We start from the raw sequence: 57,671 nt of genomic DNA, 5'->3' as shown, positions 1-57,671 counted from the left end.
GTTCAACAACGACTACGGCCAGCCCTGGCAGCAGCGCCACGACGCCAAGCGCGCCGCGCTGGAGGTGGCCCGATGAGCCGCGCACCGCTGCCGCTGGCCGCGCATGAGCGGCTGATCTTCGCGCTGGATGTGCCCGGCCACGACGAGGCGATCGCCTGGGTCGACCGCCTGGGCGAGTCGGTGTCCTTCTACAAGATCGGCATGGAACTGCTGGCCTCCGGCGAGTACTTCCAGGTGCTCGACGCCCTGGCCAGGCGCGACAAGCGCGTGTTCGTGGACCTGAAGTTCTTCGACATCCCCGCCACCGTGGCCGGCACCATCCGCCGCCTGGCGCAGTGGCCGGTGAGCTATTGCACCGTGCACGGCTGGCACGCCGGCATGCTGCAGGCCGCCGCCGAGGCCAACCACGGCGACATGCGCCTGCTGGCGGTGACCGTGCTGACCTCGATGGGGCGCCCGGACCTGGCCGCGATGGGCATCGACCGCGAGCCGGTGGAGGTGGTGGTGGAGCGCGCGCTGGCCGCACAGGCGGCCGGCATCGACGGTGTGATCGCCTCCGGCCAGGAAGCCGGCCCGATCCGCAGCGCCACCGGCGCCGGGTTTTCGATCGTCTGCCCGGGCATCCGCCCCGGCGGCCCGGTCGGCGACGACCAGCAACGCACCGTGGGCGTGGCGCAGGCCTTCAACGATGGCGCCGATGCCATCGTGGTCGGCCGCCCGATCCGCCTGGCCACCGATCCGGCCGCCGCGGCGGCTGCGATCCAGGCCGAGATTCAAGCGGCGGTGGCGCAGCGCTGACGGAGCCTCCGGCGCGCGCCGGCCATGTCTAAGCAAGCAAAATCAACAAGTTAAATCGATAGAATTAAAGTGTTGCTTTAACGTTAAAGCCTGCGTACGATGCCCCTCGTCCGATGTCAGTCGGAAGCTGTGCCACTCATTGTCCACCGGGCTTGTCCCGGTTTTCGAAGGGATCGGGCCTTGTGCCCGATCCTTTTTTTTGCCTGCCGATCGGTGAATGTGGCGATTGCGCCTGCCGTGGCGTCGCTCAGCGCGGCGCAGCCGCCTTGCAGTAGCGATCGATGAACTGCTGGTGGGTGGGCATGACATCCACGCAGTGGCCGATGGTCTGCGCCACGCTGGCCAGGAAGCGTTCGGCGTCGTGATCGGGCACCTGGTCCACCAGCGGGTGGTAACCCTGCGGCAGGATGCCCTGGCCCACCATCACCTGCACCCAGCTGATCTCGGCAAACATCTCCTCGGCATTGCGGTAGAAGCGCCCGCTGTCGCGAAACAGGTCCAGCGTGGTCTGCAGCTCCGGGGTGATCGGCATCGTGCGGCAGTGCCGCCAGAACGCGCTGTCGTCGCGCTCGGTGGCGTGGTAGTGCAGCACCAAAAAATCGCGGACGCGGTCGAACTCGAACGCCAGCCGGTCGTTGTAGCGCTGCACCAGCACCGGGCTGATGCCCTCGCGCGGAAACAGCTCCAGCAGCCGCGAAATGCCGGCCTGGATCAGATGGATGCTGGTCGATTCCAGCGGTTCCAGGAAGCCGCTGGCCAGGCCCAGCGCGACCACATTGCGGTTCCAGAACTGCTTGCGCCGGCCAGTGGTGAAGCGCAGCGGGCGCGGGTCGGCCAGCGGCGTGCCCTCCAGGTTGGCGAGCAGGGTGGCGGCGGCTTCGTCGTCGCTGATGTGCGCGCTGGAATACACATAGCCGTTGCCGGTGCGGTGCTGCAGCGGAATGCGCCACTGCCAGCCGGCCGCGCGCGCGGTGGAGCGCGTGTACGGCGTGGGCGGGCCGACGTTTTCGCTCGGCACCGCCAGCGCACGATCGCACGGCAGCCAATGGGTGAAGTCGTGGTAGCCGGTGTGCAAGGCTTCTTCGATCAACAGCCCGCGGAAGCCCGAGCAGTCGATGAACAGGTCGCCGCTGACGACCTGCCCGGAGGCCAGCTGCAGCGATTGCACGTGGCCGGTGTCCGCATGCAGCTGCACCTGTTCGACCAGGCCCTCGATGCGGGTGACGCCGCGCTGTTCGGAGTAGGTGCGCAAGAAGCGCGCGTACTGCGTGGCATCGAAGTGGTACGCGTAGGCGATGTTGGCCAGCGGCGAATTGGCCGGCACATCGCCGGCCGAGGTCATGAACTTGCCGCGCACTGCGGCCACGGTGTTGAGCGTGTAGGCGCCCAGCGGCTGCGCCTTGCCGCGCGCGTGCTGCTTGATCCAGTACTGGTGGAATGGCAGCAGCCCGAGCGGGTGCCCGATCTGGGTGCCGAAGCCATGGATGTACGACGTGCCGGGCCGCTGCCAGTCGACGAACTCGATGCCGAGCTTGAAGCTGCCCTGGGTCTGGCGCACGAACTCGGCCTCGTCGATGCCGAGCAGGTTATTGAAGGCCTTGATGTGCGGCACGGTGGCCTCGCCAACGCCAACGGTGCCGAGCTGTTCGGATTCGATCAGCTGCACCTTGAAGCCGGGGCCAAGCACGCGCGCGAAGGCCGCGGCCGCCATCCAGCCGGCGGTGCCGCCGCCGACGATGACGATGACGATGTTGCGCAGTGGAGCGGGGAGCATGCGGCGTTCGATCCTGTACGAGAGTGGAAACCGCCAACAAGCGAACGGGGCCAGCTGGCCCCGTCCGGATCATCTGCCTGCACAGCGCAGGCAGATGGCGTTGGGCTGCATCAGAACTTGGCGCCCACTTCCAGCACGACACTGCGGGGCACATAGCTGATTTCGCCGTTGTCGACCACGGTGATGTCAGGCTGCAGGCGTCCGTTGCTGCCGAAGCTGTTGTACTGGTACTGGGTGAAGTTCTTGAAGTTGAAGGCGTTGAGCACGTTGATGCGTGCGTTGAGCTTGAAGTCGCCCACCACCGTGAACTCCTTGTTGGCCTGCAGGTCCACGGTGCGGTAGCCCCAGATCTTGCCACCCAGCAGGAACTTGCCATTGCCCGGCGGGGTCACGCCCACGGCCTGGCAGGTGCCGCCATCGGGATCGGTAAAGCCGTAGCAGGCGATCGTGTTGATCGGCTCGGGCGTGGCCAGCACCAACTTGGCGCCGAAGGTCACTCCCCACGGGCCATCGATCGAGCCGGACGCGACGAAGCGATGCGCCGACACGGCATCGGACTTCACGAACGGGTAGTCGCGAATGGTGGCCTTGTCGAACGCGAACGGCTCGTCGATGGTGCGGTTCTGGCGCGCGCTGGTGTGGGTGTAGGACAGGTTCAAGCCCCAGCCCGATTCCTTGGTGTAGGGCTTTTCGGCTGACAGCAACACCTGGCTGCTGCGCTGCTCCAGGCCGTTGTAGCCCAGGATCGTATTGCGGTAGCCCGGCACCGGCTCGCCCCAGGGCACGCTGCCGGTGGCGTCGAAGTACGCACCATCCGGGTAGCGGTTGACCAGGCTCATCACCAGGCCGTCATAGGCCAACACGCGCTGGAAGGTCACGTCGGTCAACCAGTCGCCGACCTGGTTGCTGATACCGATGCTGTACTGGTCGCTGTACGGGGTCTTGAGCTTGTTCTTGAACATGAAAAGCTCGGAGCTGTCACTGGTGCCATCGATCGTATTGAGCTGATCGATGCCGGTGAAATATGCCGGGTTCCACGCCGTGCACGCACGGTCGTCGCGGAAGCAGCTTTGCCCGCTGGCAGCATCGCTGAAGTACACCACCACCGGTGACAGCGCGGCCTTGACCGATTCCAGTGCGAGCTGCTCGAACAGGTTGCGATCGTAGGAGCGACCGGCGCCGCCATGCAGCACCGCGCTCTCGTCGCCGAAGAAGTCATACGAGAAGCCGAAGCGCGGTGCCCAGGCGTCCTTGAAATTCTTGCGGTTGTTGCCGGTGCTGATGTAGTCGGCCACGTTGATGCCGCTGGGCAGCAGACGGTTGGCCCACGGTTGACCCGGGTTGTCGGGGTCGTCCGAATACAGCGCATTGATGAACGGCTGCGAGGTCACGAAGTCGGTGTAGGCCGGGGTGTCCTCATAGTCGTAACGCACGCCGATGTTGAGCATCAGCTTGTCGTTCACTGCCCAGTCGTCCTGCAGGTAGATGCCGTACTGCTTGGACGGCGATTCCACCACCGGCACCTGACCGGGATTGTCGAACGCACGGATATAGCGCACCTGGAAGGGAACCGGCGCAACACCGTTCTGACCGACTTCATAGCTGAACTGCGGGTTGAGCGAACTGGACTCGCGCGACGTCAGCTTGATGTCGCGATAGGTCACCCCGGTCTTGATGGTGTGCTCGCCATGCCATTGCAGTGCGTTGAAGGTCAGATCGTTCTGGAACGACCAGCCCTTCTGGCTACGTAGCTTGAAGTCTTCGCCGCTGGCGGCGCCGGTGTTGAGGAAGACCCACTGGCGCGGATCGGCCTGCGTCCGGTCGATGTAGGTATAGATGGAGCCGTTGCCGATGCCGCGCGGTGTCGGCACGTTGCGCGAATCCTCGGTGGTGAGGATGGCTTCGTTGAACCAGCTGTCGGCGCTGTGCTGCCAACGCAGGCTGGTGCGCTTGTCCTTGTTGATCTTGTCCACTGCGCGGACGGGCGCGTTCTGGCCGCCGACGTTGCTGACCTGGGTTTCGTCGCGGTACTGCGTGGCCAGCTCGATGCGGTCGTTATCGGTCGGCTCGAAGTCGATCTTGCCGAAGTACAGGTCTTCGGTGAACGGCATGTTGGACGCACCGTACTGGTCGCGCAGATTGGACGGCAGCAGGCCGACGAACGGCGCCGCTTCGGCGCTTGCCTGCACGCTCTTGGGCGCCACGTTGTCCTTGCCTTCGTAGGCGAAGAAGAAATGCATGCGGTCCTGGATCAGCGGGCCGCCGATCGCAACGCCGTATTCCTTGGTCTGCGAGTCCACCTTTCCATCTTCTTCGTCCGGGCGCTTCTCACGCAGATCCTGATTGGTGAAGCGATAGAACGCCTCGCCATGGAACTCGTTGGTGCCGGACTTGGTGGCCGCGGTGATCGCCGCGCCACTGATCTGGCCGTATTCGGCCTTGTAGTTGGAGGTGATCACCTTGTACTCGCCGATGGCGAGCTGCGGGAACGGATTGCCCTGGGTCTCGTCCTGCCCGGCAATACCGCCACCGGAGACATAGCTCTTCTGGCTCACGCCGTCGATGTACAGGTTGCTGGAACTGGCGTTGGACGCACCGCCACGCAACTTGGTGTTGCCGTCCTGGTCGATGGTGAACACCATACCCGGCACGGTGTCGGCGAACTCCAGGAAGTTGCGCGTGGCCTGCGGCAGCTGCTGGATCTGCCGCAGCGAAACCGTATTACCCACCTCCGATGTCTTGACGTCGCGGATCATCGGCGCGCTGACCGTCACCGTGTCCAGCGTGGTCGCATCGCCGGCCGGCGCTGCCGCCGCTTCGGTGCCGAGATCGACGGTGGCGCTGGAGGCCACCGACAGGGTCACCGTGCGGCTGACGCCGTTGGATTCGACGGTGTAGGTGCCCGGTTGCAGGCCGACGATGGTGTAGTTGCCGTTCGCATTGACCGGTGCACGTCGCACCGAGCCGGTGGCGACATTGGTGACGACGACCTCGCTGCCGCTCTGCGCGGAAGCGACCTGGCCGCGCAAGGTGGCGTTGCTGGACTGTGCCATGGCCGGGGTGGTGGCGAACAACGAGGCAGCCAGGGCGCAGCACAACAGGCTGCGTGCCGGCAGGGTGGAGACGGTGCGGTGAGTCTTCATGACTTTCCCCCTCCCAGGGGTAAAGCGCGAACCAGTGAAGTGACTGGCGCGTCGAGGTTGGTGCTTGGTGTGGATGGAACGGGTACAGCGGCAACAGACAGCAGGGACGGCAAACACAACAAAAAACGATCGCCGATGGAAGCGTGCGGGCTGCAGCATCGCGCGCATCGCGCGCCGCGCCACAGCAACACACCGCAATCGGGACGATGCAACAAGCCTGCAGGCGGCCCCTCCCCATTGCCGTGGGGCCGATGCAGCTTAGGCAGCGGGGGTGGCACCGGCGGCGGGACGCCGGATGCCGCCAACGCCGCCGTTACCAGATGATGCGTGCGCTCATGAACAAGGTCCGTGGCGGGGTGGACATCGCGCCGTACTGGTTGATGCGCACGCGCGGGTCGTACACGCCGGCACTGCCCCAGTCGATGCTGTACTGATCGTAGTTGCGGAAGTTCAGCGCATTGATCAGGTCGCCGCGCACCTGCACGGTGACCGCGTCGGTGATGTGCATGTCCTTGGACAACGACAGGTCCAGCTGGCGGGTGCCGAAGATATCGCCGCCGGCGATGAACTTGCCGCCGGGCGCATCCACCGAGACCACGCGGATGTTGTCCGAACTTGGGCCGCCGTACTGGTCGTAGGAGATCGCCTCGTTGCGCGGCGGCACCGTGGCCAGGGTCAGCTTGGCCGAGCCGCTGATGCCCCAGAACAGGTCGTAGATGCCGGTGAGCACCAGGCGATGGCGCGGCACCGCATTGAGATCCAGGAACGGATAGTCGGCAATGGTGGCCGCATCGAATCCGTAGCGATCGTCGTTGCCGCGATTGCCGCGCGCACGGGAGAAGGTGTAGGCCGCGGTCAGGCCCCAGCCGCTTTCCTGCGTATAGGCCTTGTCCGCCGACAGCAGCAACTGGCCGGTCTTGGTCTCCACGCCGTTGTTGCCGATGATCAGGTTGCCGAAGCCCTGCGGCCGCTGCTCGAACGCCTGAGCGCCGTTCTGGAAGAAATCGCCGTTGGCATAGCGGTTGCCCAGGGTGAAGATGAAACCGTCCTTGCTGTGGATGTACGACAGCGTGGCCGAGGTGTTCCAGTCGCCCAGCTGGGTGCGCAGGCCCAACGAATACTGGTCGGCATACGGCGTCTTCAGATCGTTGTTGAGCAGGTCGATTTCGCCGTTGCGTACGCGCGCATCGACCAGGTTGGCCAGGCTGTCGGGATTGCTCACATAGGTCGGATCGAAGGCGGTGCAGGTACCCGCCGCCGGGACGCAGTTGGTGGGCCCGGCAAAGCGGATCGTGTACTGCGCCAGCGCGGATTTGATCTGCTCCAGGCCCATCACGTCGAACAGGTTGCGGTCGTAGCTGCGGCCGGCACCGCCGAACAGCACCAGCGACTCGTCGCCACGGAAGTCGTAGGAAAAGCCCAGGCGCGGCGCGAAGTTGTTGTTGTCCTGTTTGCGGTTGCGGCCGTTGCTGATGTAGTCGTTGATGTCCACCCCGCCCTTGGCCAGCTGCTCGGCGTAGGTGGCGCTCACGGCCGGATCGGTGCCGGGGCCGTTCAAGGCCGCCACCACTTCCGGCGGGGTCACGTTGTCCAGGTACGAGGGAATCTTTTCGCCATCCCAGCGCACGCCGATATTCAACTGCAGCTTGTCGTTGACGTCCCAATCGTCCTGGATGTACAGGCCCAGCTGCTTGCTGGTGGTGGTCACCGACGGTGCGGCACCGGCGAACGGCAGGTTGAAGCGTACCTGGTAGGGAATGGCCGAGGTGCCCGCGCCATCGCCCACCGCGTAGTAGAACGACGGGTTGGCCGCAGAGTTCTCGCTCTGGGTCAGCTCCACTTCCTTGTACTTCACGCCCATCTTGATGACGTGGTTGCCGTGCCACTCCAGGTTGTTGAAGGTCAGGTCGTTCTGGAAGCTGGGGCCCTTCTGGCCCTTGCGCTGGATCGCCAGGCCACTGGTGGCACCGTCGTTGAGCAGCACGTCGTCTTCGGCGATGCCGCGCGTGTACACGCTTTGGCTGCCCACGGTATAGGCGGTGGGATTGAACAGCACGTCTTCATAGGACACGCGCGCTTCGTTGACGTAGCGCTCGCCGTAATGCTGCCAGCGCAGGTCGAAGCGCTTTTCGGTGTTGAGGTTGATCTTGGAGGCGATCGCGGTGGTCTGGCCGCCGACGCTGTCGCGGCTTTCCTCGTCGCGGTACTTGCCGGTGAGCTCCAGGCGGTCGTTCTCGCCGATGTCCCAGTCGACCTTGCCGAAGTACAGGTCTTCGTTGAACGGGCGGGTGACCGAGCCGAGCCGGCTCTGCACGCCGGCGGGCAGGTCGTCGCTGAGCGCGCTGAAGCGATCGGGCACGGCCACCGGATCGGCCGAGACCTCGAAGCCCTTGCCTTCGTAGCTGAAGAAGAAATGCGCTTTGTCCTGCACGATCGGCCCGCTCAGCGCAAAGCCGTATTCGTCCTGGTGGGTCTTGCGCTTGCTGCCATCGGAGTTGGGCGCGCCGGCGCGTTCGTCGGGCTGGCGCGCGCGGAAATCGGTATTGCTGGTGCGCCCGAAGATCTCGCCGTGGAACTCATTGCCGCCGGACTTGGTCGAGGCCACGATCGCTGCCGAACCGACCTGGTCGAACTCGGCCTTGTAGTTGGAGGTGATGACCTTGTACTCACCGATGGCCAGCTGCGGGAACGGGTTGCCCGCGCTCTGCTCCTGCCCGGACACGCCGCCGAACAGGTAGCTCTTCTGACCGACACCGTCGATGTAGACGTTCACCGCCGAGCTGCCCTGCGCGCCGCCGCGGATCTGGCTGTTGCCGTTGGAGTTGGTCTCGAACTGCATGCCCGGCACGGTGTCGGCGAACTCCAGGAAGTTGCGCGTCAGCTGCGGCACGGTGCTGATCTGCTTCAGCGACACGTTGGTGCCCACTTCGGAGGTCTTGACCTCCTGCAGCGTGGTGGCGGTGACCTGCACCGCATCCAGCGTGGTGGCATCGCCGGCAGGCGCCGCGGCCGCGCCGCCGCCCAGGTTCAAGGTGACCGACGAGGCCACCGACAGGGTCACGGTCTGCTCGCTGCCGGGGCCGGCATCCACCTTGTAGGTACCCGGGGGCAGGCCGACCAGCGCGTAGCTGCCGTCGGCGCCGGTGGGCACGCGCCGGACGGCGCCGCTGGCCACATTGGTCGCGGTCACGGTGGTGCCGGCCTGTGCCGCCGCAACCTGGCCGCGCAAGGTCGCATTGCTGGACTGGGCCATGGCCGGGGTGCTGGCCAGCAACGAGGCGGCAAGGGCGCAGCACAACAGGCTGCGCGCCGGCAGGGTGGAGACGGTGCGGTAATTCTTCATGACTTTCCCCCTCCCAGGGGTAAAGCGCGAACCAGCGGAGTGACTGGCGCGTCGGTACTGCGTCAAGCGGGACAGCTGGCAACAACGGCAAGGACTGCAAGCAACACACGTTCGGCAAAGCGTGATGGCGCGTTTCAGGTGGGAGGCGCCGCCCGCGGCGCGCTGGACGCGCGCACGATCAGTTCGGGAACCATCTCGGAAAACGCCGGCGGTGCGGCATCGGCGGGCGGGGCGGGCGCATCGACCAGTTGCTGGCCCAGCAACAGCTGCAATGCCCGCGCGCCCAGCCCGGCGATATCCACCCGCATGGTGGTCAGCGCCGGCAGCACGTAGCGCGCCATCGGCACGTCGTCGAAGCCGGCCAACGCGATGTCCTGCGGCACCTTCAGCCCGGCATGGCCGAGCGCGAACAGGCAGCCCAGCGCCATCATGTCGTTGGCCGCGAACACCGCATCCGGGCGTGCGCCCTGTGCCAGCGTCTGGCCGGCGCGGTAGCCGGACTCTTCGTCGAAGTTGCCCGGCAGCACCCACGGCTGCACGTCGGCATCCAGCGCCAGCTCGTCGCGGTAGCCGCGCAGACGCTCGTGCGCATCGAAGTTGTCGGCCGGCCCGGCGATGAAGGCGATGCGGCGGTGGCCGCTGTCGCGCAGGTGCCGGGTCATCGTCCGCGCGCCGCCGTAGTTGTCCACGTTGAGCACCGGGCGCTGGCTGGCCGTGCCTGCGCAGTTGAGCAGTACCGCCGGCAGGCCGCCGGGCAGGGCGTCCTCGTGCACGCCGGAGTCGCCCAGCGAGGGCGACATCACCACCACCCCGTCCACGCGCCCGGGCAGGCGTTCCAGCGCCTTGCGCTGCGCCTGCGGGTCGCCGTGCGAGCTGGACACCAGCAGGTGGTAGCCCTGCTCGCGCGCCACCTGGTCGATGCCGCGGATCAGTTCGGAAAAGAACTCGCCATGCAGGTCCGGCAACACCACCCCGATGGTGTGGGTGCGCCGGCTGCTGAGGCTGCGCGCGGCGTGGTGCGGGATGTAATGCAGCGCACGGGCCACCTGCAGCACGCGCTCGCGCACCGACTCGGCAACATGCTGGTGCCCATTCATGGTGCGCGAAACCGTTGCCACCGACACCTGCGCTTCGCGCGCGACGTCCTTGATGGTGACGCTACCGCCTTCGGAGCGTGGCCGACTCATGGCAAAACCTCCAGGACAACGCGGCTGCCGCCGCACGCCGGGAAGGGTCGCACGGTCCGCTGGCGCAGAACGTTCGTGTCACACATGCACATGAATGACATCGGCCCCAACCGATGGCGACCTCAGAGCGAGATGGCGCGCACGCTAGCAGGAACTGCAAGCGCTTACATGATGCGCTGCACCATTGGGCCAAACGCAGGTGGCACAAGGGCTTGGCGGCATCGCCTGGACAAGTTTGTCCGGAAAGGACAACGGCAGTCAATGTCGGACACTGGGCGACAACATGCATGGAACTACGAAAATCTAACGTTTCCGCACCGTACCCGGGCGCACGGTTGTCGCGCGCCTTGCCGCCAGTGCGTTCAGACAGCAAGATGCGCCGATCGATCAGGGGAACAGCGTGCGCATGTCGCCATCCACCGTCCGCGCCGGCCGGTTCCAGTCCATCGCGTGGGTGCTGCTGGCAGCGCTGTGCCTGGGCAGCTGCCAGCGCGCCGACAAGACCGCCGCCTTGCCGGGCGCCAGCGCCGAGCCAGCCGCAGCGATGCAGTCGATGACCCTGCCCTTGCGGCGCAACGACCTGGTCGCTTATGCGCGGATCCGGGTCACACCTGCGCAATACACCCAGCTGGAGGCGGCCTGGCGTAGCGGCGCCAGCCGTTGGCCGCTGACCGAGCTGCCGCTGCCCAACGAGGTCGGCAGCCTGCTCGGCACTTTGTCGGCGCCCGGCGCCGAGCGCCAGCTGCAGCAGGCCTTTGATGCACAGCTGGCCGGCCAGTCGCAGGGCATCCGCCAGGCCGCGCAGTCGCTGGGCCAGTTCGGCGTGCAATACCTGCGCAGCCGCAGCGACTACCAGCCCGAGCAGCGCGCCCATTACGTGCAGCTGGTCGATGCCCTCAGCGCCTGGGCGGCCACCGCGCCGCTGGCCGACCGCGCGCGCGCCAAGGCCAGCATCGCCGACCTGGTGACTGCCGCCCGCGCCACCGGCATCGGCTCGGACGCCGATCTGCAGCGCTTGGGGATGGAAGAGAGCCTGCGCCGGCTCGGGCCGTTCTGGGCCGCGGCCAAGCAGGTGCTGGAGCGTTACGGCCTGTCGCTGGACAGCAGCCTGGATGCGCTGCGCACCGGCTTGATCAGGCAGGACGGCGACCGCGCCCAGGTGCGGCTGCGCTATCCGCTGGCCGCGCACGACATCGACCTGAGCATCGCCCTGATCAAGCGCGACGGCCACTGGTACCAGCAGCAGACCCAGGACGAAGTGCAGGCACTGCTCGGCGCTGCGCCGGCGGCGCCCGCACCCGACGCCGCTGCAAGGCCTGACACCCCGGCGGCCGCGCCCGCCACGCCCGCCGCCACCGGGCAACGCCCGGCTGGGCGATAATGACCGTGATGCCAGAACAGAATCCCCTGCCGTTCCCGGACGGCCAGCCCGCCCCGCCCAGCGCTGCCGCCGCCGATCTCGGTGCCACGGCCGCCGCATTGCCGACCGCCGTTCCGGTTCCGCCGGACGCTGCGCCGTCGATCGCGCCTGCCGTCGCCGCTGCCCGCAGCGCCAAACGCCCGTGGTGGGCGCGCCTGCTCGGCCGCCTGGCCGACCCCTGGCTGAGCCTGACCATCGAACCGGACCAGCCGAGCCGCTACGACGACGGTACGCCGGTGGTCTACGTGCTGGAGGACTACGGCCTGTCCAGCGCGCTGATCCTGGACAAGGCCTGCCGCGAGGCCGGGCTGCCCTCGCCACTGGTGCCGCTGCCGGGCGACCCGCTGCAGCGCAAGCGCGCCTACCTGGCGCTGTCGCGGCGCAGCAGCAGCAATTCGCTGATCCCCGAGCAGCGGGGCGGCAAGACCCATTCGGATTCGCTGGCCAAGCTGCTGCAGGCGCATCGCGTGCGCGCCGACCTGGACGTGCACCTGGTGCCGGTGTCGATCTTCGTCGGCCGCGCGCCGGACAAGCAGAGCGGCTGGTTCGCGGTGCTGTTCTCGGAAAACTGGGCGCTGGTCGGCCGCTTCCGGCGCCTGCTGGCGGTGCTGCTCAATGGCCGCACCACCATCGTGCGCTTCGCGCCGCCGATCTCGCTGCGCCAGACCATGGCCGAAGGCCTGCCGCCCGAGCGCACCCTGCGCAAACTGCAGCGCGTGCTGCGCACGCATTTCCGCCGTATCCGTGAGGCGGTGATCGGGCCGGACCTGTCCACCCGTCGCCTGCTGGTGGACCAGGTGCTGGCCGCCGATTCGGTACGCGAGGCCATCGCCACCCAGGCCAAGCGCGACAACTCCAAGCCGGTCGATGCCTGGCGCAAGGCGCACGCCTACGCCTGGGAAATCGCCGCCGACTATTCCAGCCCGGTGGTGCGCTCGGCCAGCTTCCTGCTCACTCATGTGTGGAACCGCATCTATGCCGGTGTGCTGGTGCATCACCTGGACAAGCTCAAGCAGGCCGCCCCCGGGCACGAGGTGGTCTACGTGCCCAGCCACCGCAGCCACATGGATTACCTGCTGCTGAGCTACCTGCTGTACGAACGCGGCATCGTGCCGCCGCATATCGTGGCCGGCATCAATCTCAATCTGCCGGTGGTCGGCACGCTGCTGCGCAAGGGCGGTGCGTTCTTCATCCGCCGCAGCATCCGCGGCAACGCGCTGTATTCGGCGGTGCTCAGCGAATACGTGGCCCAATTGGTGGCCGGCGGCTATTCGATCGAGTACTTCGTTGAAGGCGGGCGCTCGCGCACCGGGCGTCTGCTGCAGCCCAAGGGCGGCATGATTGCCATGACGCTGCGCGCCTACCTGCGCCAGCCGCGCAAGCCGGTGCTGTTCCAGCCGGTCTACATCGGCTACGAAAAGCTGATGGAAGGCAACAGTTATCTGGACGAGCTCACTGGCCGGCCCAAGGAAAAAGAATCCATCTGGGGGTTGCTGTGGTCGATCCCGAAGGTGCTCAAGCAGAACTACGGGCAGGTGGTGGTGAACTTCGGCGAGCCGATCGCGCTCAACGACGTGCTGGCCAAGCACGCCCCGGAGTGGGATGGCCAACCGCTGCCCGACGATGAAAAACCCAGTTGGCTGGCACCGGCGGTGGATACGCTGTCCACGCAGATCCAGACCCGCATCAACTGCGCCGCCGACGTCAACCCGATCAACCTGCTGGCGTTGGCGCTGCTGTCCACACCCAAGCACGCGATGGGCGAGGCCGACCTGATCGCGCAGATCGAGTTGTGCAAGAAGCTGCTGGCGGAGATGCCGTATTCGGACCGCGTCACCGTCACCCCGCACACCCCGGCGCGCATCATCACCCACGCCGAAGAGATCAACGTGCTCACGCGTGTGTCGCATCCGCTGGGCGATGTGCTCAGCGTCAGCGGCGACACCGCGGTGTTGCTGAGCTACTTCCGCAACAACGTGCTGCATTTGTTTACCGCATCGTCGTGGGTGGCGTGCTGCTTCCAGAACAACCGCCGCATGAGCCGTGCCGGCCTGCTGCGGCTGGGCCGCACCGTGTACCCGTTCCTGCAGGCGGAGTTGTTCCTGCCGTGGATCGAAGATCGCTTCGCCGAACGCATCGAACAGACCATCGACATGTTCGTGCGCGAAGGCCTGTTGCTCAACGTCGCCGACGACGATGGCGGCGTGCTGACCCGCAATACCGGGCAGACCGATGAAGTATTTCGCCTGCGTGCGATCGGGCATTCGCTACAGCAGGCGTTCGAGCGCTATTACATCGCCATCTCGGTGCTGGTGAAGAACGGCCCCGGTGTGCTCGGCGCCGGCGAACTGGAAAGCCTGTGCCAACAGGCCGCGCAACGCCTGAGCCTGTTGTACGCCCCGGCCGCCCCGGAGTTCTTCGACAAGACCCTGTTCCGCAGCTTCATCCAGAAACTGCGCGAACTGCGCCTGGTGTGGCCGGACGAAAACAGCAAGCTGGTATTCGACGAGCGCCTGGATGCGTGGGCCAAGGATGCCAAGTTCATCCTGGGCCGCGAGCTGCGGCACACGATCGAGCGCGTCAGCCCGGAAGCGGCGAAGCCGGATGTGGTGTCGCCGCCGGCTGAGTAAGCGGCGGTGCAACCGCCATCGTCTCCCTGCCGCACCTGAGGGTGAGCCAATGGCAGGGCACGCAGGTAGGCGCAGACGCGCAAGACGCTTCCCTTCTCCCCCCGGGAGAAGGTGCCCGAAGGGCGGATGAGGGTCGGTCAACACGCAAATCCTCCAGCGCTGCAGCAGACCAACGTCACTACTCGCGCACGCCAACAACTTCACACAGCAGTTCCGTTCGTTTCATCCCTCCCTTGCAGCCCTGCCGATAGCATCGCGCCACCTTTCGTAACGATCGGGCGCGTCGCACTGATGAGCGTGCCCGGCAGGAGACCCCAATGCGTGCAGCCATCCACACCCAATTCGGCGACCCCGCCCAGGTGCTCGAACTCGGCGAGCGGCCCACGCCGCAGCCGGGCAAGGGCCAGGTACGCATCGCGATGCGGCGCTCGCCGATCCACAACCACGACCTGTGGACCGTGCGCGGCAACTACGGCTACAAGCCAGAGCTCCCCGCCATCGGCGGCAGCGAAGCGGCCGGCACGATCGACGCACTCGGCGAAGGCGTCGAAGGCCTGCAAGTGGGCCAACGCGTCGTTGCAGCCGGTGTGCATGAAAGCTGGGCTGAGTTTTTCCTCGCCGACGCCTCCGGCGTCGTCCCGCTGCCCGACGCACTCGATGACGACCGCGGCTGCCAACTGATCGCCATGCCGCTGAGCGCCTTGATGCTGATCGAGTTCCTGCAGGTCGAAAAAGGCGACTGGATCGTGCAGAACACCGCTAATGGCGCCGTCGGCAAGACCTTAGCCATGCTCGCCGCCGCACGCGGCATCAACGTGATCAACCTGGTGCGTCGCGATGCCGGCGTGGACGAGTTACAGGCACTGGGCATCGGCAACGCGGTCTCCACCGCGCAGGACGGCTGGCAGGACAAGGCGCGCGCGCTGGCCGGCGACGCGCCGATCGTGCGCGCCATCGACTCGGTGGCCGGCAGCGCGGCCGGAGAGTTGATGGCGCTGCTGGCCGAAAGCGGCGAGCTGATCTCGTTCGGCTCGATGACCGGCGAGCCGCTGCAGATCTCCAGCGGCGATGTGATCTTCAAGCAGGCCAGCGTGCGCGGCTTCTGGGGCAGCAAGGCCACGGCCGCCACCAAGCCCGAGGACAAGCGCCGCATGATCGGCGAACTGCTCAAGGCCGCACTCGACGGCACCCTGGCCCTGCCGGTGGAAGCAGTGTTCGATCTGGAAGATGCCGCCAAGGCCGCCGCGGCAAGTGCCGAACCGGGACGCAGTGGCAAGGTCCTGCTACGCGCGGGCTAGGGCAAGAGAGCGGGCTACTCTAGGAAGCTTGCCAATGTTCACCATCAGGCAGATCTACGAGAATCGCTTTGAACTCCTCCATTTCGCTGGCGCGCCGCAGTCGCCCATTGGTGTGTTTTAACGTTCGAATACGTACTAGACGGAGTTGATCATGGGACTGTGTGTATCCAAAAATTCGACGAGTGTTTACGGTGGCGATTCGTCCTCCGCTGCTTCAACTAGCCCGATGCCACAAGGTGCGTCAGCGGGTCCGACCCAAAGCACGCGGTCTTCGGTACTTGGTGGGTTATCGCTGCGCTCGACGGCAGCGCGTACGTCGCCTTCTCATTGGTCCTCCATACGGACCAGTCTCCGTGTGAGTGACCCGAGGGATAGTCGTTTGACGAGAGCCATTCACGTGCTTGGTGATCTCTACCGCAGTTCGCCTACATTCAGGGCTGTGGCAGAAAAAGTTCGGGACGAAGGAGGGGTTGACATTCGCGAGGGGAACGTCAACGTCGCGTCAACGGATTTAACCAATCGCGCCATTCTCCTTTCGCCGCAAACGTTGTCAAATGCCGGGAGTGGAGACGGACCGTCCCTGGTCAGCGCGCTGGTGTTCGAAATGAATAATCTGGCCCGTAGTTCCGAAGCAGAGGCCGTGTACGGCCTTGCCCAATACGGCGCATTCAATGCTAGCAGCTATGCGCGAGAGCTCGAGCGCATCGAATACAACACCAGCCTGTCGAGCGCCCAGATCTTTGAGGAAGCGCGTGGCGCATTACGCGCCCATGGAGAGGGCGATCACCCTGACCGCTGGTTTCTTCAGGAGCATCCTCAGAGCGGAGCTCTGGAACCGATGTACAGTTCGTTTGAGGATTCGCTTGCATATCAGTACGAGATTCAACACGCAACCGCTTACGAAAGCGAGTTCCAGCGATTCTACAATAACGCGTGACCGGCTTCAGATCCAAGGCAGGAACCACAGAAAGTTGGTGCATCGCGACCTATCTTTTGAGAAGGTTACGAAGGCCTTGGCGAAGATCGCGCAGGCCCGCCACGCTGTTTTATTAGCCCCCACGGACATATGAGCGCAGCGAAAGAATGGTTCCGGATGAACTGCGTACAAACGGACTCGACCTTCCGCCCCCAGACGTTTCAACAACAGGTGATGGTGGCTGGCGACACAACTGCTTTTTCCACCTGTCCTGGAGCGCCCGCGCCGTAAGCGGGGCCGGACGCGCGGCGGGGGGCAAGTGAGCCCACCACCGCAAAGCAAGCCCAAGCAACCGCATGCATAAACCTCACGCCGGCTCGTCAGGCACCAGCTCCATTTCCAACCGCGTAATGCAGTCCTTGAGATGCAGCTTGCGCTTCTTCAAGCGCTTCATCTGCAGCTCGTCGTCCATGTTCGCGGGCACGCGCTGAATCTCCTCGTCCAACGCGCGGTGGGCGCGCCGCAACTCGGCGATCTGCTCGGCAATCTCGGCGGGTGAGAGGGTTTCCACGGCTCCGAGCATACACAAACCGATGCCGGCCGCGTCACCCGCCGCGCTTGCCAAGCTGCCCGAGGCTGCGACAATGCCTGCGCGCCGTTGGGGAAATGGCGGCGCGCCTCACCTCATCATTGCCGCGCGGCCACGGCCGTCGAGAAAGGAGTCTTTACGATGCGTTTGCGTTCTTCCCTGCTGGCCCTGAGCCTGCTCACCGCCTCCACCCTGGCCACCGCCGCCGACGTCGCCAAGTACGAGGGCTTTCTGTGCTGCAACCTGCGCACCGACGGCAGCTGGATCAGCGACAGCAACTACGCCGAAGACGGCAAGCGCGTACTCCCCGTCGGCACCCCGGTCAGCGTCACCGGCTTTGGCCGCAACCGCGTCAACCTCAAGATCGCCGGCGAAAAGCAATCCATCGGTAACGACTACAGCCGCGATCTGGACAACACCGCCTTCGCCGCCCGCTACATCGTCACCGCCGACCCCAAGCTCAAGCTCGCCACCTTCCCGCCCAAGATTCGCCAGGCCATCAACGATGGCAAGCTCACCGGCGGCATGACCCGCGAACAGGTCCTGATGGCGGTCGGCTACCCGATCAGCAGCGAGAACCCCAACCTGGAAGCCTCGCTATGGCGCTACTGGCGTGACAGCTTCTCCGAGTATCAGGTGCAGTTCGGGCCAAGTGGCAAGCTGGTCAAGGTGACGGCCGACCCGCAGTTGATGAATTTGATTTGGGTGCAGTAATTTTCATTGGTTTACGCAGGAAAACACTCAAAGAGCCAAGCTTATTTAATTTGAAATGTGCTGTGGTGTCGATTAATAGAGGGGCTATATATAGAATAGCTTTTTCGAAACGTAACCCCTAATGGCAATATAATTATAATTGGATGGTGCGATATGAATCCCGTTGTTAGTGCTCAGCTCGGAGAGTTCAAAAGATCGAATCCGAATTGTTTTGAGAAAGATAGCGAATATTTCGAAGTCTTCTCTATTTTTTCGGTAGAAAATGGACTCTTAGGTGAAAATATCGATCCGTTCGATGCTCATCTTAAGGGGGAGGAGTTTGGAGTCGATGGAATCGCTGTACTAGTTCAGGGAACCCTCTGCAAGGACACGGATGACGTTGCGTCAGTACTAGCCGTTGGGAACCACCATCTAGCGGAGTTTCATTTCTTTCAATCAAAGACATCGGAGAAAATGGATTACGGCGATTTGTCTAAATTCATAGACGGTGTCTATGATTTCTTTACAAAGAATGCTCTGCTCCATAGCGGTCAAATAATTGATCTGATAAGCGCAAAAGATCTTGTTTATTCTTCTTCTACCAAAAGCAACCCTCGTTTAAAATGTTTTTTCTGCACGACAGGATCCGACATGCCCTCCGGGGCGATAGAAAGTCTAATTTCTGCTGGTAAGAAAAGGCTTGAGGAGTTAAGTATATTTGATGACGTGGAAATAATATGCGTGGGGGCCAAGCAGATTCAGTCTGGATACCGATCAGCTACCAACTCAAATTCTGCTGCGTTGAACTTTCCAAAAGCATTGACACTTCCTGCGCATGAAAAGGTTGACGAGGCTTACGTTGGTTACATCCAAGCGGACCAGCTTCTCGAAATTGTTCTCACTGCTAAAGATCCGGAAGGAAAAAGTTCAATTAATCGCGCCGTTTTCTATGATAATGTGAGAGACTTTAATCCGGATTCTGAGATAAATAAGTCAATTGCAAATGACCTGTTAAATGACGGGTGCTCATCATTTGTTTTTAAGAATAATGGCGTCACGGTCGTAGCAAAAAGCATAAATAGGAAAGGTGACGTATTTTCTATAGAAGATTATCAAATTGTAAATGGGTGCCAGACAACTAATATTCTGGCGGAAAATGCCGGCTATGCTTCTCTTATCTATGTTCCACTTCGATTGATCGGAAGCAAAAACGCCGAGTTCATTTCTAGCATAATTATAGGAACTAACAAGCAGAACGAAGTTAGGGCGGATCAGTTTTGGGCATTATTGCCGTTTATGAAAGACCTTGAAGAATACTGTCAGTCCAAAGATGGTGATGAGAGAATATTCATAGAGCGGCGAGAAAATCAGTATCGAAATGTTTCGATCGAAAGAGCTAGAATAATGAAACCCTCCGACTTAATGAAAGCTGCAGCGGCGATGTTTTTTTTCCAACCCAACAGAGCTGCACGTGATCATCGAGGAATAAGAAGTGAATTTGCTGACAAGATATTCCAGCCATCTCATAGCGTAGAACTCTATCACCTGGCCGCATACGCGTCTTACAGGTTTGGCTATCTTATAAGAACTTCGAAGGTCGATAGAGCAAAGGCGATTTATAAGTACTACTGCCTTTTCTCACTAGTTAGAAAACTCTGGACTACACCAAACATTATATCGGCGAGCAAAAAAGACCAGCGCAAAGTCCTTGAGGGGGCATATAAAATATTGCTCGACGAGGATCAATTTGTTCAGCATATTAATCAAGTGTCGGATCAGCTTGACGGGTTCTTAGGCGATGGGAGAACGCGGGAGCAAGTGCGTGACGCCATCAGATCAGATGCGGTATTTGCGCAATTCAAAGTCTCATTCACATAGCGTGGATGCGCCCTCGAATCATGCACTTTCATCCGCTACGACTGCGCTGAAAGTGCGTGTTAATAAGGTCCTGGCAAGCAGCGAGCTATAAATATCTTCTTACATCGAGCGTGCTTGTGTTGACTGTGCTTGTACGGCCTCTTGCTGTTGAGTGATTGTGGCTTCCTGCGCTTTTGCTTGCTGCATCACCTCCACTTGCGCGAAGCGCTGATCCGCAGGAATAGAAAGCGCTTCCTGTGTAGTCATATGCGCTCGATGTGCAGCCGGATCGGGGGACTGGTGGCCTTCTCGCCACATGTGCAGGACTTCACCACCCGCCATCTTATCGGTCGGTGAGTTGAACGCAAACTTCAAATCGTCTTTTGCTGTAAAGCCCTTTTCTGCTGCCATGAGCATCAAACTTGCGCTTAGTCGATCGCTATTCTCATCCCAAGATTTCCCCGCTTGCTGGTCAAGGCCGCGAACGCCACCGCGAATTTTATCCAGCAGCTCATTGTCTGGTTGCACTGTCTTGCCGGGTACGTTGAGTGCTGGCTGTTGAGGATCGATGTCGGGAGTCGGGCTGATGTGCTGGTGCGATCCTTTTGTGTGTTGCAACAGCCCGCGGGTTGGCGGATTGCTGCCGGTGTCCCAATAGACCTGCGGTGTGGCGGTGGTGCCTGGGGGCAGCGTGATTCCGTTATGTTCTAAAAGCTCTTCTTTGAAGCGCAGGCGTTGCATATCAAGCTGCATTTGCGGGGCGACCCCACCCACCGGATGCGCATAGGCCCTGTCAAATGCAATCGCTCGACTGACAGCGCCGGCCCCATAGTAGTTGGGGTAGTCCGAGTCACCGTGGAATCCAATGCCTGTTGTCTGATTTTGCGGAAGTCCTGGCGTGCCTCTGGGCTGTTTGTCGAAGTAGAAAGTCGCTTGTGCAGATACATTCTGAGGCGTCATGGGCAGTGAGCCGTCCTGATTGAACGTAATCCCTGGCCGCGCTTGTGTCTGCGCCCTGTTGCTCGGATTGGCCTCAACAAAGTCATCCAAACGGCCGTTTCCGAGACGTCTCATTGCATTCAAATCGACGGCTGGATTGATTTGCCGCTCCCGATCAATCAATGCGTTCCAACCTGAAATCTGAGCTTTGGCCTCATCGTCGCGCGCACTTTTAACTAGATTCTCCACGGGGGGTGTGTAATCGTTGACCGGATTATTATCTGCTGCAATCGCTTTCACTGCGGAATCAAATTGTTTGTATGAGTTGGCCATGCTTACTTGATTGAAGGCATGCTGCGTCTCATGACCAAGAACAAATGTTAGATCAGTAGCGTTGAATTTATTGAATTGACTCTGGGTTTGCCCGACCGTAGCTGGTGGAATGCTCATGGTTTTACTGGTTGGGTTGAACGTCCCACCTGCAATCGTGCCGCTGAGAGGAGCGAAATTTTCCAGCAGCATGCGTTTTTGGGGGTCGCTACTGTCAATGGTCGTAACAGCTCGCTTCATCTCGTTCGCCAGCGTCGGCGAACTGTTGATTGTCGCCTGCAGGTTGGTGACCATATCTTGCGTTACAGGCTGGCTTTTTTGGTTTGCATCCATATACGAACTATTTGCGAAACGCATACCCATCTCTTGCAGCCGGAGCGAACCGCGCAAGCTCGCCGTCGGTGTGGATCCTGGATCAAGCGCCGGGAGGGTGACGATTCCGGATGCCTTGTCGTAGGAGCCCGTCAGCGGTTCGGAGCCGCCAACGCCTGGCAAGAATCCTTTTAGATGGCCGCTGGCTGCTTCTTGATTGAGTCTCTGTGTAAGGTCCGGATCGGACGCAATCGTCGCGCGTAACTGCGCTTCTTGATCGGGGGTGACATCTGACCGACCCGCGAACTGCGCCAATATGGACTGCAATTGAGTGTTGGCGTTTGCCATTATCGTTACTCCTCAAACTTGTGCAGACTTATCGACTTGACACAGTTTTCTCTTGATTTTCTTTGGGGGTCTACGGAGACAGGGTGCCATGGATTGATCTGGGCACGTATATTCTTACGTAAGTATTGAAAGGACAGGACCCACCCAAACTCATTATAAGACCAGTATCCTATTTCAGTTTTGAATCCAGCGTCTTTCAAGGCCTTGTCGTATTTCTCAAAGACTAGCTCGCAAGGAGGAAGGGTTGAAGGAGGAATACTGCTCGGCGGTAAAAGTTCCAGAGTGACATTCGAATACTCCGAAAATTTCTCGTCGAATTTGTAAGTGGTGGCATATTTTGAATAAGGAGAGGATTGATCGAGCACATAGAACCCAGAGTTTTCACCTGCATTCCTGGTGAAGGGAACTTCTAGATACCTTTCAAGAATTAATGGCGACAGCTCGTCGAAATTTTCGACATCTCTTATCAAGGATAAGAAGCGATCCATCAGGACTTGGGGTGTCAGCTCAGTGTGTGTTGTCATCTTTGTTCCTCGAGGTTCTTCAGCCGTCGGTTTGGCAGTTGCACAAGAAGTTGCCAAGCAGATGAGCACTGCGACTACCGCTAGATTTGCTTTGAATTTCATTTCGCATGCTCCCTTCATTTGCCAAGTGCATCGCTGAAAAATTCTGTTGCCTGACGATGTTCAGTGGCTTGGTGCTTTTCTCTGTCAAATTGCTTATAGCTTGTAAAAGCAGCAACGGGTAGCCGAGATCGGGACTACAGCGATTGCCCATGTTGATTCAAGTCATGTGCATGCTATGACGAAGCACGTCGCTCTGTCATGTCGTCAGGCACCTTGGTCTGCATCAGCACATCATCCAATTGCTCAGCTAACAGATCGAAGCAAAAAGCCAAAGCATCGATCGGTACGAGAGGCTCATTGATGCCTGAGGTGTTCGACATGCAACAGGGACGTGCCAATGCGGCCAGAAAGCGTAAATGATCGCGCGTTTGCAGCAACCGAAGCTGCGCGTTTTCCGGCAGCAGGTAATACCCGAACAGAGACTGCTCCATGCTCACTCCTCCGGAACAGGCTCCCGCCGCACGATGCGGCGGGATGCCGGGAGGTTAGCAACCGCAAACAGACGGCGGGCTTATTTCCCTTGCGGGTGTTGTATTCGCCGCCCTCCCGGCGTGGAGACGCCGAGCATGTGCCCGAACATCAGGCACAAAAAACCACCGCTTGACGGGGGTGGTGCCGCTGTTTGCGGAGTTGCTACGCTCCGTGAAGAAGTGTGCTACCGATGCATGGAGGAGTCAAGGTGCAGGCCTGGAGTCTTCGCGCCCTTTCGGTTATCAATGACGTATCGCAGAGGTGTAGGTATTAACATGCAGAAATTTCAGCTCAGGGGATACTTAGGCGACGCGAATGCGCCTGCTGATGAAGCGGGAAATGGTGTGATCGCCAGAAATATAGTGAGCGCGAAGGGCATTTTGACACCATTTGATTTCAGGCACGCAGTTAATGACAGGCCCCACACAAGCCAGGCGCTAGGATTCCTCCTCGGTAAATTGGTCAAAAAAATGAAGCTTCCCATGCAACGAAATCCGGATCTGTACCCTAACGACGATAATGGCGACACCCTTTGGCATATTGCGCAACAGGGGGTGGATCTTTCGACGTCGCGAGAGATTGCGTTCTCCGTGGTCTTCCCCACGAAGGAGTCTGCATTGGCGTTTTCGGTGACGCTGCTGCGCTTCGAGCAAAAGGTGCGTTGTTGCCATTACCCGGAAAATACGGCGTTTCCAATGGACGTGACGGTGTATCCGACGATGGTCCCGTCGCACAAGGCGATTTCGGCGTTCGAGGAGGAGTTGGTCGTGGAGGCCAAGCCGTTGGGAGGCTTGAATGACGGCTGGGAATTTTCTATAGATGACAAGGACGTCTGACGCAGTCGGTGTACGAGAGCAGGCGATGCAGTCACTGCATCGCTGAGCGCGTTGCACTTTTTACCGCGTCACTGCTTTACCGCATCAACGCTGCGACTGCGGTACGCGGCGCAGCTGTGGCACGTCGTAGCCCATTGCGGCGATACGTTTAACGGCTTGTTGATAGTCGGCATCGGAAACCTGCGGGGTACGCGCCATATACCAGACGTAGTCGCGCTTGCTGCGTGCCACGATGGTCTGCGCATAGTCTGCATCCCGCCAGGCGATCACGTACTCGGCCTTGAACGGCCAGAGGAACTGCATGCTCCATAGCGCGCCATTGCCCTCCTTTGCGACCTCGCCGATCGGATGCATGGACTTGAGCGGCGCCTCGAAACTTCCCTTGCGGAATGTAAACGTGGTCTGGATGCGGCCATCCGGTCGCAGCGCATAGCGCTCGACGGCATCGTAGGCCTTGCGCTCGGGCCGTGTAGGAATGTGCGCGATGACGTACCAGTCGCCCATGAAGCGTGGCACGTCAACGGTGTCTGCGCGAGGCAGGGCAGCGCGTGAGTCGCTTGCGCTGGCACTCCCATAGACCGCAAGCGTCAGTAACAACAGCATCGAGCGATGTCGCATGGCAACATCCATCAAAAGAGCACGTACATGGGCCTACGTAGCTGCAATGCGATTGGATGCAGCCCCATGCGATGCAGTTCGGGCCCGGGCGCAAGCGTGCCTCTCTGTGCCAGTGACATGACGGTACCGTGCGAGAAGTCGTGGCAGCGTTGAGGAGCGAGATCCAAGAGTTGCGCAGACGGCAGGAAACGCGCGATCAGAAAGCCGTGAGGATTGGTTCGACGATCGGCCATAGTGAGGACCACGACGCGCCTGGAACCTTGGCGATGATTCTCTCGTGCAGTGCTGGCGGGCGCGCTATGACGCCTTGACGGAATCTCGGGAAGGGGCCGCCCAACAACGCATCACCAAGGCGACACCGCTCCCTCCCCATACGGATAAATCGTTGCGATCCTTCCATCCGCATCGTGCTCCAGCGACGCCATCTTGATGCTGCGTAGATGCGTCTGCCCGCCCGACAAAACAGCGTCGTGATAGAACAGATACCACTGGCCTTCGAACAGGCAAATGGAGTGGTGGGTGGTCCAGCCGACCACTGGTGCGAGCAGCACGCCTTGATAAGTGAACGGGCCGTACGGCGTGTCGCTGGTGGCGTAGCAGATCAGGTGGGTGTCGCCGGTGGAATACGACAGGTAATAGCGGCCGGCGTGGTGATGGACCCAGGGGCCTTCGAAGAAGCGGCGGGCATGGTTGCCGGCGCGTAGCGGGATGCCGTGTTCGTCGAGGATGACGATCTCGCGGGTGGGTTCGGCCAGTTGGGTCATGTCCTCGTGCAGGCGCGCGACGCGTGGGCCGAGTGCGCGTGCGTCGTCGCCCGGTTCCTGATGGGTCGGCGCATAGACGTTGTCGCGGTAGTGCTGCAGCTGGCCACCCCAGATGCCGCCGAAGTACAGGTAATGCGTGCCGTCGTCGTCTGCAAACACCGCCGGATCGATCGAGTAGGTGCCGGCGATGGGCTCGGGTTCTGCGACGAACGGGCCTTGCGGGTGATCGCCTACCGCAACGCCGATCTGAAAGATGCCGTCGGCACGCTTGGCAGGAAAATACAGATAGGTCTTGCCGTCGCGCTGCGCGGCATCCGGCGCCCACATCTGTCGCTGCGCCCAGGGCACGTCGCGGACGTGCAGCACTTGCCCGAGGTCTTCGACCGGCGCATTGGGGTGCGCCATCCGGAACACGTGGTAGTCGGCCATGTCGAAATGCGAGCCGTCATCGCTGAAGGCAACGCCGGCATCGATGTCGTGCGAGGGATACAGGTACAGCGCGCCGTCGAACACGTGTGCGGAGGGGTCGGCGGTGTAGAGATGGGTGACCAGCGGTGCGGAAATGGCGGTGCGCGCCAGCGCCTGCAGTGCAGCGGAGTGCAGTTCATCGGACATGCGCGTACCTGTGCATGAAGTGGAGGGGGAGGGCGTCAGTGAGTAGCGAGCGTTGCGGTCTGTCGGCGTGCGCCCAGCTCGTGTTCGATGCGGGTTTCCAGTGCCTTGTCGATCTCGTACACCACCAGCAACGCGGTGCCGAGCAGGAACGGGATGGAGGCGTACACGCTGATGGCCAGGCGGATGCCGTCGGTGACCGCGCCGCTCTGTTGCGGCAGTGCGGCGTTGTAGCCATAGAACGCCAGGATGCCGGCGACCAGTGCGCCGCCGACGCTCAGGCCGATCTTCAGCCCGCACAACATTGCCGAGAAAATGATCGCGGTGGCGCGGCGGTGGTTCTTCCACTCGGAGTAGTCGGCCACGTCGGCGATCATCGCCCACAGCAGCGGGATGGTGATGCCGTAGAAGAAGCCGTGCAGCACGTAGGAGGCGAACACCCAGCCGATCGCCTCCGGCGGGTACACGTAGAACGCCAGCAGAAACACGGTAGAAATCAGCAGCGCGCCACCGAACACGTTGCGCTTGCCGTAGCGGTCTGCCAAGCGCTTTGAAAAACCGATGCCCACGATCATCGCCAGGATGCCGCCGGCACTGAACACGCTAAATGCGGATGTCGGCGCATCCTGCGGCCACTGCAGTGCGCTCATGCCGGCACCGGTCAACACACTGTTGATGCCGCCGATAAAGCGATTGAAGCCTGCGTGATCCAGAAACAGCGTCAATGCGTTCGCATCGAGGTAGTACTTGAAGTAGTAGATATACATCCCGCCCTTCATGGCGAGATTGATGAAGACCAGGATGGTCAGCGCCAGCATCACCAGCCAGGGTTTGTTGCGCACCAGGTCGGCGAGGTCCTGGCGCACGCTGGTGCGCTGTTCGCTGATCGGCAGCACGCGCTCGCGGGTGGTAAAAAAGGTGATCAGAAAGCACAGCGTGCCGACGGCGGCGAACAAGGCCATCGTGTTGCGAAAGCCCTGCGCCTTGTCGCCATTGCCCAGGATCAGCACCAGCGGCAGCAGCAACACCTGGATGATGAACTGTGCAAACGTCACCGCCAGAAAGCGATACGCCGACAGACTGTTGCGCTGCTCCATGCTGCCGGTGAGCACGCCGCTCAATGCCGAATACGGCAGGTTGTTGGCCACATACACCAGCATCAGCAGTGTGTAGGTGGCGAAGGCGTATGCGATCTTGCCCTGCTCGCCGAGTGCGGGCGTGTTGAACGCGGCCAGCGATAGCGCGCCAAACGGCAGTGCCGTCCACAGGATCCACGGCCGGAACTTGCCCCAGCGCGTGCGCGTGCGGTCGGCCAGGATGCCGATGATGGGGGTGAACACGAAGGCGCCGAGCATGCCCACCACAAAGATCAGGGTGGCTGCCACACTCGCCGGGATGCGAAACACATCGGTGTAGAAGAAGGCCAGAAAAGTGACCAGCGTCTGGAAGATCAGATTGGCCGCCAGGTCGCCCAGGCTGTAGCCGATCTTTTCGTGCAAGGAGAGCTGCTGTGAGCGATCGTTCATGAGGTGGGGCGGGGCTCAAGGAGTGCTGCGGAAAACGCCGCGGTGCGTGCTGTTTCGCCGGTCGCGATGGGGATGATCGCGACGGCGAAGACAGCACTTGGAGTAGCTAACAAAACGTAGCGCAGTAGTGTTGATAGCCACTCCTAGAAGGTACCGCGGATGCCGAGCATGACGGTGCGCCCGGGCTCGTACAGATCGTAGGTGGCGTTGGGCCAGGCGTAGGTGGTGCGCAGGGGTTCGTCGGTGAGGTTGGTGACGTTGAGGGTGATCTGCGGCTTGGACGGCAACGATTCCAGCGTGTAGCTGGCCGACAGATCCAGCTGGCCGCGCGCGTCGGCGTTGAGGCGTGCATACGGGATGCCGTTCTGGTTGGCGCCGGAGATCACCATGTCGTCGTTCCAGGTGTAGGACAGGCGCACCGAGGCGGCGTCTTTTTCCCAGTACACGGTGCCGTTCCACAGGTTCGGCGCAACACCGACCGCCACTGCGGGAATGCCTTCGCCTTCCGAGGATTGGGTAACGTGCGTGTAGTTCACGCTGAAGCCCATGCCGTCGACCAGCTTGTCCAGCGGCTGCACCCAGATGGCCTCGGTGCCGCGGATGTTGAGCACGCCGTCGGCGTTGACCTGGGTCTGCACGTCCACCGTGGCGGCATTGGGGCCACCGCGCTGGTCCAGGCCGGCTTGCTGGATCGGCAGCAGGCTCTCGTACGGCACGCCCAGGTCGTTGAACGGAATGCGCCGCACGCCGTTGACGGTGAAGCCGCTGATGCGCTTGTTGAACAGCGTCAGGCCCACATAGCCCTCGCCGCCGGTGTACCACTCGCCGCCGAAGTCCACGTTGGTGGACAGATACGGCGCCAGGTTGGGATTGCCCTGGGTTGCGGTTTGCGCGGAGGGGTCGCTGAAGTTGGTGTTGGGCAGCATCGCGCTGGGGTCGGGCCGGGTGAGCGTGCGCGAGCTGGACAGGCGCAGCACCACGTTGTCGGCCACATCCCAGGCGGCGTTGAACGAGGGCAGGGTTTCCTTGTAGTCCGAATCCAGCACCTGGATGCGGCGGATGCCGTTGATGGTGACCGGGCCGGTGATGGTCTGGTCGGTGGTCACGTAACGCACGCCGGCGTTGAAGCGCAGCGTGCGGTTCCACACTTCGGTTTCTGCATTGGTTTCGATGTAGAAACCCCAGTTTTTTTCGCGGATGCCGCCGGCCGAGGCGCCGGTGTTGGCGGAGTTGGTTTCCGGTGCGGAATCGCGTAGCGCGTAGTAATTGGTGTCGCCGAGGAAGCGGTTGAAATCGGCGGTGATAAAGCCGTCCGGGCCGGGCCGCAGATAGCCGGCCAGGGCCGCATTCGGCACCGCCGAGCCAGGGCCGCCGTTACACACGTTGCCGCCACCGCCGCGGCAGACCACCTGCTCCCAGGCGATGCTGTTGTCGAAGCCGCGAATGGTGCGCTCGGCCTGGTCGTAGGCGGCGCCGATCTTGATGTTGCGCTTGTCTTCGCCGAACTGCAGGTCGGCGCGGCCGCCACGTGTTTCGGTCACGCGCTTTTCGTTCTGGATATTGACCCGGCCGCCGTTCCAGCCCCAGCCCAGATTGGGGTCGTTGAGATCGAGCGGGCTGCTGATCGACGGGCGGTCGCCGCCCTCGTTGCGGTAGTCGACGGTGGTGAACGGCGAGGTCACCAGGATGCTGGGCGACTCACGATCCAGCCAGCTGCGCGTGGCATTGGCCTGCACATTGAGCTTGATGTCCTGCTCGGCGCCGAACAACAGTTCCGCGCCGGGGTTGACGCTCCAGAACTTGACCTCTTCGCGATACGGGCGCGCTTCCAGAAAGTACTGCGCATTGGCAAACGTGGCGCTGGTGACCACGTTGTTCTGATCCAGCTGCATGCCCAGCGGGATCATGTTGCCGTTGCGGCCGATCAGATTCATGCTGATCCGCTCGGTGGTGCGCTTGGCCTCGGAATACAGCGTGTCCAGATAGAAATGCATGCTGTCGGAGGGGCGCCATTCCAGCGACATCACCGAGGCATCGCGGTCGCGGTCGCCATTCATGTAGACGCTGCGGCCCAGGCGCGGAATCAAGGCGTCGCTGATCTGGTCGATGCTCAGGCCCGGGTTGCGTGCGAGCAACCACGCCGCATCGATGGTCTCGCCGGTGGTGAGGCCACTGCCGGCGGTGGCCGGCACGCGATCGGGAATGCGCCAGTTGCCGCCGCCATTGACGTTGCAGGCGGCCGGTTGATTGGTGGCCGGCGTGCCCGCAGGCGGGGTGAGACCGCACTGGGTGTAGGTCAGGCCTGGGTTGGTCCAGCCCACGCTCTCGAAGCCGCGCACGCCCAGTTTGCCGCGCACCGAGGCCACGCCCAGCAATGCGCCGAAGGTGCCTTCCTCGTTGGTCCAGCTACCCATGAAGGCGCCGCGCGGGGTGGTCTTTTCGCTGGTGCTGTTCCAGTCGGCTTGTGCCTGATAGGTGAAGTGCACGCCGGGGCGATCGAACGGGCGTGCGCTGCGCATGTCCACCACGCCGGAGACGCCACCTTCGAGCATGCTGGCGGTGGGCGTCTTGCTGACCGTGAGCTGGGTGAAGAACTCGGTGGGAAACAGGTTCAGATCGACTTCGCGGTTCTGGTTCTGCGCGTTCAGGCCGATCGAGGCGGTGGCGATGCTGGCGCCGTTGAGCGTGGTCTTGGTGAAGCTGGTGCCCAGGCCGCGGATGGCGATGTTGAGGCCCTCGCCATTGACGTCGCGCGAGAGCTGCACGCCGGGGATGCGGTTGAGCGACTCGGCGATGTTCATGTCCGGAAACTTGCCGATGTCCTCGGCAAACACGGTGTCGGCAAAGCCCACCGAGTCACGCTTGGCATCGGTGGAAAACTGGATGCTGCGCCGGTAGCCGGAGACGGTGACGGTGTCGAGCTGGGTCACCGCATCGCCGTTGGCAGCGGCGGCCGCGGGCGGTTGTGCAGGGGCAGCGCTGTCGGCGTCGCTGGACTGTGCCCAGGCGGCGGTGCTGGTCATGCCCAGCAGGATGGACCCCAACGCGCAGGACAACGCGGTTTGTGCGTAACTGTTCTTCACCGTAATCCCTTCCCTAACAGGTGAGCAGATGTCCCACGCATCGCCCCTGCGCAGGGAGTGCCGCTGCCGAACAGCGGCGCGGCGATGGTGCGATGGGGGAGACGGGCGATCAGCGGTGGCCGATGTTAGCGCTACCAAATTCAGAACAGCACGCTGCAGGGCAGCATAGGCGACGGAAGGCATCGCGGCGGCTGCGACAGTGGCGCTGATCGGAATGATGCTGGCCGCGTATGGCGCACTGGCGTGCTGCACTGCGCGATGGTTTTTGCCCAGCAGCATGGTAATGGTAGCGCTATCACCCGTGGCGCAAGGCCACCTTCGTGCAGGTGCAGTGCTCGATGAATCGAACCGAAGAACACGGCAGCCAGAGGCCGGGCCACACGCGACACGTGGCAGCGCATTGCTGTGGCCGTTGCGCGATTGCCCATCGCAGGCTGCGTCCAGCAGCGCTATGGCGCCCGCGCACATGAGCGAGTTGCCGCAAGCGGCTGCCGCTGCCGGCACGCTGGCGCGCCTGGGCCGCATGCGTTGGCGCGTCTGCGCACTGCTGCTTGCCGCCACCACCATCAACTATGTCGACCGCCAGGTGCTGGGCGTGCTGGCGCCGTTTCTGCAGACGCAGATCGGCTGGAACGAAATCCAGTACGGCTATATCGTCACCGCGTTCCAGGCCGCCTACGCGCTGGGCCTGTTGTGCAGCGGTGCGGTGATCGACCGCTTCGGCACGCGCGTCGGCTATGCGCTGGCGATCGGCATCTGGAGCCTGGCGGCGATGGGGCATGCGCTGGCCACCAGCGTGGTGGGCTTTGCGATTGCGCGCTTCTTCCTCGGGTTGGGCGAGTCCGGCAACTTCCCCGCTGCGCTGAAGACGGTGGCCGAGTGGTTCCCGCGTCGCGAGCGTGCATTGGCCACCGGCATCTTCAATTCCGGCTCCAACATCGGTGCCATCGTCGCGCCGTTGCTGGTGCCGCTGATTGCCACCGCCTGGGGCTGGCAGGCGGCATTCCTGTTCACCGGCGTGCTCAGCGCCACCTGGCTGCTGGTGTGGTGGCTCAGCTATCACCCGCCCGAGCAGCAACCCGGCCTGTCGGCGGCAGAGCTGGCGCATATCCGCAGCGATGCGCACGAGCCGGTGCAACGGCGGCTGTCGTGGTTGCAGGTGCTGCGGCATCGGCAGGCCTGGGCGTTTGTGCTGGGCAAGTTCATCACCGACCCGATCTGGTGGTTCTTCCTGTTCTGGCTGCCCAAGTTCCTGCATGCCGAATACGGATTGAGTCTGTTGCAACTGGGCGCGCCGTTGATCGTGATCTTCGTGCTGGCCGATATCGGCAGCATTGCCGGCGGCTGGGTCGCCGGGCGCTTCATCGCGCGCGGCTGGAGCGTCAACCGCGCGCGCAAGAGCGCAATGCTGATCTGCGCGATCTCGGTGGTGCCGATCGTGTTCGCCGCACGCGCCGATAACCTGTGGCTGGCGGTGGGCCTGATCGGCCTGGCCACCGCTGCGCACCAGGGGTGGTCGGCCAATCTGTTCACGCTGCCGTCGGACATGTTTCCACGCCACGCGGTCGCCACCGTGGTCGGCATCGGCGGCTTTGCCGGCGCGGTCGGTGGCATGCTGATCGCCACCTTCATCGGGTTCCTGCTGCAGGCCACCGGCAGTTATGTGCCGGTGTTCCTGATGGCAGGCTCGGCGTATCTGCTGGCGCTGGCGGTGGTACACATGCTGGTGCCACGCTTGGCGCCGGCGCAGCTGCCGGCAGATGCCGCACCGACAGCCAACGCATCTTCCTGAGGGGATCATCATGCAATTACGCACACTGGCAGTGGGGTTGTTGTTGGCAGCGAACGTCGCAACGCTTGCGCAGGCCGCACCGCTGGCTTCCGGCGCGCCCAAGTTCCTGGGCAGCGCCTACAGCCCGCAGCAAGCGGCAGGATTCACCCAGTACTGGAACAAGCTCACACCCGAAAACAGCGGCAAGTGGGGCAGCGTGGAAGCGGTGCGCGACCAGATGGACTGGAGCGGCCTGGATACCGCCTACAAGTTTGCCAAGGCCAACGGCATGCCGTTCCAGATGCATGTGATGGTATGGGGCAATCAGCAGCCGGAGTGGATCAAGACCTTGCCGCCGGCCGAGCAACGCCGCGAGATCGAGCAGTGGTTTGCCGCAGTGGCGCAGCGCTATCCGGAGATCGATCTGCTGGAAGTGGTCAACGAACCACTCAACGACCCGCCCAGCAAAAACGACACCGGCGGCGGCAATTACCTGCAGGCGCTGGGTGGCAACGGCGCCAGCGGTTGGGAGTGGGTGCTGCAATCGTTTCGGCTCGCCCGCCAGCACTTTCCGCGTGCGCGGCTGATGATCAACGACTACAGCATCACCAACAACCCGCAGGCCACACAGAAATATCTGCAGATCGTGCAGTTGCTGCAGCGCGAGCAGCTGGTCGATGCCATCGGCATCCAGGAGCACGCCTTCGAAACCACTCCGAATGTGGCGATGTCGGTGCATCGCGCCAATCTCGATGCGTTGGCTGCAACTGGCCTGCCGATCTACATCACCGAGTTCGATCTGGACGGGCCAAGCGATGCGCAGCAACTGGCCGACTACCAACGCGTGTTCCCGGTGTTCTGGGAGCATCCCGGTGTGCGTGGCATCACGCTGTGGGGCTTTCGCCCAGGGCAGTGGCGCGACAAGGAGGCGGCCTATCTGATTCGCACCGATGGCAGCGAACGGCCGGCGCTGACCTGGCTGCGTAGTTACGTGGCCGCACATCGCAACGCCACGCCGTGAGCGTTGTGCCACTCACCTTTCGCTTGTTTGTTGACTGACTTATGCCCACGCCCACGCCCACACCACTGACCCTGCACGCCGACCGCCTGTTGCCCGCCGAACCCGGCACGCGTGCGATTGCGCGCCGCCTGTATGCGCAGATCGCCGCGCTGCCGATCATTAGCCCGCACGGCCATACCGACCCGGCGTGGTTCGCCACCAATGCGCCGTTCGCCAACGCCACCGAGTTGTTGCTGGTGCCGGACCACTATGTGTTCCGCATGCTCTACAGCCAGGGCATCGCGTTGGATGCCTTGGGCATCCCGCGTGCGGATGGATCGCGTGCAGCGGTAGATCCACGCGCGGCGTGGCGTGTGTTCGCCGAGCACTACACGTTGTTGCGCGGCACGCCATCTGCGTTGTGGCTCAATCACGTGTTCCACGACGTGTTCGATCTGCGTGTCCGGCTGGATGCAGGCACTGCCGATCATTACTACGACCACATCACCGCAGCCTTGCAGACGCCGGCATTTCGCCCGCGTGCGTTGTTCGAGCGTTTCAATATCGAGGTGATTGCCACCACCGAATCGCCGCTGGATACGCTGCAACATCACGCCAGCATTCGCGACAGCGGTTGGAAGGGGCGCGTGCTCACCGCATACCGGCCAGACCCGGTGGTCGACCCCGAACACGAGCAGTTTGCCGGTGCGCTGCAGCAGTTCGGCACGCTCACCGGCGAGGATGTGCTGACCTGGCAGGGCTATCTGCGTGCGCATCGGCAGCGCCGCGCGTTCTTTGCCGCGCATGGCGCAACCTCGACCGACCACGGCCACCCCAGTGCGGCCACCGCCGATCTGTCGCCGGATGAGGCACAGCGCTTGTTCGACACCGTGGTGCGTGGCGCAGCGACGCCCGCACAGGCCGAGCTATTCCGCGCGCAGGTGCTGACCGAGATGGCGGCGATGAGCCTGGACGACGGCCTGGTGATGCAGCTGCACCCGGGCTGCTTCCGCAATCACAACCGGCAGTTGTTCCAGACCTTCGGGCGCGACAAGGGCGCCGATATTCCGATGCGCACCGACTACGTGCAAGCGCTCAAACCCTTGCTGGACCGGTTCGGCAACGACCCGCGCCTGCGCCTGATCGTGTTTACCCTGGACGAAACCAGCTACAGCCGCGAGCTGGCGCCACTGGCCGGGCATTACCCGTCGCTGCTGCTGGGGCCGGCATGGTGGTTTCATGACGCGCCGGAAGGCATGTGGCGCTTCCGCGAGCAGACCCTGGCCAGCGCCGGCTTCTACAACACCGTGGGTTTCAACGACGATACCCGCGCCTTCCTGTCGATTCCGGCGCGGCACGATGTGGCGCGGCGCGTGGACAGCGCCTTTCTCGCCAAGCTTGTCGCCGAGCACAGGCTGGACGAGGACGAGGCGGCCGAGGTTGCGATCGATCTGGCGTATCGCCTGCCCAAGCAAGCCTACAAGCTGTGAGGCTGAGCGAGGCAGCACGTGGCGATGCCTGCACGCGTGCAGGTAGTGCGGATCGACCATGCATGCGTGCATGGTCGATGCGAGGCGCGATATGACGCACACGGGCATGCAGGCGAGGGTGATGCGCGCGCTCAGGGATTGCGCACGCCTTGCGCGTGTCGCGATGCTTTGCATCTGCGTGGTGGTGCCCGCGCTGGCAGCGCCACCGGCGTCGACCCAGTTGCCGCGCGAGCGTGTCTCGCTCAACGCGCAGTGGCGCTTCCATCGCGGCGATCCTCCAGGCAATCGGCAAATCCTGGACTACGACATCCGCCCGCACGTGCTACGCAGCGAAGACGGCAAGGTGGCCGACGCGCAGCCCGAGCAGGCGCAGCACCTCAATGCCGCCGCAGCCCGCGTGCTCAAGCCATGGATCCTGCCCACGGCCAACAACCTGATTGCAGATCCCGCGAAGCGGCACAAACGCCCGCCCGGCCACCCCGGCAGCAGCGTCGCCTTCGTGCAGCCGCAGTTCGACGACAGCGGCTGGGAGCGCGTGGATCTGCCGCACGACTGGGCCATCGCCGGGCCGTTCCTGGCCGATGGTCCCTATGGTGGCATGGGGCGCCTGCCGAGCTGGGGCGTGGGTTGGTATCGCAAGCGCCTGGACATCCCCGCCAGCGATCGCGGGCGCGCGCTGTTTCTGGATCTCGATGGCGCCATGGCCTATGCCACGGTCTGGCTCAACGGCAAGCTGGTCGGCGGCTGGCCGTATGGCTACAGCTCCTGGCGCGTGGACCTGAGCCCCTATGTGGTGTTTGGTGCGCGCAACCAATTGGCGATTCGTCTGGATAACCCGCCGGAGTCGGCGCGCTGGTATCCGGGCGGCGGGCTGTATCGCAATGTGTGGCTGACCAAAGCTGCGCCGCTGCATGTCGCGCATTGGGGCACGCAGCTGACCACGCCGCAGGTGTCGGCCGACACCGCGCAGGTGCAGCTGGCGATCACGCTGGACAATGCCGCGCGCAGCGCGGTGCAGGCGCAGATCAGCACCGCCATCTATGTGCTCGACGATGCACGTGGCACACGCAGCGGCGCGCCGGTCGCGCGCATTGCCGCCGTACATGTTGCGGTTGCCGCCGGTGGTAGCGCCCGTGTGCAGGGCAGCACGCAGATCGACCGCCCGCGTTTGTGGGGCCCGCCGCCGACCCAGCGCCCGCACCGCTATGTCGCAGTGACCGAGGTCAGTCAGGACGGGCACGTGGTGGATCGCTACGAAACACCGTTCGGTGTCCGCAGTATCGTGTTCGATGCCGACAAGGGCTTGCTGGTCAACGGCGAACATGTGCCGATTCGCGGTGTGAACAATCATCACGACCTCGGCGCGCTGGGTGCGGCGTTCAACCTGCGCGCCGCCGAGCGGCAACTGCAGTTGCTGCAGCAGATGGGCGCCAATGCCATCCGCATGAGCCACAACCCGCCCGCACCGGAGCTGTTGGAGCTGACCGACCGCATGGGCCTGCTGGTGGTGGACGAGGTGTTCGACAGTTGGGAGATGAAGAAGACCCCGCTGGATTTCCACCTGGTGTTCCCGCAGTGGCACGAGCCGGACCTGCGCGCGATGCTGCGGCGCGACCGCAATCATCCCTCGGTGATCCTGTGGAGCGTCGGTAACGAAGTCGGTGAGCAGTACACCGGCGTGCAGGGCGCGGCGATCGCACGCACACTGCACGCCATCGTGCATGAGGAAGACCCCACGCGCCCCGCCACGGTGGCGATGAACTACGCCTCGCCCGAGATGCCGCTGCCCGCTGCGCTGGATGTCATCAGCCTCAACTACCAGGGCGAAGGCATCCGCGACGCACCGGAATTCGCAGGCACCGAGCGCATCCGCAAACAACCGCAATATCTTGCGTTCCATGGCAGGTTCCCGCACAAGCCCATTCTCAGCAGCGAGACCGCCTCGGCGTTGAGCAGCCGCGGTGTGTATCTGTTTCCGGTGACGCCGGACACCAGCGCGCCGGTGCGCGATGGGCGCGGCGGCGACTCGGTCGCGCACCAGGTCAGCGCCTACGAACTGCATGCGGTGGACTTCGGCTCCAGCGCCGACAAGGTGTTCGCGGCGCAGGACCAGCATCGGTATGTCGCCGGCGAATTCGTCTGGACCGGCTTCGATTATCTGGGCGAGCCCACGCCGTACTACAGCTCGCGCAGTTCGTACTCCGGCATCTTCGATCTGGCTGGTTTTCCCAAGGACCGCTACTGGCTGTATCAATCGCGCTGGCGCCCCGACCTGCCGATGGCGCATCTGCTGCCGCACTGGACCTGGCCCGGCCGCGAGGGTCAGGTCACGCCGGTGCATGTGTTCACCTCTGGCGACGAGGCCGAGCTGTTCGTCAATGGCGTCTCGCAGGGACGCAAGCGCAAGGGCCGGCTGCAGTACCGGCTGCGCTGGGACGCGGTGGTCTACCAACCCGGCGAGCTGCGCGTGCAGGCGTACAAGGAAGGCAAACCCTGGGCCGACGACCGCGTGCAAACCGCCGGCAGCGCCGCGCGCATGCAGGTGACGCCCGACCGCAGCAGCATCCGTGGCGACGGGCAGGATCTGAGTTTCATCACCGTGCGTTTGCTAGATCGCGATGGACGCCCTGCACCGACCGCCGGCGATCGCTTGCGTTTCCGCATCGAGGGCCCGGGCGAGCTGGTCGCCACCGACAACGGCGATCCCACCAACCTGGAATCCTTCGCCGCGCCGCAGCGCAATGCGTTCAACGGGCTGTGCCTGGCGATCGTGCGTGCCAAGCCCGGCGCGCGTGGCACCATCACGCTGCATGTGGACTCCGACAGTTTGCAGGCCGCCAGTGCGCAGGTGGTGGTGGAGTGATGGAGTTCCCGATGACGCACTACCTGCGGTACCTGCACAGGAATCCGGCGATGCAGCAGACCCACGAGCGTCCGGTAGCGTGCTTGCGTTTTGTTCTGGCCCTGATCGGCGCTGTGATGGCAGTGCCGGCCTTGGCTGACTGCGACACCCGCAGCACCTCGCTCAAGCACGCCTACGCCGACGGCTTTCTGATCGGCACCGCCGTCAATGCTGACATCGTCTCCGGCAAGGACGCTGCTTCTGCCGCGCTGGTCGCCTGCCACTTCAATGCCATCACTGCCGAGAACGTGATGAAGGCCGAAGTGGTCGCTCCGCGCCCGGGCGTGTTCGACTTCGGCGCGGCCGACGCCTTCGTCGCCTATGGGCGCGATCACGCCATGTTCGTGGTCGGCCATACCCTGGTCTGGCACAACCAGACGCCGGAGTGGTTCTTCGTCGATGCACAGGGCAAGCCCAACAGCGCCGACGCGCAACTGGAGCGCATGCGCGCGCACATCGAGCGCGTGGCGGGGCGCTACGTCGGCAAGGTGCAGGCCTGGGACGTGGTCAATGAGATCATCGACGAAGACGGAAGTTACCGCGATACCAACTGGGTGCAGCGTGTCGGCGATGGCGACAGCGTGGTGCGCAACGCCTTCACCTTTGCCCACCGCTATGCACCGGATGCGGAGCTCTACTACAACGATTTCAACGCATGGCGGCCGAGCAAGCGCGATGGCATCGTGCGCATGGTCAGGATGCTGCAGCAATCGGGCATCCGCATCGATGGCGTCGGCATGCAGGGACACTGGGGGCTCAACTATCCCAGTCTGCGCGATATCGAAGACGCCATCGATGCCTACGCCGCGCTCGGCATCAAGGTCATGATCACCGAGCTGGACATCGACGTGTTGCCACTGACCAGGGAAGGCCAGGTCATCGGGACCGGGCTTGCGCACAAGCAGTTCCAGCTGCCGGAATTCAAGCGCTTTCTCGACCCGTATCGCGAGGGCTTGCCACCGCAGGTGCAGGCGCAGCTGCGCGATCGCTACGCCGAGTTGTTCGCGCTGTTCTGGCGCAAGCGCGACAAGCTCGCACGCGTCAGCGTGTGGGGCGTCAGCGATGGCATGTCCTGGAAGAACGATTACCCCGTGCCCGGCCGTACCAACTATCCGCTGCTGTTCGATCGAAACTACCAGCCCAAACCGGCACTGGATGCGGTGCTGGCGGTACCCGCGCACGCTGGCGAGCGCTAGCAGGGCTGCCGGCATGCGCAGCAGGCCTGCACGCGCATGGTGGCATCATGGCCCGACTTCGTTACTGGACAGACCGATGCGCTTGCCGCCCTATCTGCTGTTGGCCGTTCCGCTGCTGGCAATCCTCGCCGCCTGCACCAGGAAGGAGGTGCCGCCACCGCGCTTTGCCGCGATCGGGCATCTGCAGAGCTTCGATCGCAGCTTCAGCGAGGTGGTCGCTGGCGATGCGCGCATCGAGAAGCTCAGCGAAGGCTTCACCTGGTCCGAGGGCCCGGCCTGGGTCCGCAACGGTGGCTATCTGCTGTTCACCGATGTGCCGGAAAACAAGCTCTATCGCTGGTCTGAAGATGCAGGTTTATCGGTGTTTCTGTCGCCTTCTGGTTACAGCGGCCCGGAGCAGCCCACGCTGCGCGAGGCAGGTGCCAACGGGCTGTATGCCGAACCGGGCGGCACCGTGCTGCTGGCCGATTCCGGCACGCGCATCGTCGCCAGGCTCGACCCGGCCACGCGCAAGAAGACGCCGCTGGCGACGCAGTTCGAAGGCCACCGTTTCAACAGCCCCAACGATCTGGTCCGTCGCAGCGATGGCGTGGTGTTCTTCACCGACCCGCCGTACGGCCTGAAGGGCATGAACGATTCGCCGGTCAAGGAGCTGCGCTTCAACGGCATCTACCGGCTGGACACCGACGGCAGCGTGCACCTGCTGGACGACAGCCTCAGCCTTCCCAACGGCATCGCACTGTCGCCCGATGCGCGCACCCTGTACGTGGCCAATTCCGATCCGGAGCGCCCGATCTGGATGGCCTACACGCTCGACGCAGCCGGTGCGGTGACCGGCAAGCGCGTGTTCGCCGACGCCTCCGATCTGGTCGCCAAGGACTCGCCCGGCCTGCCCGACGGTATGGCGGTCTCCGCCGACGGCCACCTGTTCGCCACCGGCCCCGGCGGCGTCATCGTGTTCACCCCCGATGGCCGCAGGCTGGGCCGTATTGAAACCGGCGAACCCATCTCCAACTGCGCCTTCGGCAACGACGGCCATACGCTGTACATGACCTCGCATGCGATGCTGGCGCGGGTGCGGGTCAAGGCGCTTGGGTTGGAGTTCGCGCCGTAGCGCCCATTGGCCGGCCAAACCGCTGCACAGCAGTCGCCGCTCCCGTAGGAGCGGCCCTGGCCGCGATGGAGCTGTACCCATCGCCGTGCATGACAAGTCGCCTTCTCTCCGAGCCAGCAGCGCGATGCGACTCGAATGCAGCCAGGTCGCTTACCGAATGGCTTCCGCCTCACCCAGTACCAACACATCATCCAGCTCCGGCCCGCCACCGCGGTTGCCGCTGCCCGCCACGATGTACAGAGCGTCGCCGACCGCTGCGGCCTGGGTGCTATGGCGCCCTTGCGGCAATGCGGCCAGCGTCGTCCAGGTGGAGGTGGCCGGGTCGTAGGCTTCGACCTCGTCGTGCGCCTTGACTTGGCGCGTGCTCTCGCCGCCCATGACCAGCAGCTGGCCATTGTGTGCAATGGCGGCGGCACCGGCGCGCGGCGTCGGCAGCGCGGCCGGGGCAACGCTCCAGGTGCCGCGCTGGATGTCATAGACATCGACTTCGGAAATCGTCTGCGCCAAGGTGTTGCCGCTCTCGTGCGATGACCTGCGGCCACCGGCCGCGTACAGCTTGCCGTCGAGCACCACTGCATGGAAGTGATCGCGCGCACGCGGTGCGTCGGCCAGCTGCGTCCATTGCTGCGTCCTGGTGTCGAACGCATCCAGCCAAGGCACATAACCGCTCATATGGCCGCGCGTATTGCCGCCGACCAGGTACAGCACGCCGTCGTGCGCCACCGCGCCTGCCGCGCCGCGGCGACGGCCTTTGGGAATCTCCGCGCCCATCTGCCAGCGATCGGTGGCAGGGTCGTAGATCAACAGGTGGGTCAGCGCGGCTTCTTCCGGGTAGTCGCCGGTCAGGCCGCCGACGAAGTAGATCTTTCCCGACGACACCACCGCCTGCGCATGGCTGACCGCCAGCGGCGGCGTACTGCCCTTGGACCAACGGCGTGTTGTAGTGTCGAAGATGTCCAGCGGTCGGTCGTCGCGCCCTCCGATCAGGTAGAGCCTATCGCCGACCGACACCAGGCTGTTCTCATGGCGCGCGTGCGGTTTGTTGTACGGGGTCAGCGTCTGCCAGGAGGCCACCTGCTTCGATTGTGCCGAGGTGGCCACCGGCACCGCCTTGTCGGTGGCCTGACCAAGCGCGGGGAAAGTGCCGACCGCGGCAGCAAACAGGCTTGCGCGGAACCAGCTCGTCAACAGGCGCATGCAGCACTCTTCCGATGGCGTGGGCAGGCCAGTGTAGCGACAAGCGCGCGATGATCCACTCGCACAAGCAGGCCGATCCAGGGCCAGGTCGCGCGTGCTTGCGCATTGCCGTGATGTCCCCCGGCAGGCTGCCTAGGCAGTCCTGGTTGCCGGCTTCTTCACATGCAGCAGCACCGCGCATGCGAACACTACGGCAACGCGATACGACAGGAGAAAGGTGTGGCACGCAAACCGGCAAAGCAGGCGTCTTCGACAACACCACCCAAGACAGTTGCCGACGCGGCGGCACGCGGACTGCGGTTGCGCGAGCAGCATGGGCGTGGTGGCACCGCAATCGGCGTTGCGCGCGCGCGCGATCTTTCGGCACGGAAATCGCTTTCCACGCAGACCATCCGGCGCATGCATGCGTACTTCGCGCGCCACAGCGTGGACAAGACTGGCAAGGGCTGGGCCGACCGTAGCGCGCCATCGGCCGGCTACATTGCCTGGCTGCTCTGGGGCGGCGATGCCGGCCAGCGCTGGGCGGCACGGCAGTACCAGCGTCTGGAAGAGGCGGCGAGCGCGAAGACCCCAGCAGGAAAACGAGCAAGCGCGACCACGACGGCCGCCGCCCATGCAAGTGCCGCGGACAAGCGCACCCCGAAGAAGGCCGCGAGAAAGAAGGCAGTCGCAAAGAAGGCAACCGGAACGTCGCCAGCGAGAAAACCGTCGGCAACACAGGCCGCGACCAAGAAAACGAGCGCCGGTAACGCAGCGACGCGCAAGTCGGCGCCCTCGGCCGGTGCCCGCAAGGCGACCGGCAAGAAGGCAGTCAAGAAGACTGCGGCCAGGAAATCTCCTGCAAAGAAAGCAGCATCGACGAAGAAAGCGGTAAACAAGACGGTCGCGCGCCGAACTGCAGCCGGGAAGAGCGCTTCCACGCGCGGTGCAGCGAAGAAAGGCACAAGCAAGACGTCTGCGCCATGGAAAAGGCCCAACCCCAAGAGTCGCTCGCGCTCAGGTCCGCTGTCCCCGGCGCAGAAGGCACAGGCCAGACAACGCGCCAAGGCAGCAGGCCGCCCCTATCCCAATCTGGTGGACAACATGGCAGTGGCAGGTAAAGGCAGCGCTGCCAAGCGGGCGAGTGGATCGGGTGCTGCGAAAAAAGCTGGTAAACGTTAGCCGCAACCGGCTGTCAGAATGGCCGAACCCGCTCGGCTCACGCGCGACGGCACGGGAGAGATGGGTTGCGCGTGAGCAGACGATTGTTCCGGGCGCTGCCGCTTGCTGTTTCGGCGGCATTGGTCCGAACAATACTTCACCTCGTCCCACACCTTTTCCCACTTCTTGCGCCAGCAGAAGGGTCGCCTGCATTGAACGCAGAGCTTTTCCGGCAAGTTCTGCTTCTTGTGGGCGGCCATGGGAAGGCGGACGTCGGACGCTGTGCGGCAGGGGTTCAAGCATGCCATAGCGATGCATTGGCCCGAAGCCTCCGCCGCTCCACGGGATGCGTCAGCGGGCTTGGCAGCGTGGTTGTGAAAGCGGCACGCGCAGTGTCTATCGTGATGCAGGTTGGCTTGTGCCGAGATGGAACGAGCCCCTCTAACGCGGGGACATGCACTCGCCTCATCATCAGACAAGGACGCCCATGAAGCTGTTTCCACTTCTGCTATCTGCCCTGCTGTACGGCATTTCGCTGTGCCTTCCTGCACTGCATGGCGGTAATGATCAACTGGGTGGATTTGTCATCCTGCTGCTTGGCTGGATGCAGGTGCTCGATGGCCAGTGCCTGGCCTGGATGAGTAACCAGCTGTTCCTGCTGGCATGGCTGTGTTATTTGCTCAAGGCGGACAAGATGGCGGCGGCCCTGTTGGTAGCGGCTTGCCTGATTGGGTTGGATACCTTTCGCGCAACCCGGTTCGACAAGAACGAGGCTGGCCAGCAAGTCATGATCGATCACGTGGGCGCCGCATTCTATGTGTGGGAGTTGAGCTTTGTGGTCCTGCTCGTGCTGGTGCTGACGCGCATCTTCAATACATCCGGCGGCAGCCAGGGCGTCCGGGTATCGTGACCGGCAGGCAAGCCAAGGTGTCTGAATTGTGCAGATCTGCATGACATCCAGAGGGCGCTCAGGACCATCGACATGTGGTCGATCAACTTGAACCGCAGGTCGGTCATTGCCATCACCACGCTGGCGATTGCCTGCATCGCATCCAATCCGGAGGTTGCAGCGACCATACCACTGCTGGAGATGGTGGGTATCGACGTGTTTGCATACTGATTGGCAAGCCGGCTGGGCCCGGTTCTGCTGCAGGGCGTGGCGCCGGTGATCCGGGATGCATACATGCGCCGGGGCCACAGGCGGGTGCGGCCACTGGGCCATGCAGTCAACTGCTGCCTGGGTGGATACTTGCGGCAGGTGAGCTGGTACACCGGTCAGCTGGGGCTGGCCGTCGCGGTTGGTTGCACGCGGATCTGTGCGCTGCGTCGCCAGGCAACTGCCGTACCGGCTTGAACCCGAGTACCACGACAGTGGAGTCGATGCGTCGAACCTGCGCGGGTGGTGAGCGAGAAGGTGACGCTAAGGTGCCGGAACACGATTCGCGCATGGGGAACCGGCAGCGAAATCGGCAAGGTTGCGCAGGGTGATGTCTGAGATCTCCTGCAATGCCTCGGCAGTGAAGAATCCCTGGTGCCCGGTCACCAGCACATTGGGGAAGGTCATCAAGCGTTGGAACACTTCGTCGTCGATGATCTCGCCCGAGCGGTCCTGGAAGAACAACGCGCTTTCCTGTTCGTAGACATCGATGGCCAGATGGCCGAGCTGGCGGGACTTGAGTGCGCGGATCACCGCATCGGTATCCACCAAACCACCGCGCGAGGTGTTGACCAGCATCGCCCCCGGCTTCATCGACGCCAGCGCCGCGTCATCGATCAGGTGCTGCGTTGCCGGTGTCAGCGGGCAGTGCAGCGAGACGATGTCCGAGCGTGCGAACAGCGTCTCCAGCTCCACCCGCTGCCCGAGCGCATCGAAGCCAGGCGTGGGATAAGGGTCGAAGCCCAGCACGTCGCAGCCCATCCCTTGAAAGATACGCGCAGTCGCCAGCCCGATCTTGCCCAGCCCGATCAGGCCCACCGTCTTGCCGTGCAAGGTGCGGCCGAGCAGGCCATTGAGCATGAAGTTGCACTCGCGCACGCGGTTGTAGGCGCGGTGCGTCTGGCGGTTGAGCGTCATGACCAGCGCCAGGGTGTGCTCGGCCACCGCTTCGGGCGAGTAGGCCGGCACGCGTGCCACGAACAGCCCAAGTGCGGTGGCCGCAGCAAGATCCACATTGTTGAAACCGGCGCAGCGCAGCAGCACCGCGCGCACACCGGCCGCGTGTAGTGCCTGCAGCACGGGCGCATCGAGCTGGTCGTTGACGAACACGCAGACCACCTCGCAGCCCTGTGCCAATGCTGCCGTCTGCAGATCGAGCGATGCCTCGAAATAAACGAACTCGGCTGCACATTGCGTGCCTGGGCGTAGTTTCGCTTCATCGAGAAAGCGCTTGTCGTAAGGGCGCGTGCTGAAGACAGCCATTTTCATGCAGAGAACTCCATCGGTGCGGAAGGACAGTGACCCATCAGATGCCATGTGTCTGCCACTGACATTCGCCAATCAGTGCGGATGAGGCTAGCTCAAGCGGCGGCATGGACGTCAGCCTGACGGACAGAGTCTAAGCATGTCGCGCACCAACACTACGCGTCTGCGTCGGTGTGCGCTGGTTTGGCGATGGGGTTGCGCGTGTTGTCGATCGGCGATCAACACACCGCGTAGGTCACGGAATCGGACGCGTCCGCTTGCTCTCGCCACGGCAACGGTCGGAGCAGTACTTCACTTCGTCCCACACGCGCTCCCACTTCTTGCGCCAACGAAACGGCCGCCCGCATTGCATGCAGGGCTTTTCCGGCAACTCGTGTTTCTTGCGCATGGCCATGTGGCGCTTGAACCTGTCCGAAAGTGGGTGGGGCGTAGGTGAGGCCAAGCATGTCATGTCGAGCGATGTGGTGCAGATGCCATTGCAGGCAAGATGCTCTCTGCCGCCGACACCCCTGCGCTTGCTGCTCCGCACCGCAACAGACACCTCTGCTCTCACGCGCAAACAGGAACAGCCGGCCTCCCTTCTCCAATCCAGACAAGAGCAGGATGCGTCCCTTCTCCCGTGCACGGGAGAAGGAACCGCAAAGCGCCGGGCAAGGGTGCTCGCCCCAGGCGTGTCACCTGCGGCGCGATCTCACCGCTGGTACCGCAGGCGCCACGCGGCTGATCAACAACACGCCGCGTCCCACCGTCACCCGCAAGGCATCACCCACTGCGAAACCGCAGTGTTCCAGCCAGCGCCCGGACAGCCGCAGCTTGGGCACCGCGCAACCGATGACATCCTCGGCACGCCGCACGTCGTAGTGCTGGTAGCTCATGGTGACCCGCTCTGGAATGCGGAAGCCGGGCTTGCGCAAGGGCGGGGTAGGCGCCAGCGCTGGATCCACCGCTGGCTCAGCGTCGGTCATGCTGGCGGCCGGGCGGTGCTTGGATCTGGCGCGTGTCACAACAGATCGACTGGAAGGCGATGCAGCGCGTGCACGGGCGGTTGCTTTTGGACGGGTCATATCGAACTCCTTGTGCGATAGGAAGTCCGCCGCATCGCTGCTAAACGAGGGTGGCGGACGATGCGCGGTTAGCAGACCGGTCACAAGGAACCGGCAGACCTTGCGGTCTCCGCGCACCGCCCGCCGTAAAGCGAGCACGCCTGCCCATGCGATAAGTCGGGCAAAAGAAAAGCGCCGACATCGTGCAATGGGCGCTGGTGCGCCTTGTGATTACGGGCTGCTAAACCCGGCTGCGGAATGTGCCGCAGCAGAGGGATCTTGCTACTCGCCAACACAGCGAGTCAAGACAGCACGGCACGGCTCCCAACCGATCCCTCGTATCTGGCGTATCGTTGTGCTCAAAGACGGCTTCGTTATCCCACTACGAGAAAGCGATGACTTCCACTGCCGAAACGCCAGACCGTGCGATCCCACTACTCCCCGGTCGCTCGATCGAACACACGGTCGCCTTCTATCGGCGGCTGGGCTTTGTCGGCGACGCGCATCCGCACGATGTGGGCTACGCGATCCTGACGCGTGGCGATGTGGAGCTGCATTTCTTCGCACACCCGGACCTGGATCCTGCGGCCTGCTATGCGGGCTGCTATATCCGGGTTGGCGATGTCGATGCGGTCTACGCCGCCATGCGTGCCGCGCAGCTTCCGGCGCACGGCATCCCCAGGCTCGATGCTGTCAGCGACAAGCCGTGGGGGATGCGGGAATTTGCGCTTGTCGATGAGAACGGCAATCTGATCAGGATTGGGCAGGTCATCGGTGGCTAGGCGTCCAATCGCCTACATCTGCGTATCTGCATATCCGGAACAGGCTATCGGTCAGGTGGCACGATATACACGCTGCCCGACATCGCACGATGCAGACATCTGGCCTTGCTGGCATGCGATGGCAGTCGGCGATGCGTTTGCCGTGCGTCACCTTGCATCGATTGCCAGCTGTATCTGTGCCGGTGTTGCAGTGCCCAGCGCAGCATAGGTAGCGCGCAGTGCCTCCACAAAACGCGCTTCGCCAGAGAGCGTAGCGAACACCGCATCCACGGTGAGGAATGCCGCGATGTCATGGCTGGCATCGCCGGTGGTCGAATGGGCGATGTCGCTGAGGACCTCGCTCAGTGGATCGACCAGGGTAATGCCGTTGGCCGCCCGCCTGCGCACGAACTGCAGCCAGGCCGCTACCGGAATGCAGAGCCGGTCGACCCGGCGCCCGGCGTCCAATGCATCGCTGATGACGCCGAGCAGGCGCACCGGAATCTTCTGCGAGCCATCCCATGCGATCTGGGCGAGCAGGTGGCGGATGGCGGGGTTGCGGAAGCGGGCGAGGATGGCGTCGATGTAGTGCTGTGGGTCGAAGCCCGGCATGGGCTGCAGGGTGGGGGCGATGTCCTCGCGCATCAGGGCTTCGACAAAGGTGGCCAGTTGCGTGTGGCGCATGGCGTCGGCGACGGTTTCCAGATCGAGCAGGCTGCCGAGATAGGCGAGTGCGGAGTGCGGGCCGTTGAGCAGGCGCAGTTTGGCGCGTGCGTAGCCGGCGATGTCGTCGCTGAGGGTCACGCCTGCGTTTTCGAAACCGGGGCGGCCGTTGCAGAAGCGGTCTTCGATCACCCACTGGCTGTAGCGCTCGCGCTGGATCGGCCAGGCGTCGTGCAGACCGGTTTGCGCTTGTACGTTGGCGCGCAGTGCGTCGTCGGTGGCGGGGGTGATGCTGTCGACCATCGAGCGCGGGAAGCTGACCTGCCGGTCGATCCAACCCGCAAGCGCGGGATCGGTTTGCTGTGCGAGCAGCAAGACTGCGCGGCGTAGCAGGTTGCCGTTGTCGGGTAGGTTGTCGCAGCTGAGGACGGTGAACGGTGCGCTGCCCTGCTGCTTGCGTCGTTGCAGGCCGGCGACCAGATAGCCGATGGCGCTGCGCGGTGTGCCGGGGTTGGCGATGTCGTGCGCGATGTCGGGATGGGCGAGGTCGAGCGTGTCGCCTGCGAGGCAATAGCCTTTTTCGGTGACGGTGAGGGTAACCAGGCGCACGGCGGGATCGGCCAGGCGTGCGAGCACGGCGGTTTGTTCGTCGGCGGCGCACAGCACCTCGCGGATGGCGCCGATGATGCGCAGTTGCGGGTGCTTGTCGAGCAGGGCGAGGGTGTACAGGCCGTCCTGCGGGCGCAGGGCGTCGCGCACGCTCGGGTTGTGCAGGGAGACGGCGCAGATGGCCCAGGTGGGATCTTGCGCGAGCAGGTCATCGATGTAGACGGCCTGGTGGGCGCGGTGGAAGGCGCCTGCGCCTAGATGGACGATGCCGATGGTGGTCTGTTTGGGGTCGTAGCTGGGAGTGAGGACGGTGGTTGGTAGGTGCGCGAGTGTTGCGATGGAGAGCGTTGGAATTGGCATGGGTTTTTGTTTGGAATCGTGGGGGTGCTGCAAGTTCGCCTGTGGCCGTACCCTCACCCCAACCCCCGCTCCGCGCCCCGGCCCACGTCTTGCGACGTGGGCGCTCCAAGGCGCGCGCGCCAGTGGCGCGCAAGCGGTGCCTCTTCGCCCCGGCGAGAGGGGCTTAGGGCAATCGCGGCTGAGTGGGTTCTTCGCCCACGTCCGCATGGCGAGGGTGTCAACGGCTGCTACTTGTCGGTGACGGTAAAGCGTTGTGTGCTGCGGATGTCTGCGCTGGAAGCGCCGATCCGTACTTCGTAGTCGCCTGGATCCACTGCGTAGGCCTTGCGCTGCTCGTCGTAGATGCGCAAGGCGTCTTGCGCCTTGAGGGTGAAGCGCAGCTGGCGTTGTTCGCCGGGTTGCAGGGTGATGCGCTGGAAGCCGCGCAGTTCCTTGATGGCGCGTTCGCGTTGCGGCTTGAGCGGATGCAGATACAGCTGCACCACTTCATCGCCTGCGCGTTGGCCGGTGTTCTTCAGCGTGACCGTGGCTGTGAGCGTGCCATCGGCTGCAACCGTGGTGCGATCAAGGCGTAGATCCGAATACGCAAACTGCGTGTACGACAGGCCGTGGCCGAACGGATACAGCGGCTTGCCGGCGAAGTAGCGATAGGTGCGGCCGCGCATGGCGTAATCGTCGAAGGCGGGCAGGCGCTCGTCTTCCTTGTAGAAGGTGATCGGCAGGCGGCCGCCGGGACTGGCCTGGCCGAACAGCACATCGCCGACCGCGCTGCCGCCGCGTTGGCCGGGGTACCAGGCCAGCAGGATGGCGGGCACGTGGTGCTGCGCCCAGTCGATCGCCAGCGCCGAGCCGGTGGTCAACACCGCAACCACCGGCGTGCCGGTGGCCTGCAGTGCCTGCAGCAATTCGCGCTGCGGTTTGGGCAGGCGGGTGTCGGTGCGGTCGCCGCCGGCAAAGCCGGGATAGTTGACGTCCATCTCCTCGCCTTCGACATCGCCGGTGAGTCCGCCGACGAACACCACCACCTCGGCGTTGCGTGCGGCGTCCACCGCTTCCTGCAGCGGCGGCTTGGCGCCGGGCATGCGCCAGGCCAGACGCACGCCGGCATCGCGTGTGGCCTCGAAGTATTCCACGCGCAGGTCGTAGGCCTTGCCGCCTTCCAGCACGACGCTGGCATTGCCGCCGCGCATGCGCGGGGCCTCGCTCCATTGATCGATGAGCAGCTTGCCGTCCAGAAACAGGCGCACGCCATCGTCGGCGGCAATCTGCAGCTCGTAGGTGCCCGACACAGGCGGCAGCAGCTGGCCATGCCAGCGCACGCTGAAGTCGTCCTTGGCCAGCGCACGGTCGGCCTGCAGTTCACCGCGGCCCACGGCATCGTCGGTGGGCGCATTGCGGTCCCAGCGGAAGGCGATGCGCGGGTCGATGCGGGTCAGCACCGGCTGGCCGGCCAACGCACGTCCACGGAAGTAGTCGCCGGTGAGGCCGTTCTGCTTGGCATCCGGCGCCGGGCGCAGATAGCGGGTGTCGATCGGTGCAGCGGCATTGGGGTCTTCGCGCCCTTCCACCAGATCGCTGCCGCGCGCGTAGACCACCTGTGCCTGCGGTGCGGCGTCGCGGATGCCTTGCAGGATGGTGACCGGCGCGGCTGGCGTGCCGTAGTAATTGCCCAGCAGCGACATCGGGTCGTCGGCGGTAGGGCCGATCACGGCAATGCGCTTGAGCGTGGGTTTGAGTGGCAGCAGTCCGTCGTTCTTCAGCAGCACCAGCGATTCACGCGCGGTGCGGCGGGCCAGTGCATCGTGCTCTGGCGATTGATTCACCGCCGCAGGAATCTGCGCCCACGGCACCTTGGCCGGCGGATCGAACATGCCCAGCCGCATGCGCGAGGTCATCAGCCGCTTGAGCGCGGTGTCGATGCTGGCCTCGTCGATCAGGCCGGCACGCACCGCCACCGGCAGCGCGGCATAGGTGTCGCCGCAATCCAGGTCGGTGCCATGCCTGACGCCGAGCGCGGCGGCGGCCTCGGGCGTGGGCACGATCTTGTGGTTCTGCCAGATATCGCGGATGGCGGCGCAGTCGCTGACGATGTAACCATCGAAGCCCCAGTCGCGGCGCAGGATGCCTTCCAGCCGCGTGCTGGCCGAGGCGGATTCGCCATTGACGCGGTTGTAGGCGCCCATCACTGCGGCGACCTTGCCTTCCTGCACCAGGGCCTGAAAGGCGGGCAGATAGGTTTCATGGAGATCGCTCTCGCTGGGATGCACGTCGAAGTGGTGACGGTCGGCCTCCGGGCCGCTGTGCACGGCGAAGTGCTTGGCGGTGGCATCGAGCTTGCGGTACGGCCCTTGCTGCGCCTGCAGGCCCTGCACAAAGGTCACGCCCATGCGCGCGGTCAGAAACGGGTCTTCGCCATAGGTTTCCTGCCCGCGGCCCCAGCGCGGGTCGCGGAAGATGTTGATGTTGGGCGACCAGAAGGTCAGCCCCTGGTAGCGCTTGTGCTCGCCGCGCGCCAGGAAGGCGTGGTGCTTGGCGCGCGCTTCGTCGCTGATGGCGGTGGCCACCTCGGCCATCAACGGGGTATCGAACGTAGCAGCCAGGCCGATCGCCTGCGGAAACACGGTGGCGCCGCCGGCACGCGCCACGCCGTGCAGCGCTTCGTTCCACCAATCGTATTCGGGCACCTGCAGGCGTGGGATGGCCGGGGCGGCGTTCTGCATCTGCGCGGCCTTTTCTTCCAGCGTCATGCGCGACACCAGGTCGGCCGCACGTGCGTCGAAGGGGCGTTGGGTGTCCAGATACGGCGGCGGCGTTGCGGCCTGCGTGCCGGTGGCGGCCAGCGCCATCGCCAGCAGTAAGCCGCGCGCAGGTGGGCGACGCGGGGTGGTGGCGCGGTGGGCGGGGTGCGAATGCATGGTCAGTCCTCCTGGGTGCGGTGCGGTTCCAGCTGGGCAAACGGCCCGATCATGCTGCCGACGAAGCCGCCGGCCTGTGCGGTGCTGAGCATGCCCGCAGCATCGTTGCGGTGTAGCGATTGCCAGCCGCGCCCATCGGCATCGAAGGCGAAGCTGTACGCGTCGCCGTCGCCGCTGATCTGCAGGCGCAGCTGCGCCGTTGCGGGGATGCGGGTGCGTGCGAGCGTGGTGGTCTTTGCGCCCTCGCGCTTGTCGAGGAAGACGTCCAGCGCATCGCCGTTGCGTCGCACGCCCAACGCATACCACGCGTTGGAATTCTGGAAGGCGGCGAGTCCAGCACTGACGCCGGCCTGCGTGGGCACCGCCAACGCGGTGCTCGCGGCAAAGCGCGTGTGTTGCTGGCGCCGCGCGAGGAAGGCGGGTGTGGCGGTGCTATCCAACCCTTGCGCACTGGCGTGGAGGGTCAGCCAACCGGTGCGTGCGCTTAGATCGGCCACCTCATGTTTGGGCACACGCAGAGATAGCCATTCGCGCTGCAGCGAGGTGCCGGCGAAGTCGTCGCGCCAGGTGAAGTTGCCCGACAACGGGGCTTGATCGGCCGGTGTCTTGGCGCCGCGCGGGCTCTGTGCGACAGACGGAATCGGCTCGCCGGCCGGCAGGATCGACGGCCAGCCATCGCGCCAGTGCACTGGCAGCAGGAAGGTTTCGCGCCCGGTGTTGTAGCGTTCGCCCGCATACGGGCGGCTGGCCAGGAACACCGCCCACCATTGCCCGTCCGGTGTGTCCACCAGATCCACATGCCCGGCATTGCTGACCGGGTGCGCGCGATCAGCCGGCAGGTCGCGTTGGGTCAGGATCGGATTGTGCGGCGAGGGCTCAAACGGCCCCCACACAGTGCGGCTGCGCAGCACCACCTGCGAATGCTGCGGCCCGGTGCCGCCTTCGGCACACGAGAGGTAATACCAACCGTCGTGTTGATACAGATGCGGGCCTTCGATCCAGATCGGCTTGCTGGCCAGATCCACCCCACCGTTGAGCAACACCTTGCGCGGGCCGACCGGTTGATTGCTGGCGAGGTCGAAGCGCTGCATCCAGATCGCGCGATGGCCTTCGTACAACGGCGTGCCTTCCGGCGGGCCGTTGTTGAGCAGGTAGGCGCTGCCGTCGGTATCGAAGAACAACGACGGGTCGATGCCGTCGATGCCCGGCAACCACGTCAGTGCCGACCATGGGCCGGCGGGATTGCGGGCGCTGGCGATGAAGTTGCCACCGCTGTCGACCGAGGTACCCACGACATAGAAACGCCCGGCATGATGACGGATGCTGGCAGCGAACATGCCACGCGACACGCCCAGCCCGTCGTAGTCGAGCTGTTCGCGGCGCTCGACCACATTGCCGATCTGCGTCCAGTGCACCAGGTCGGTACTTTCGAACACCGGGATCGCCGGGAAATACGCGAACGTGGAGTTGACCAGGTAGTAGCGCTCGCCCACGCGTGTCACGCTGGGGTCCGGGTAGAACCCGGCCAGCACCGGGTTGCGGTAGTGGCCGGGCGGCAACGGCGTGGCGAACACCGCATCGTCGCCGCGATACTCGAACCAGTCGAAGGCGACATCGGCGTGCGCCTGCGCCTGCACGCGCGCAGGCGCGGCCACCGCAAGCAGCAGTGCCGCAAGTGCGGCCGGCAGCCAGCGCATCACCAGTCCCACATCGCACCGTCTTCCAGCCGCGCGATCGGCAACTGCTTGGGCACGTAGGGATACTTCGCGGCCAGGGCCTCGTCGATGTCCACGCCATGCCCGGGCGTTTCGCCGCAATGCAGGCGGCCATCGCGGAATACGTAATCGTGCGGAAACACCGCGTTGGCCTCGTCGGAATGGAACATGTATTCCTGGATGCCGAAGTTGGGCACCCAGGTGTCGAAGTGCAATGCCGCGCCCATGCACACCGGCGACAGATCGGTGGCGCCGTGGAAGCCGGTGCGCACCTGATGCAGCGCGGCGAAATCGGCCAGCCGGCGCACATGGGTGATGCCGCCGGCGTGCACAATCGTGGTGCGGATGTAGTCGATCAGTTGCTGCTCGATCAGGTGCTTGCAATCCCACAGCGAATTGAACACCTCGCCCACCGCCAAGGGAGTGACCGTGTGCTGGCGGATCACCTCGAACGCGCGCTGGTTTTCTGCAGGGGTGGCGTCTTCCAGCCAGAACAGCCGGTACGGTTCCAGGTCGCGGCCCAGCCGCGCGGCCTCGATCGGGGTGAGCCGGTGGTGTGCGTCGTGCAGCAGTTCGATTTCATCGCCGTGGTCGTTGCGCAATTGCTCGAACAATTTCGGCACCACGCCGAGATAGCGCGGCGTGGACCACACCGTTTCGGTCGGCAGTTCGCTCTCGGCCGGCTCATACGGTTTGCCGCCGCTGGAAATGCCGTAGGTCTTCTTGATGCCGGGCACGCCGCACTGCGCGCGGATGGCGATGAAGCCCAGCTCGCGGAAGCGGCCCACCTCATCGCTGGTTTCGGCGATATCGCGGCCATTGGCATGGCCGTAGACCAGCGCGCCCTCACGTGAGCGCCCGCCCAGCAGCTGATACAGCGGCAGGCAGGCCATCTTGCCCAGTATGTCCCACAAGGCCACGTCCACCGCGGCGATCGCGCTCATCGTCACCGGGCCGCGCCGCCAGTACGCACCGCGGTAGAAGAACTGCCAGATGTCTTCGATGCGGCCGGCATCGCGGCCGATCAGGTTCGGCACCAGGTGTTCCTGCAGGTACGCCGCCACCGCCAGTTCGCGGCCATTGAGCGTGGCATCGCCCAGCCCGGTGATGCCCGAGCGGGTGCGGATCTTCAGGGTGACGAAGTTGCGGCCCGGGCAGGTGACGATGACGCGCGCCTCGACGATCTCGCGATCGCGGGCCGAGCCTTGCAGCGGAGCAGGGGAGTCGGGAGTCTGTGACATCGTGGTCTCGCTCAGGGAGAAGTGGCGGCAGTGAGGGGGAGTTCGAACGGGCCGGCCGGCAGGCCGCTGCGGTCGTACAAGGTGCACACCGGGCTGTCGGCCCAGCAGTAGCGCACGCGCGTGACGGCCAGGCCGGTGGGAACGCGCAGGCTGATGGCGTGGTCGTGCAAGCTGGCAATGGCATAGCGGCAGCTGTTGGACGCGGCGCCGCACAGCTCGAAGCCGATCGGCGCATCGGCGCCATAGCTGAGCAAGGCGGTGTCCACAGCGTCGAAGGCGATGCGCACGCTGTCGCCTTCGCGTTGCGCGCTGCGCGGCACCGGGCCGGAAGGCGCAAGCGCCTCGCCGTACACCACTTGCCGCGCCGCACGCGCCAGGCGCCGGCCCAGTTCCTGCTTGTTGGCCGGATGGATGTCGTAGCGGTCGCCGATATCGATCGTCACCGCCAGGCCCGCATGCGCATCGTTGGCGACGAAGCGGCGCTGCGCCTCGCGCAGCTGCGCCCAGCCGCTGTCGACCGGCTGGGTGGGCGGCGCGCCATAGTTGGCCAGTTGCACGATCAGCAGTGGCAACTGTGCACCGAAGCGCTGCCGCCAATCGCGTTGCCATGCAGCGAGCAAGGCCGGGTAATGCACCGCATCGCCGGCATTGGATTCGCCCTGGTACCACAGCACCCCACGCAGGCCGAGCTGGCCGAGCGGGGCGATCATGCCGTTGTACAAGGTGGTCAGCCCGGCCGCCGACGACCACGGCGCGCGCGGTGGCGAGCCCAGTTGCGGCGGCACGATGCGGTATTGCCAGGGCGCACCCAGCGGCAGCGTGCTGCCATCGGCGAACTGCAGCGCACGCGATTGCGCATCGCCCAGCAGCCCACCGCGCCGATAGGTATTGAGCACATTGAGCACGATGCTGTTGCGCCCGGCCTGCAGGCGCCCGCGCGGCACGCTGTAGCGACGCGGCTGGTCGGCACCGTAATTGCTGCCCACGCCGCGCCCGTTGACCCAGGTCTGGTCCAGCTCGTCCACCGGCCCGAGCAGCAAGCTGGCGTCCTGCGCGGCCTGCGCCGGCGTCAGCTCCACGCTGGTGCGGTACCAGACCATGCCGTTGAAGCCGACCAGCTGCGGCACGCCCCAGTCGTCCCACGCGCCCAATGCCGCCGGTGCGGTTTGCCAGGCGCCGGGCGCATCCGCCTGCCAGGGCTCGCCTTCGCCGTGCGCATGCCACCAGGCCTCCCACAGCGCGCCCCAATGCGGCGCGGCATCCACCGGGTCGCGTGCGTAACGCGCCAGCACATCCAGCGCCGGGCCATCGTCGCCGGCAGCGCGCAGTGCCTTCTCGCCGATCCAGGCCTGCAGTTGCGAGCCGCCCCAGGAGGCATTGATCAGGCCCATCGGCACATCGACGGTCTTCTGCAATTCACGCGCGAAGTAGTAGCAGGCGGCAGAAAACTCCTTCACCGTCTCCGGCGTGGTGCGCTGCCACGCCGCAGCGCCGCCGAAGCGGCGCTGCGGCGTCGGGCTGGACTGCGCCGGCACCTTGAACATGCGGATGCGCGGGTTGTCGGCATCGGCGATCTCGCTGCGTGAATCCAGGGTGCGATGCACCTGCAATTCCATATTGGATTGGCCCGAGCACAGCCACACATCGCCGATCAGCACGTCGTTGACCTGCTGCGTCACGCCGGTGCTGGTGCGTGCGCTCAAGCTGTACGGGCCACCCGCGGCGTGCGCGGGCAGGCGTGCCTCCCAGTGGCCTTGCCGATCTGCGCGTGCCTGCACCTGCTGCGCATCCAGTTGCACGCTCACGCGCGCGCCAGGGGGTGCATCGCCCCACACCCGGATCGGCGCATCGCGCTGCAACACCACATGCTCCTGAAACAGTGCATGCAGCAGCGGCGCATCGGCCGCCTGCGCCAGGCGCGGCAGCAGTGCTGCGCAGAGCGCTGCCATGACGACCGTCGAGAGGCGCGCGCTCATTTCGGATTCCCCGGTGCATACGGAAACTGCAATGCCTGGTAATACGCCAACGGATGCGCCGGCGGCGCCGTGCCGGCTGGCAACGGCCGCCCGGACACGCGCTGGAAGTAGGCGATGCTGGCATCGCGCCACCACTGCGCTTCGTCTTGCTGGATCGCCAGGAAACTGGCCACCTGCTGGTAACGTGGTGGATCGATCCTGCCGGCCAGGCCCTGCCAGGTCGCGCGCATGGCACGCACCTCGTCCACGCCGTGGTCGTAATGCCATACCAGCTCGTCCCACAGCGGCCGTCCGGAGGCCATGCGGTGCTCCCAGGGCACATGGTGGAACCACAGCAGGTAATGCTCCGGCACGCGCTGCACATCGCCGAACACGCGCGCCACCGGCCTGGCGTATTGCGCCACCGCATTGCTGCCGCTGGCGCTGCGGTCAAAGCCGATCCCGTTACGGTCGGCGCGGTGGTAGTAGACCGGGTCCCAATCCGGGCGCTCGCTGCCCGCGTCCCAGGGTGCCGGGCCGTAGTGATGGCCGCGCCCCATCAGGTGATGCAGGCCGAGCGGGGTCATGTAGTCCACCACTGCCTCGCGCGAGCGCAGCATCATGTCGACCACCGGCGTCACCACGTCAGCATCGTTGGAGAAGCTCATGCGCGCCCACTCCTGCGCGATCGCCTGCGGCGACAATTGCGGGTTCCACGCCAGCCGCCCGTATGCATACCAGTTGGCCTGATCGAAGATCGAGCCGCTCCAGTTGCGGTCCGCACCGATGTTGGCCGCCCCGGCAATACCGGTCAGCCGCGTGCGTCTGGCATCGTTGAAGAGCGTGCCATCCACGGTTCTGGCAACGGTCGAGCCCTTGCCGCGTGCATAGGTGTCGGCCTGCAGGGTTTCGGCAAACAGCGTGCCCAGATAGGCCAGATGGGTGGAAAAGCCCAGATACTCCTTGGTGATCTGGAACTCCGGCATCAACGGCGTCTTGCGCATCGCACCGAACAGCGGATGGAACGGCTCGCGCGGCTGGAAGTCGATGGCCCCGTTCTTGACCTGCACGATCACGTTGTCGCGGAACTGGCCATCCAGCGGCAGGAACTCGCTGTACGCCTGCTTGGCGCGATCGTCCGGTTGCTCGTGCGAATAGACGAACGCGCGCCACATCACCACCCCGCCATGCGGCGCCAGCGCATCGGCCAGCAGATTGGCGCCATCGGCATGGCTGCGTCCGTAGTCCTGCGGGCCAGGCTGGCCTTCGGAGTTGGCCTTGACCAGAAAACCGCCGAAGTCCGGAATGCGTGCATAGATCTGGTCGGCGGTGTCGCGCCACCACTGGCGCACCTGCGGATCCAGCGGGTCGGCGGTCGTCAAACCGCCGATCTCGATCGGCGCGCTGAAGCGCGCGCTGAGAAACACGCGAATGCCGTAAGGGCGAAACACCCTGGCCAGTGCCGCCGCCTTGTCCAGGTACTGCGGCGTCAGGCTCCAGGCCTTGGCGTTGACGTTGTTGAGCACGCTGCCGTTGATGCCCAGCGATGCATTGGCGCGCGCGTAGTCGGTGTAGCGCGGATCCAGGTAACCCGGCAGGGTCTGCCAGTTCCATAACGAGGCGCCGGCGTAGCCGCGCTCGACCACCCCGTCCAGGTTGTCCCAGTGGTTGAGCATGCGCAGCTGCAGCCGCGGCGATTCGCGCAGGTCCAGCGCGGCCAGCGACTGGCCGGTCTGCAACAGGCGCAGGAAGTGGAATGCCCCATACAGCGCACCGACATCGCTGCCGCCGACGATGGCGATGGTGCAATGCCCGTCCACGTTGACACTGCGGATCAGGTAGCCCTCGCGGCCCAGGCCGGTGGTCTGCAGCTGCAATGCCGCGATCTGCGGCGCGGCGGACGCGCCCAGCAAGATCGCACCATCGCGCGTGACCGTGGCGGACGACTGCGGCGCAGCACCAAGCAGGCCCGACAGTCCACGCTGCAATTCCTCGCGTGCAGCCTGCAACGTCGGCGAGTCGCCGGCGACGACCAACTCGCTTGCGCTGCCACGCAACTGCGCC

At 64.0% G+C, this 57,671-nt stretch carries 41 protein-coding genes and 1 pseudogene (2 of these 42 cut by a window edge); 19 read left to right on the top strand and 23 right to left on the bottom strand.

The window, feature by feature from the left end; genetic code table 11:
- Positions 1-76, top strand: the end of a protein-coding gene (locus tag XARJCFBP2528_RS20190; RefSeq protein WP_026064699.1) for a 5'-nucleotidase, lipoprotein e(P4) family. Its footprint begins 887 nt before the window's first position; the window shows 76 of its 963 coding nt (coding positions 888-963); the start codon falls outside the window, past its left edge; the stop codon is at positions 74-76.
- Positions 73-798 (top strand): orotidine-5'-phosphate decarboxylase, encoded by a 726-nt coding sequence (gene pyrF, locus XARJCFBP2528_RS20185; protein ID WP_016904023.1) that lies wholly within the window; start codon positions 73-75, stop codon positions 796-798. Before XARJCFBP2528_RS20190 ends, pyrF begins: the two co-directional genes overlap by 4 nt.
- Before the next feature lie 247 nt (positions 799-1,045).
- On the opposite strand, the gene XARJCFBP2528_RS20180 is transcribed toward pyrF, so the two are convergent.
- The 4 genes from XARJCFBP2528_RS20180 to XARJCFBP2528_RS20165 all read right to left on the bottom strand — a co-directional run bounded on the left by XARJCFBP2528_RS20180 (position 1,046) and on the right by XARJCFBP2528_RS20165 (position 10,245).
- A complete protein-coding gene (locus XARJCFBP2528_RS20180) occupies positions 1,046-2,572 on the bottom strand; it encodes a tryptophan halogenase family protein (protein WP_016904024.1) in 1,527 nt (508 codons plus the stop codon).
- Positions 2,573-2,682: 110 nt separating this feature from the next.
- Complete coding sequence (locus tag XARJCFBP2528_RS20175) at positions 2,683-5,715, bottom strand: TonB-dependent receptor (protein ID WP_016904025.1); 3,033 nt, start codon at positions 5,713-5,715, stop codon at positions 2,683-2,685.
- A gap of 313 nt (positions 5,716-6,028) precedes the next feature.
- Positions 6,029-9,058: a TonB-dependent receptor gene (locus tag XARJCFBP2528_RS20170; protein WP_016904026.1), complete on the bottom strand. Its 3,030-nt coding sequence runs from the start codon at positions 9,056-9,058 to the stop codon at positions 6,029-6,031.
- A gap of 134 nt (positions 9,059-9,192) precedes the next feature.
- Positions 9,193-10,245, bottom strand: a complete 1,053-nt coding sequence (locus XARJCFBP2528_RS20165) for a LacI family DNA-binding transcriptional regulator (protein ID WP_016904027.1) — start codon at positions 10,243-10,245, stop codon at positions 9,193-9,195.
- Between the two features lie 406 nt (positions 10,246-10,651).
- Here XARJCFBP2528_RS20165 and XARJCFBP2528_RS20160 point away from each other — a divergent pair, with 406 nt between their 5' ends.
- From XARJCFBP2528_RS20160 to XARJCFBP2528_RS20145, 4 genes are all read left to right on the top strand, one after another.
- Positions 10,652-11,626: a hypothetical protein gene (locus XARJCFBP2528_RS20160; RefSeq protein ID WP_016904028.1), complete on the top strand. Its 975-nt coding sequence runs from the start codon at positions 10,652-10,654 to the stop codon at positions 11,624-11,626.
- Positions 11,626-14,295, top strand: a complete 2,670-nt coding sequence (plsB, locus tag XARJCFBP2528_RS20155) for a glycerol-3-phosphate 1-O-acyltransferase PlsB (RefSeq protein ID WP_047125038.1) — start codon at positions 11,626-11,628, stop codon at positions 14,293-14,295. The genes XARJCFBP2528_RS20160 and plsB overlap by 1 nt, the downstream gene beginning before the upstream one ends.
- Before the next feature lie 317 nt (positions 14,296-14,612).
- Positions 14,613-15,593 (top strand): zinc-binding dehydrogenase, encoded by a 981-nt coding sequence (locus tag XARJCFBP2528_RS20150; protein ID WP_006449529.1) that lies wholly within the window; start codon positions 14,613-14,615, stop codon positions 15,591-15,593.
- 379 nt (positions 15,594-15,972) lie between these two features.
- Positions 15,973-16,530, top strand: a complete 558-nt coding sequence (locus XARJCFBP2528_RS20145) for a hypothetical protein (RefSeq protein ID WP_169751466.1) — start codon at positions 15,973-15,975, stop codon at positions 16,528-16,530.
- 346 nt (positions 16,531-16,876) lie between these two features.
- On the opposite strand, the gene XARJCFBP2528_RS20140 is transcribed toward XARJCFBP2528_RS20145, so the two are convergent.
- Positions 16,877-17,080, bottom strand: a complete 204-nt coding sequence (locus XARJCFBP2528_RS20140) for a YdcH family protein (protein WP_023905744.1) — start codon at positions 17,078-17,080, stop codon at positions 16,877-16,879.
- 159 nt (positions 17,081-17,239) lie between these two features.
- Between XARJCFBP2528_RS20140 and XARJCFBP2528_RS20135 the strand changes: the two genes are divergently transcribed.
- Positions 17,240-17,812 carry a hypothetical protein gene (locus tag XARJCFBP2528_RS20135; RefSeq protein ID WP_006449526.1) on the top strand — a complete coding sequence of 191 codons (573 nt, stop codon included), beginning with the start codon at positions 17,240-17,242 and terminating at the stop codon, positions 17,810-17,812.
- A 153-nt stretch (positions 17,813-17,965) separates the two neighbouring features.
- The gene (locus XARJCFBP2528_RS23010) at positions 17,966-19,669 is read left to right on the top strand and encodes an AIPR family protein (RefSeq protein ID WP_006449525.1); all 1,704 of its coding nucleotides are present in this window, start codon (positions 17,966-17,968) and stop codon (positions 19,667-19,669) included.
- Positions 19,670-19,768: 99 nt separating this feature from the next.
- Here XARJCFBP2528_RS23010 and XARJCFBP2528_RS24025 read toward each other — a convergent pair whose 3' ends face one another.
- The 3 genes from XARJCFBP2528_RS24025 to XARJCFBP2528_RS20125 all read right to left on the bottom strand — a co-directional run bounded on the left by XARJCFBP2528_RS24025 (position 19,769) and on the right by XARJCFBP2528_RS20125 (position 22,634).
- On the bottom strand, positions 19,769-21,577 hold the full coding sequence (locus XARJCFBP2528_RS24025) for an XVIPCD domain-containing protein (protein ID WP_087962345.1): 1,809 nt from the start codon (positions 21,575-21,577) through the stop codon (positions 19,769-19,771).
- A 5-nt stretch (positions 21,578-21,582) separates the two neighbouring features.
- A complete protein-coding gene (locus XARJCFBP2528_RS23000; protein WP_228995968.1) occupies positions 21,583-22,203 on the bottom strand; it encodes a hypothetical protein in 621 nt (206 codons plus the stop codon).
- Positions 22,204-22,376: 173 nt separating this feature from the next.
- Complete coding sequence (locus XARJCFBP2528_RS20125) at positions 22,377-22,634, bottom strand: XAC0095 family protein (RefSeq protein WP_006449522.1); 258 nt, start codon at positions 22,632-22,634, stop codon at positions 22,377-22,379.
- Positions 22,635-23,156: 522 nt separating this feature from the next.
- Between XARJCFBP2528_RS20125 and XARJCFBP2528_RS20120 the strand changes: the two genes are divergently transcribed.
- Positions 23,157-23,510, top strand: coding sequence for a ribonuclease E inhibitor RraB (locus tag XARJCFBP2528_RS20120; RefSeq protein ID WP_026064561.1), 354 nt, complete (start codon positions 23,157-23,159; stop codon positions 23,508-23,510).
- Between the two features lie 84 nt (positions 23,511-23,594).
- On the opposite strand, the gene XARJCFBP2528_RS20115 is transcribed toward XARJCFBP2528_RS20120, so the two are convergent.
- The 4 genes from XARJCFBP2528_RS20115 to XARJCFBP2528_RS20100 all read right to left on the bottom strand — a co-directional run bounded on the left by XARJCFBP2528_RS20115 (position 23,595) and on the right by XARJCFBP2528_RS20100 (position 30,113).
- Positions 23,595-24,128: a lipocalin family protein gene (locus tag XARJCFBP2528_RS20115; RefSeq protein WP_026064560.1), complete on the bottom strand. Its 534-nt coding sequence runs from the start codon at positions 24,126-24,128 to the stop codon at positions 23,595-23,597.
- 344 nt (positions 24,129-24,472) lie between these two features.
- Entirely contained in the window at positions 24,473-25,507 is a 1,035-nt protein-coding gene (locus tag XARJCFBP2528_RS20110) for a glycoside hydrolase family 43 protein (RefSeq protein WP_006449518.1), read from the bottom strand.
- Positions 25,508-25,542: 35 nt separating this feature from the next.
- Positions 25,543-27,030 (bottom strand): MFS transporter, encoded by a 1,488-nt coding sequence (locus XARJCFBP2528_RS20105; protein ID WP_016903439.1) that lies wholly within the window; start codon positions 27,028-27,030, stop codon positions 25,543-25,545.
- Positions 27,031-27,173: 143 nt separating this feature from the next.
- A complete protein-coding gene (locus tag XARJCFBP2528_RS20100) occupies positions 27,174-30,113 on the bottom strand; it encodes a TonB-dependent receptor (protein WP_026064559.1) in 2,940 nt (979 codons plus the stop codon).
- A 283-nt stretch (positions 30,114-30,396) separates the two neighbouring features.
- On the opposite strand from XARJCFBP2528_RS20100, the gene XARJCFBP2528_RS20095 reads away from it, so the two are divergent.
- The 6 genes from XARJCFBP2528_RS20095 (at position 30,397) to XARJCFBP2528_RS20070 (ending at position 39,586) form a co-directional block, all read left to right on the top strand.
- Complete coding sequence (locus XARJCFBP2528_RS20095; protein WP_087962347.1) at positions 30,397-31,905, top strand: MFS transporter; 1,509 nt, start codon at positions 30,397-30,399, stop codon at positions 31,903-31,905.
- A gap of 10 nt (positions 31,906-31,915) precedes the next feature.
- Positions 31,916-32,905, top strand: coding sequence for an endo-1,4-beta-xylanase (locus tag XARJCFBP2528_RS20090; RefSeq protein ID WP_016903436.1), 990 nt, complete (start codon positions 31,916-31,918; stop codon positions 32,903-32,905).
- Positions 32,906-32,946: 41 nt separating this feature from the next.
- A complete protein-coding gene (gene uxaC, locus XARJCFBP2528_RS20085) occupies positions 32,947-34,374 on the top strand; it encodes a glucuronate isomerase (RefSeq protein ID WP_016903435.1) in 1,428 nt (475 codons plus the stop codon).
- 163 nt (positions 34,375-34,537) lie between these two features.
- The gene (gene galB, locus XARJCFBP2528_RS20080; RefSeq protein ID WP_230608594.1) at positions 34,538-37,237 is read left to right on the top strand and encodes a beta-galactosidase GalB; all 2,700 of its coding nucleotides are present in this window, start codon (positions 34,538-34,540) and stop codon (positions 37,235-37,237) included.
- 116 nt (positions 37,238-37,353) lie between these two features.
- On the top strand, positions 37,354-38,472 hold the full coding sequence (locus tag XARJCFBP2528_RS20075; RefSeq protein ID WP_374057766.1) for an endo-1,4-beta-xylanase: 1,119 nt from the start codon (positions 37,354-37,356) through the stop codon (positions 38,470-38,472).
- A gap of 76 nt (positions 38,473-38,548) precedes the next feature.
- On the top strand, positions 38,549-39,586 hold the full coding sequence (locus tag XARJCFBP2528_RS20070) for an SMP-30/gluconolactonase/LRE family protein (protein ID WP_016903432.1): 1,038 nt from the start codon (positions 38,549-38,551) through the stop codon (positions 39,584-39,586).
- A gap of 150 nt (positions 39,587-39,736) precedes the next feature.
- On the opposite strand, the gene XARJCFBP2528_RS20065 is transcribed toward XARJCFBP2528_RS20070, so the two are convergent.
- Positions 39,737-40,783 (bottom strand): Kelch repeat-containing protein, encoded by a 1,047-nt coding sequence (locus XARJCFBP2528_RS20065; protein ID WP_047125037.1) that lies wholly within the window; start codon positions 40,781-40,783, stop codon positions 39,737-39,739.
- A 162-nt stretch (positions 40,784-40,945) separates the two neighbouring features.
- On the opposite strand from XARJCFBP2528_RS20065, the gene XARJCFBP2528_RS24020 reads away from it, so the two are divergent.
- Positions 40,946-41,944: a DNA-binding protein gene (locus tag XARJCFBP2528_RS24020; protein WP_248802058.1), complete on the top strand. Its 999-nt coding sequence runs from the start codon at positions 40,946-40,948 to the stop codon at positions 41,942-41,944.
- Positions 41,945-42,036: 92 nt separating this feature from the next.
- On the opposite strand, the pseudogene XARJCFBP2528_RS24245 reads toward XARJCFBP2528_RS24020, so the two are convergent.
- A pseudogene (locus XARJCFBP2528_RS24245) lies at positions 42,037-42,183 on the bottom strand (DUF2256 domain-containing protein); the annotation flags it as partial.
- A 227-nt stretch (positions 42,184-42,410) separates the two neighbouring features.
- Here XARJCFBP2528_RS24245 and XARJCFBP2528_RS20045 point away from each other — a divergent pair.
- A complete protein-coding gene (locus XARJCFBP2528_RS20045; RefSeq protein WP_047125036.1) occupies positions 42,411-42,833 on the top strand; it encodes a hypothetical protein in 423 nt (140 codons plus the stop codon).
- Positions 42,834-42,905: 72 nt separating this feature from the next.
- Positions 42,906-43,043: a hypothetical protein gene (locus XARJCFBP2528_RS23610; RefSeq protein WP_155410736.1), complete on the top strand. Its 138-nt coding sequence runs from the start codon at positions 42,906-42,908 to the stop codon at positions 43,041-43,043.
- A 300-nt stretch (positions 43,044-43,343) separates the two neighbouring features.
- Here XARJCFBP2528_RS23610 and XARJCFBP2528_RS20035 read toward each other — a convergent pair whose 3' ends face one another.
- The 3 genes from XARJCFBP2528_RS20035 to XARJCFBP2528_RS20030 form a co-directional block, all read right to left on the bottom strand.
- Positions 43,344-44,348, bottom strand: a complete 1,005-nt coding sequence (locus XARJCFBP2528_RS20035; RefSeq protein WP_047125035.1) for a 2-hydroxyacid dehydrogenase — start codon at positions 44,346-44,348, stop codon at positions 43,344-43,346.
- Between the two features lie 232 nt (positions 44,349-44,580).
- Positions 44,581-44,739 (bottom strand): DUF2256 domain-containing protein, encoded by a 159-nt coding sequence (locus XARJCFBP2528_RS22985; RefSeq protein WP_080959858.1) that lies wholly within the window; start codon positions 44,737-44,739, stop codon positions 44,581-44,583.
- Positions 44,740-45,019: 280 nt separating this feature from the next.
- Positions 45,020-45,310 carry a SymE family type I addiction module toxin gene (locus XARJCFBP2528_RS20030; RefSeq protein WP_047125057.1) on the bottom strand — a complete coding sequence of 97 codons (291 nt, stop codon included), beginning with the start codon at positions 45,308-45,310 and terminating at the stop codon, positions 45,020-45,022.
- Positions 45,311-45,783: 473 nt separating this feature from the next.
- On the opposite strand from XARJCFBP2528_RS20030, the gene XARJCFBP2528_RS20025 reads away from it, so the two are divergent.
- Positions 45,784-46,170, top strand: coding sequence for a bleomycin resistance protein (locus XARJCFBP2528_RS20025; RefSeq protein ID WP_047125034.1), 387 nt, complete (start codon positions 45,784-45,786; stop codon positions 46,168-46,170).
- Positions 46,171-46,317: 147 nt separating this feature from the next.
- On the opposite strand, the gene XARJCFBP2528_RS20020 is transcribed toward XARJCFBP2528_RS20025, so the two are convergent.
- The 6 genes from XARJCFBP2528_RS20020 to XARJCFBP2528_RS19995 all read right to left on the bottom strand — a co-directional run.
- The gene (locus tag XARJCFBP2528_RS20020; RefSeq protein ID WP_016903666.1) at positions 46,318-47,781 is read right to left on the bottom strand and encodes a mannitol dehydrogenase family protein; all 1,464 of its coding nucleotides are present in this window, start codon (positions 47,779-47,781) and stop codon (positions 46,318-46,320) included.
- A 227-nt stretch (positions 47,782-48,008) separates the two neighbouring features.
- Positions 48,009-50,696 (bottom strand): glycoside hydrolase family 3 protein, encoded by a 2,688-nt coding sequence (locus XARJCFBP2528_RS20015; RefSeq protein ID WP_047125033.1) that lies wholly within the window; start codon positions 50,694-50,696, stop codon positions 48,009-48,011.
- A gap of 2 nt (positions 50,697-50,698) precedes the next feature.
- Entirely contained in the window at positions 50,699-52,405 is a 1,707-nt protein-coding gene (locus XARJCFBP2528_RS20010) for a glycoside hydrolase family 43 protein (RefSeq protein WP_016903664.1), read from the bottom strand.
- Positions 52,393-53,652 (bottom strand): D-mannonate dehydratase ManD, encoded by a 1,260-nt coding sequence (gene manD / locus XARJCFBP2528_RS20005; RefSeq protein WP_016903663.1) that lies wholly within the window; start codon positions 53,650-53,652, stop codon positions 52,393-52,395. The genes XARJCFBP2528_RS20010 and manD overlap by 13 nt, the downstream gene beginning before the upstream one ends.
- Positions 53,653-53,663: 11 nt before the next feature.
- Positions 53,664-55,628 (bottom strand): sialate O-acetylesterase, encoded by a 1,965-nt coding sequence (locus XARJCFBP2528_RS20000; RefSeq protein WP_016903662.1) that lies wholly within the window; start codon positions 55,626-55,628, stop codon positions 53,664-53,666.
- A protein-coding gene (locus XARJCFBP2528_RS19995) for an alpha-glucuronidase family glycosyl hydrolase (RefSeq protein WP_016903661.1) crosses the window boundary here: on the bottom strand, positions 55,625-57,671 show its 3' portion. It continues 164 nt past the right edge of the window; the window shows 2,047 of its 2,211 coding nt (coding positions 165-2,211); the start codon falls outside the window, past its right edge; its stop codon occupies positions 55,625-55,627. Before XARJCFBP2528_RS19995 ends, XARJCFBP2528_RS20000 begins: the two co-directional genes overlap by 4 nt.

It is taken from the genome of Xanthomonas arboricola pv. juglandis (assembly GCF_001013475.1).
Classification (GTDB): domain Bacteria; phylum Pseudomonadota; class Gammaproteobacteria; order Xanthomonadales; family Xanthomonadaceae; genus Xanthomonas; species Xanthomonas arboricola.
Note: the sequence above shows the minus strand (reverse complement) of the source record. Positions and strands in the feature narration are given on the sequence as shown.

What these genes read in the sequence shown, in the direction of transcription:
- pyrF (WP_016904023.1), top strand. Translation starts at nt 73, where the DNA reads ATGAGCCGCGCACCGCTGCCGCTGGCCGCGCATGAGCGGCTGATCTTC.
- XARJCFBP2528_RS20180 (WP_016904024.1), bottom strand. Translation starts at nt 2,572, where the DNA reads ATGCTCCCCGCTCCACTGCGCAACATCGTCATCGTCATCGTCGGCGGC.
- XARJCFBP2528_RS20175 (WP_016904025.1), bottom strand. Translation starts at nt 5,715, where the DNA reads ATGAAGACTCACCGCACCGTCTCCACCCTGCCGGCACGCAGCCTGTTG.
- XARJCFBP2528_RS20170 (WP_016904026.1), bottom strand. Translation starts at nt 9,058, where the DNA reads ATGAAGAATTACCGCACCGTCTCCACCCTGCCGGCGCGCAGCCTGTTG.
- XARJCFBP2528_RS20165 (WP_016904027.1), bottom strand. Translation starts at nt 10,245, where the DNA reads ATGAGTCGGCCACGCTCCGAAGGCGGTAGCGTCACCATCAAGGACGTC.
- XARJCFBP2528_RS20160 (WP_016904028.1), top strand. Translation starts at nt 10,652, where the DNA reads ATGTCGCCATCCACCGTCCGCGCCGGCCGGTTCCAGTCCATCGCGTGG.
- plsB (WP_047125038.1), top strand. Translation starts at nt 11,626, where the DNA reads ATGACCGTGATGCCAGAACAGAATCCCCTGCCGTTCCCGGACGGCCAG.
- XARJCFBP2528_RS20150 (WP_006449529.1), top strand. Translation starts at nt 14,613, where the DNA reads ATGCGTGCAGCCATCCACACCCAATTCGGCGACCCCGCCCAGGTGCTC.
- XARJCFBP2528_RS20135 (WP_006449526.1), top strand. Translation starts at nt 17,240, where the DNA reads ATGCGTTTGCGTTCTTCCCTGCTGGCCCTGAGCCTGCTCACCGCCTCC.
- XARJCFBP2528_RS23010 (WP_006449525.1), top strand. Translation starts at nt 17,966, where the DNA reads ATGAATCCCGTTGTTAGTGCTCAGCTCGGAGAGTTCAAAAGATCGAAT.
- XARJCFBP2528_RS24025 (WP_087962345.1), bottom strand. Translation starts at nt 21,577, where the DNA reads ATGGCAAACGCCAACACTCAATTGCAGTCCATATTGGCGCAGTTCGCG.
- XARJCFBP2528_RS23000 (WP_228995968.1), bottom strand. Translation starts at nt 22,203, where the DNA reads ATGAAATTCAAAGCAAATCTAGCGGTAGTCGCAGTGCTCATCTGCTTG.
- XARJCFBP2528_RS20125 (WP_006449522.1), bottom strand. Translation starts at nt 22,634, where the DNA reads ATGGAGCAGTCTCTGTTCGGGTATTACCTGCTGCCGGAAAACGCGCAG.
- XARJCFBP2528_RS20120 (WP_026064561.1), top strand. Translation starts at nt 23,157, where the DNA reads ATGCAACGAAATCCGGATCTGTACCCTAACGACGATAATGGCGACACC.
- XARJCFBP2528_RS20115 (WP_026064560.1), bottom strand. Translation starts at nt 24,128, where the DNA reads ATGCGACATCGCTCGATGCTGTTGTTACTGACGCTTGCGGTCTATGGG.
- XARJCFBP2528_RS20110 (WP_006449518.1), bottom strand. Translation starts at nt 25,507, where the DNA reads ATGTCCGATGAACTGCACTCCGCTGCACTGCAGGCGCTGGCGCGCACC.
- XARJCFBP2528_RS20105 (WP_016903439.1), bottom strand. Translation starts at nt 27,030, where the DNA reads ATGAACGATCGCTCACAGCAGCTCTCCTTGCACGAAAAGATCGGCTAC.
- XARJCFBP2528_RS20095 (WP_087962347.1), top strand. Translation starts at nt 30,397, where the DNA reads ATGGTAGCGCTATCACCCGTGGCGCAAGGCCACCTTCGTGCAGGTGCA.
- XARJCFBP2528_RS20090 (WP_016903436.1), top strand. Translation starts at nt 31,916, where the DNA reads ATGCAATTACGCACACTGGCAGTGGGGTTGTTGTTGGCAGCGAACGTC.
- uxaC (WP_016903435.1), top strand. Translation starts at nt 32,947, where the DNA reads ATGCCCACGCCCACGCCCACACCACTGACCCTGCACGCCGACCGCCTG.
- galB (WP_230608594.1), top strand. Translation starts at nt 34,538, where the DNA reads ATGCTTTGCATCTGCGTGGTGGTGCCCGCGCTGGCAGCGCCACCGGCG.
- XARJCFBP2528_RS20075 (WP_374057766.1), top strand. Translation starts at nt 37,354, where the DNA reads ATGGCAGTGCCGGCCTTGGCTGACTGCGACACCCGCAGCACCTCGCTC.
- XARJCFBP2528_RS20070 (WP_016903432.1), top strand. Translation starts at nt 38,549, where the DNA reads ATGCGCTTGCCGCCCTATCTGCTGTTGGCCGTTCCGCTGCTGGCAATC.
- XARJCFBP2528_RS20065 (WP_047125037.1), bottom strand. Translation starts at nt 40,783, where the DNA reads ATGCGCCTGTTGACGAGCTGGTTCCGCGCAAGCCTGTTTGCTGCCGCG.
- XARJCFBP2528_RS24020 (WP_248802058.1), top strand. Translation starts at nt 40,946, where the DNA reads ATGCAGCAGCACCGCGCATGCGAACACTACGGCAACGCGATACGACAG.
- XARJCFBP2528_RS20045 (WP_047125036.1), top strand. Translation starts at nt 42,411, where the DNA reads ATGAAGCTGTTTCCACTTCTGCTATCTGCCCTGCTGTACGGCATTTCG.
- XARJCFBP2528_RS23610 (WP_155410736.1), top strand. Translation starts at nt 42,906, where the DNA reads ATGTGGTCGATCAACTTGAACCGCAGGTCGGTCATTGCCATCACCACG.
- XARJCFBP2528_RS20035 (WP_047125035.1), bottom strand. Translation starts at nt 44,348, where the DNA reads ATGAAAATGGCTGTCTTCAGCACGCGCCCTTACGACAAGCGCTTTCTC.
- XARJCFBP2528_RS22985 (WP_080959858.1), bottom strand. Translation starts at nt 44,739, where the DNA reads ATGGCCATGCGCAAGAAACACGAGTTGCCGGAAAAGCCCTGCATGCAA.
- XARJCFBP2528_RS20030 (WP_047125057.1), bottom strand. Translation starts at nt 45,310, where the DNA reads ATGACCGACGCTGAGCCAGCGGTGGATCCAGCGCTGGCGCCTACCCCG.
- XARJCFBP2528_RS20025 (WP_047125034.1), top strand. Translation starts at nt 45,784, where the DNA reads ATGACTTCCACTGCCGAAACGCCAGACCGTGCGATCCCACTACTCCCC.
- XARJCFBP2528_RS20020 (WP_016903666.1), bottom strand. Translation starts at nt 47,781, where the DNA reads ATGCCAATTCCAACGCTCTCCATCGCAACACTCGCGCACCTACCAACC.
- XARJCFBP2528_RS20015 (WP_047125033.1), bottom strand. Translation starts at nt 50,696, where the DNA reads ATGCATTCGCACCCCGCCCACCGCGCCACCACCCCGCGTCGCCCACCT.
- manD (WP_016903663.1), bottom strand. Translation starts at nt 53,652, where the DNA reads ATGTCACAGACTCCCGACTCCCCTGCTCCGCTGCAAGGCTCGGCCCGC.
- XARJCFBP2528_RS20000 (WP_016903662.1), bottom strand. Translation starts at nt 55,628, where the DNA reads ATGAGCGCGCGCCTCTCGACGGTCGTCATGGCAGCGCTCTGCGCAGCA.